The 55,960-nt window shown below is 62.8% G+C and carries 57 protein-coding genes (2 of these 57 only partly in view); 30 read left to right on the top strand and 27 right to left on the bottom strand.

Annotated elements, in window-relative coordinates:
* From KJP30_RS18580 to KJP30_RS25110, 11 genes are all read left to right on the top strand, one after another.
* Window positions 1-76, top strand: the final stretch of a protein-coding gene (locus KJP30_RS18580) for a DUF1737 domain-containing protein (protein WP_218450823.1). 128 nt of this gene lie to the left of the window's left edge; only the last 76 of its 204 coding nucleotides appear in the window; its start codon lies off the left edge, out of view; it ends in the stop codon at window positions 74-76.
* A 3-nt stretch (window positions 77-79) separates the two neighbouring features.
* Complete coding sequence (locus KJP30_RS18585; RefSeq protein ID WP_218450824.1) at window positions 80-1,108, top strand: MaoC family dehydratase; 1,029 nt, start codon at window positions 80-82, stop codon at window positions 1,106-1,108.
* A gap of 147 nt (window positions 1,109-1,255) precedes the next feature.
* Entirely contained in the window at window positions 1,256-1,459 is a 204-nt protein-coding gene (locus KJP30_RS18590; protein ID WP_218450825.1) for a hypothetical protein, read from the top strand.
* 53 nt (window positions 1,460-1,512) lie between these two features.
* On the top strand, window positions 1,513-2,184 hold the full coding sequence (locus KJP30_RS18595) for a DUF1194 domain-containing protein (protein WP_218450826.1): 672 nt from the start codon (window positions 1,513-1,515) through the stop codon (window positions 2,182-2,184).
* A 157-nt stretch (window positions 2,185-2,341) separates the two neighbouring features.
* Window positions 2,342-2,725 carry a succinate dehydrogenase, cytochrome b556 subunit gene (gene sdhC, locus KJP30_RS18600; RefSeq protein WP_218450827.1) on the top strand — a complete coding sequence of 128 codons (384 nt, stop codon included), beginning with the start codon at window positions 2,342-2,344 and terminating at the stop codon, window positions 2,723-2,725.
* An 11-nt stretch (window positions 2,726-2,736) separates the two neighbouring features.
* A complete protein-coding gene (gene sdhD, locus KJP30_RS18605; protein WP_218450828.1) occupies window positions 2,737-3,108 on the top strand; it encodes a succinate dehydrogenase, hydrophobic membrane anchor protein in 372 nt (123 codons plus the stop codon).
* A gap of 80 nt (window positions 3,109-3,188) precedes the next feature.
* Entirely contained in the window at window positions 3,189-4,991 is a 1,803-nt protein-coding gene (gene sdhA / locus KJP30_RS18610; RefSeq protein WP_218450829.1) for a succinate dehydrogenase flavoprotein subunit, read from the top strand.
* Window positions 4,991-5,296: a hypothetical protein gene (locus KJP30_RS18615; RefSeq protein WP_218450830.1), complete on the top strand. Its 306-nt coding sequence runs from the start codon at window positions 4,991-4,993 to the stop codon at window positions 5,294-5,296. The genes sdhA and KJP30_RS18615 overlap by 1 nt, the downstream gene beginning before the upstream one ends.
* Entirely contained in the window at window positions 5,284-5,613 is a 330-nt protein-coding gene (locus tag KJP30_RS18620; protein WP_224874644.1) for a hypothetical protein, read from the top strand. The genes KJP30_RS18615 and KJP30_RS18620 overlap by 13 nt, the downstream gene beginning before the upstream one ends.
* A gap of 10 nt (window positions 5,614-5,623) precedes the next feature.
* Complete coding sequence (locus tag KJP30_RS18625) at window positions 5,624-6,403, top strand: succinate dehydrogenase iron-sulfur subunit (protein WP_218450831.1); 780 nt, start codon at window positions 5,624-5,626, stop codon at window positions 6,401-6,403.
* Between the two features lie 189 nt (window positions 6,404-6,592).
* A complete protein-coding gene (locus tag KJP30_RS25110) occupies window positions 6,593-6,724 on the top strand; it encodes a hypothetical protein (RefSeq protein ID WP_281421430.1) in 132 nt (43 codons plus the stop codon).
* Between the two features lie 92 nt (window positions 6,725-6,816).
* On the opposite strand, the gene KJP30_RS18630 is transcribed toward KJP30_RS25110, so the two are convergent.
* Complete coding sequence (locus KJP30_RS18630; protein ID WP_218450832.1) at window positions 6,817-7,980, bottom strand: type III PLP-dependent enzyme; 1,164 nt, start codon at window positions 7,978-7,980, stop codon at window positions 6,817-6,819.
* A gap of 567 nt (window positions 7,981-8,547) precedes the next feature.
* On the opposite strand from KJP30_RS18630, the gene KJP30_RS18635 reads away from it, so the two are divergent.
* Window positions 8,548-9,396, top strand: coding sequence for an urea carboxylase-associated family protein (locus tag KJP30_RS18635; protein ID WP_218450833.1), 849 nt, complete (start codon window positions 8,548-8,550; stop codon window positions 9,394-9,396).
* An 83-nt stretch (window positions 9,397-9,479) separates the two neighbouring features.
* Here the strand turns inward: KJP30_RS18635 and deoD are convergent, their stop codons facing one another.
* The 3 genes from deoD to KJP30_RS18650 form a co-directional block, all read right to left on the bottom strand.
* Entirely contained in the window at window positions 9,480-10,190 is a 711-nt protein-coding gene (gene deoD, locus KJP30_RS18640) for a purine-nucleoside phosphorylase (protein ID WP_218450834.1), read from the bottom strand.
* 1 nt (window position 10,191) lies between these two features.
* Window positions 10,192-10,500 (bottom strand): H-NS histone family protein, encoded by a 309-nt coding sequence (locus tag KJP30_RS18645; protein WP_218450835.1) that lies wholly within the window; start codon window positions 10,498-10,500, stop codon window positions 10,192-10,194.
* A gap of 252 nt (window positions 10,501-10,752) precedes the next feature.
* Window positions 10,753-12,717 carry a protein meaA gene (locus tag KJP30_RS18650; protein ID WP_218450836.1) on the bottom strand — a complete coding sequence of 655 codons (1,965 nt, stop codon included), beginning with the start codon at window positions 12,715-12,717 and terminating at the stop codon, window positions 10,753-10,755.
* 273 nt (window positions 12,718-12,990) lie between these two features.
* Here KJP30_RS18650 and KJP30_RS18655 point away from each other — a divergent pair, with 273 nt between their 5' ends.
* The 5 genes from KJP30_RS18655 (at window position 12,991) to KJP30_RS18675 (ending at window position 19,419) form a co-directional block, all read left to right on the top strand.
* Window positions 12,991-14,334, top strand: coding sequence for a 1-acyl-sn-glycerol-3-phosphate acyltransferase (locus tag KJP30_RS18655; protein WP_218450837.1), 1,344 nt, complete (start codon window positions 12,991-12,993; stop codon window positions 14,332-14,334).
* A 243-nt stretch (window positions 14,335-14,577) separates the two neighbouring features.
* Entirely contained in the window at window positions 14,578-15,864 is a 1,287-nt protein-coding gene (gene ccrA, locus KJP30_RS18660) for a crotonyl-CoA carboxylase/reductase (RefSeq protein WP_218450838.1), read from the top strand.
* Between the two features lie 366 nt (window positions 15,865-16,230).
* Window positions 16,231-16,968 (top strand): helix-turn-helix transcriptional regulator, encoded by a 738-nt coding sequence (locus KJP30_RS18665; RefSeq protein WP_218450839.1) that lies wholly within the window; start codon window positions 16,231-16,233, stop codon window positions 16,966-16,968.
* 113 nt (window positions 16,969-17,081) lie between these two features.
* Window positions 17,082-17,720, top strand: a complete 639-nt coding sequence (locus tag KJP30_RS18670; protein ID WP_218450840.1) for an acyl-homoserine-lactone synthase — start codon at window positions 17,082-17,084, stop codon at window positions 17,718-17,720.
* A 157-nt stretch (window positions 17,721-17,877) separates the two neighbouring features.
* On the top strand, window positions 17,878-19,419 hold the full coding sequence (locus KJP30_RS18675) for an ATP-dependent DNA helicase (protein WP_218450841.1): 1,542 nt from the start codon (window positions 17,878-17,880) through the stop codon (window positions 19,417-19,419).
* Between the two features lie 20 nt (window positions 19,420-19,439).
* Here KJP30_RS18675 and KJP30_RS18680 read toward each other — a convergent pair whose 3' ends face one another.
* Window positions 19,440-20,462, bottom strand: coding sequence for an NADP-dependent oxidoreductase (locus tag KJP30_RS18680; RefSeq protein ID WP_218450842.1), 1,023 nt, complete (start codon window positions 20,460-20,462; stop codon window positions 19,440-19,442).
* A 98-nt stretch (window positions 20,463-20,560) separates the two neighbouring features.
* On the opposite strand from KJP30_RS18680, the gene KJP30_RS18685 reads away from it, so the two are divergent.
* From KJP30_RS18685 to KJP30_RS18705, 5 genes are all read left to right on the top strand, one after another.
* Window positions 20,561-22,195: a long-chain-fatty-acid--CoA ligase gene (locus tag KJP30_RS18685; protein WP_218450843.1), complete on the top strand. Its 1,635-nt coding sequence runs from the start codon at window positions 20,561-20,563 to the stop codon at window positions 22,193-22,195.
* On the top strand, window positions 22,185-22,628 hold the full coding sequence (locus tag KJP30_RS18690; RefSeq protein ID WP_218450844.1) for a MaoC family dehydratase: 444 nt from the start codon (window positions 22,185-22,187) through the stop codon (window positions 22,626-22,628). Before KJP30_RS18685 ends, KJP30_RS18690 begins: the two co-directional genes overlap by 11 nt.
* Before the next feature lie 93 nt (window positions 22,629-22,721).
* Complete coding sequence (locus KJP30_RS18695) at window positions 22,722-23,957, top strand: acyl-CoA dehydrogenase family protein (protein WP_218450845.1); 1,236 nt, start codon at window positions 22,722-22,724, stop codon at window positions 23,955-23,957.
* Between the two features lie 50 nt (window positions 23,958-24,007).
* A complete protein-coding gene (locus KJP30_RS18700) occupies window positions 24,008-25,030 on the top strand; it encodes a phosphotransferase family protein (protein ID WP_218450846.1) in 1,023 nt (340 codons plus the stop codon).
* Window positions 25,023-25,430, top strand: a complete 408-nt coding sequence (locus KJP30_RS18705; RefSeq protein ID WP_218450847.1) for a PaaI family thioesterase — start codon at window positions 25,023-25,025, stop codon at window positions 25,428-25,430. The genes KJP30_RS18700 and KJP30_RS18705 overlap by 8 nt, the downstream gene beginning before the upstream one ends.
* Here KJP30_RS18705 and gph read toward each other — a convergent pair.
* The 8 genes from gph to KJP30_RS18745 all read right to left on the bottom strand — a co-directional run bounded on the left by gph (window position 25,427) and on the right by KJP30_RS18745 (window position 33,510).
* Complete coding sequence (gene gph, locus KJP30_RS18710; protein ID WP_218450848.1) at window positions 25,427-26,071, bottom strand: phosphoglycolate phosphatase; 645 nt, start codon at window positions 26,069-26,071, stop codon at window positions 25,427-25,429. The genes KJP30_RS18705 and gph overlap by 4 nt on opposite strands.
* Complete coding sequence (rpe, locus tag KJP30_RS18715) at window positions 26,068-26,748, bottom strand: ribulose-phosphate 3-epimerase (protein WP_218450849.1); 681 nt, start codon at window positions 26,746-26,748, stop codon at window positions 26,068-26,070. The genes gph and rpe overlap by 4 nt, the downstream gene beginning before the upstream one ends.
* 75 nt (window positions 26,749-26,823) lie before the next feature.
* Window positions 26,824-27,756, bottom strand: coding sequence for a 2-hydroxyacid dehydrogenase (locus KJP30_RS18720; RefSeq protein ID WP_218450850.1), 933 nt, complete (start codon window positions 27,754-27,756; stop codon window positions 26,824-26,826).
* A gap of 85 nt (window positions 27,757-27,841) precedes the next feature.
* Entirely contained in the window at window positions 27,842-28,981 is a 1,140-nt protein-coding gene (gene rodA / locus KJP30_RS18725; protein WP_218450851.1) for a rod shape-determining protein RodA, read from the bottom strand.
* The gene (mrdA, locus tag KJP30_RS18730) at window positions 28,978-30,921 is read right to left on the bottom strand and encodes a penicillin-binding protein 2 (protein WP_218450852.1); all 1,944 of its coding nucleotides are present in this window, start codon (window positions 30,919-30,921) and stop codon (window positions 28,978-28,980) included. Before mrdA ends, rodA begins: the two co-directional genes overlap by 4 nt.
* On the bottom strand, window positions 30,918-31,457 hold the full coding sequence (locus KJP30_RS18735; protein ID WP_218450853.1) for a rod shape-determining protein MreD: 540 nt from the start codon (window positions 31,455-31,457) through the stop codon (window positions 30,918-30,920). The genes mrdA and KJP30_RS18735 overlap by 4 nt, the downstream gene beginning before the upstream one ends.
* Window positions 31,450-32,370, bottom strand: coding sequence for a rod shape-determining protein MreC (mreC, locus tag KJP30_RS18740; RefSeq protein WP_218450854.1), 921 nt, complete (start codon window positions 32,368-32,370; stop codon window positions 31,450-31,452). Before mreC ends, KJP30_RS18735 begins: the two co-directional genes overlap by 8 nt.
* Window positions 32,371-32,472: 102 nt before the next feature.
* The gene (locus tag KJP30_RS18745) at window positions 32,473-33,510 is read right to left on the bottom strand and encodes a rod shape-determining protein (protein ID WP_370631066.1); all 1,038 of its coding nucleotides are present in this window, start codon (window positions 33,508-33,510) and stop codon (window positions 32,473-32,475) included.
* A 301-nt stretch (window positions 33,511-33,811) separates the two neighbouring features.
* Here KJP30_RS18745 and KJP30_RS18750 point away from each other — a divergent pair, with 301 nt between their 5' ends.
* The 4 genes from KJP30_RS18750 (at window position 33,812) to KJP30_RS18765 (ending at window position 38,514) form a co-directional block, all read left to right on the top strand.
* Window positions 33,812-34,216: a hypothetical protein gene (locus KJP30_RS18750; protein WP_218450856.1), complete on the top strand. Its 405-nt coding sequence runs from the start codon at window positions 33,812-33,814 to the stop codon at window positions 34,214-34,216.
* 143 nt (window positions 34,217-34,359) lie between these two features.
* Window positions 34,360-35,160, top strand: coding sequence for a hypothetical protein (locus KJP30_RS18755; protein WP_218450857.1), 801 nt, complete (start codon window positions 34,360-34,362; stop codon window positions 35,158-35,160).
* A gap of 212 nt (window positions 35,161-35,372) precedes the next feature.
* Window positions 35,373-37,880 (top strand): GcvT family protein, encoded by a 2,508-nt coding sequence (locus KJP30_RS18760; RefSeq protein ID WP_218450858.1) that lies wholly within the window; start codon window positions 35,373-35,375, stop codon window positions 37,878-37,880.
* Window positions 37,881-38,064: 184 nt separating this feature from the next.
* Window positions 38,065-38,514: a YtoQ family protein gene (locus KJP30_RS18765; protein ID WP_218450859.1), complete on the top strand. Its 450-nt coding sequence runs from the start codon at window positions 38,065-38,067 to the stop codon at window positions 38,512-38,514.
* Window positions 38,515-38,556: 42 nt separating this feature from the next.
* Here the strand turns inward: KJP30_RS18765 and KJP30_RS18770 are convergent, their stop codons facing one another.
* A complete protein-coding gene (locus tag KJP30_RS18770) occupies window positions 38,557-39,258 on the bottom strand; it encodes a glutathione S-transferase family protein (RefSeq protein ID WP_218450860.1) in 702 nt (233 codons plus the stop codon).
* Between the two features lie 143 nt (window positions 39,259-39,401).
* On the opposite strand from KJP30_RS18770, the gene mscL reads away from it, so the two are divergent.
* Complete coding sequence (gene mscL / locus KJP30_RS18775) at window positions 39,402-39,836, top strand: large conductance mechanosensitive channel protein MscL (protein ID WP_218450861.1); 435 nt, start codon at window positions 39,402-39,404, stop codon at window positions 39,834-39,836.
* Between the two features lie 16 nt (window positions 39,837-39,852).
* Here mscL and KJP30_RS18780 read toward each other — a convergent pair whose 3' ends face one another.
* Both KJP30_RS18780 and ald read right to left on the bottom strand, forming a co-directional pair.
* On the bottom strand, window positions 39,853-42,162 hold the full coding sequence (locus KJP30_RS18780; RefSeq protein WP_218450862.1) for a DUF3141 domain-containing protein: 2,310 nt from the start codon (window positions 42,160-42,162) through the stop codon (window positions 39,853-39,855).
* A gap of 108 nt (window positions 42,163-42,270) precedes the next feature.
* Window positions 42,271-43,389, bottom strand: coding sequence for an alanine dehydrogenase (gene ald, locus KJP30_RS18785; protein ID WP_218450863.1), 1,119 nt, complete (start codon window positions 43,387-43,389; stop codon window positions 42,271-42,273).
* 136 nt (window positions 43,390-43,525) lie between these two features.
* Between ald and KJP30_RS18790 the strand changes: the two genes are divergently transcribed.
* The gene (locus KJP30_RS18790; protein ID WP_218450983.1) at window positions 43,526-43,984 is read left to right on the top strand and encodes an Lrp/AsnC family transcriptional regulator; all 459 of its coding nucleotides are present in this window, start codon (window positions 43,526-43,528) and stop codon (window positions 43,982-43,984) included.
* Window positions 43,985-44,032: 48 nt separating this feature from the next.
* Here KJP30_RS18790 and ccoS read toward each other — a convergent pair whose 3' ends face one another.
* The 5 genes from ccoS to KJP30_RS18815 form a co-directional block, all read right to left on the bottom strand.
* A complete protein-coding gene (ccoS, locus tag KJP30_RS18795; RefSeq protein WP_218450864.1) occupies window positions 44,033-44,194 on the bottom strand; it encodes a cbb3-type cytochrome oxidase assembly protein CcoS in 162 nt (53 codons plus the stop codon).
* Window positions 44,195-44,204: 10 nt separating this feature from the next.
* On the bottom strand, window positions 44,205-46,391 hold the full coding sequence (locus KJP30_RS18800; RefSeq protein ID WP_218450865.1) for a heavy metal translocating P-type ATPase: 2,187 nt from the start codon (window positions 46,389-46,391) through the stop codon (window positions 44,205-44,207).
* Between the two features lies 1 nt (window position 46,392).
* Entirely contained in the window at window positions 46,393-46,857 is a 465-nt protein-coding gene (locus tag KJP30_RS18805; RefSeq protein ID WP_218450866.1) for a FixH family protein, read from the bottom strand.
* Complete coding sequence (gene ccoG / locus KJP30_RS18810; RefSeq protein ID WP_218450984.1) at window positions 46,857-48,290, bottom strand: cytochrome c oxidase accessory protein CcoG; 1,434 nt, start codon at window positions 48,288-48,290, stop codon at window positions 46,857-46,859. The genes KJP30_RS18805 and ccoG overlap by 1 nt, the downstream gene beginning before the upstream one ends.
* A 94-nt stretch (window positions 48,291-48,384) precedes the next feature.
* Window positions 48,385-49,260, bottom strand: a complete 876-nt coding sequence (locus KJP30_RS18815) for a LysR family transcriptional regulator (RefSeq protein ID WP_218450867.1) — start codon at window positions 49,258-49,260, stop codon at window positions 48,385-48,387.
* Window positions 49,261-49,359: 99 nt separating this feature from the next.
* Here KJP30_RS18815 and KJP30_RS18820 point away from each other — a divergent pair, with 99 nt between their 5' ends.
* Window positions 49,360-49,515: a hypothetical protein gene (locus tag KJP30_RS18820; protein WP_218450868.1), complete on the top strand. Its 156-nt coding sequence runs from the start codon at window positions 49,360-49,362 to the stop codon at window positions 49,513-49,515.
* A 281-nt stretch (window positions 49,516-49,796) separates the two neighbouring features.
* Here KJP30_RS18820 and KJP30_RS18825 read toward each other — a convergent pair whose 3' ends face one another.
* The 5 genes from KJP30_RS18825 to ccoN all read right to left on the bottom strand — a co-directional run bounded on the left by KJP30_RS18825 (window position 49,797) and on the right by ccoN (window position 54,815).
* Window positions 49,797-51,215: a GGDEF domain-containing protein gene (locus tag KJP30_RS18825; RefSeq protein WP_218450869.1), complete on the bottom strand. Its 1,419-nt coding sequence runs from the start codon at window positions 51,213-51,215 to the stop codon at window positions 49,797-49,799.
* 134 nt (window positions 51,216-51,349) lie between these two features.
* Window positions 51,350-52,240, bottom strand: coding sequence for a cytochrome-c oxidase, cbb3-type subunit III (ccoP, locus tag KJP30_RS18830; RefSeq protein WP_218450870.1), 891 nt, complete (start codon window positions 52,238-52,240; stop codon window positions 51,350-51,352).
* 13 nt (window positions 52,241-52,253) lie between these two features.
* Window positions 52,254-52,451: a cbb3-type cytochrome c oxidase subunit 3 gene (locus KJP30_RS18835; protein ID WP_218450871.1), complete on the bottom strand. Its 198-nt coding sequence runs from the start codon at window positions 52,449-52,451 to the stop codon at window positions 52,254-52,256.
* A 12-nt stretch (window positions 52,452-52,463) separates the two neighbouring features.
* Entirely contained in the window at window positions 52,464-53,192 is a 729-nt protein-coding gene (gene ccoO / locus KJP30_RS18840) for a cytochrome-c oxidase, cbb3-type subunit II (RefSeq protein WP_218450872.1), read from the bottom strand.
* Between the two features lie 12 nt (window positions 53,193-53,204).
* Window positions 53,205-54,815 (bottom strand): cytochrome-c oxidase, cbb3-type subunit I, encoded by a 1,611-nt coding sequence (gene ccoN, locus KJP30_RS18845; RefSeq protein ID WP_218450873.1) that lies wholly within the window; start codon window positions 54,813-54,815, stop codon window positions 53,205-53,207.
* A 192-nt stretch (window positions 54,816-55,007) separates the two neighbouring features.
* Here ccoN and KJP30_RS18850 point away from each other — a divergent pair, with 192 nt between their 5' ends.
* Window positions 55,008-55,847, top strand: a complete 840-nt coding sequence (locus tag KJP30_RS18850; protein WP_218450874.1) for a universal stress protein — start codon at window positions 55,008-55,010, stop codon at window positions 55,845-55,847.
* 9 nt (window positions 55,848-55,856) lie between these two features.
* On the opposite strand, the gene KJP30_RS18855 is transcribed toward KJP30_RS18850, so the two are convergent.
* A protein-coding gene (locus tag KJP30_RS18855) for a PhzF family phenazine biosynthesis protein (RefSeq protein WP_343222797.1) crosses the window boundary here: on the bottom strand, window positions 55,857-55,960 show its 3' portion. Its footprint extends 820 nt past the window's final position; the window shows 104 of its 924 coding nt (coding positions 821-924); its start codon lies beyond the right edge, outside the window; its stop codon occupies window positions 55,857-55,859.

Raw genomic sequence — 55,960 nt, forward strand, 5'->3', positions numbered from 1 at the left:
CATGCGCTGCGGTCAGGCGGTCGTGAAAGAGGTCGAAGGCACCTACACCCCCGACACCAAGCTGGGAGAGCATTAAGACATGGCCAAGACCAATCCGGGCCGCTTCTTCGAAGATTACACCGTGGGCGAGGTCATCGACCACGCCGTGCCGCGCACCGTCTCGGGCGGTGAGCGGGCGCTGTACCACGCGCTCTACCCGATGCGCCACGCGCTCTATTCGTCGGATGAATTCGCGCGCGGTTGCGGTTTGCCCGCCTCGCCGATCGACGATTTGGCGGCATTCCACATCGTGTTTGGCAAGACGGTTCCGGATGTTTCTCTGAACGCCGTTGCCAACCTTGGCTATGCCGAGGGGCGCTGGCTGAAACAGGTCTGGCCCGGCGATACCATCCGCTCGCAATCCGAAGTGATTGGCCTCAAGCAGAATTCCAACGGGCGAACCGGCGTGGTCTATGTCCGCTCGCGTGGGTTGAACCAGCGCGACGAGGTGGTGATGGAATACGCCCGCTGGGTCATGCTGCGCAAACGCGATGTTGAGGCGCCCGCTCCCGATGCGGTGATCCCCGAGTTGAAGACATCCTTGGCCGCCGAGGATCTGGTGATTCCCGAGGGGCTGGATTTCTCGAACTACGATTTCACGCTGGCCGGAGAAAAGCATCGCTTGTCCGACTACGAGATCGGCGAAACCATCGATCATGTCGACGGCGTGACCATCGAGGAAGCCGAACACATGATGGCCACGCGCCTGTGGCAGAACACATCCAAGGTACATTTCGACGTCACCGCACGCCCGGACCAGCGGTTGATCTATGGCGGTCACGTGATTTCCATGGCGCGGGCGCTGTCTTTCAACGGGCTGGCCAACGCGCAGATCATCGTGGGGCTAAACGGGGGTGCCCATGCCAACCCATGTCTGGCGGGCAACACGGTCAAGGCCTGGTCCGAGGTTCTGGACAAGGCCGAAACGTCGGCCCCCGGAGTGGGCGCAATCCGCCTGCGGTTGGTGGCGACCAAGGGAGGCGTGCCCTTCGAACTGAAGGGACCGGATGGCAAATACCTGCCGGATGTCTTGCTGGATCTGGACTATTGGGCGCTGATGCCTCTCTAGGCAAGTCGCTGAAAACGATATGCCAATCATATCATGCCGCATCCGCATGGCGGGTGCGGTCATTTTGCATTTGGGGAAGGGGTAACTGCTGCGTTACGTTCTTGCCGTCTGGCGGGGCGACTCACCCCGCAAGCCGGGGGATGGAACATGACCACACCAAAGCTGCCGCAGGCGTCTCAGGACATTCTGGGCATTCCCGAAGACAAGATGCCGGGCGTCCTGTTGCAACTGATAGACAACCGCGCGCTGACCGGTCTGGTGCAAGAAGTGCATCGGGAAATGGTTTCTCCCAACCCCGACTTGCGTAAGAAGGCCGCGCTTGCCCTGCGGCACATGGGGTTTGTCGACTAGGCGTCACTTTCACGTGACTTGCGTGCGAACCGGCGAAGGGGTCTGATCGCCCCATGCGGTTTGTCCTTTTGCTATGGTTCGGGTTCTGGCCTTTGCGGGTGCATGCCTGCGAGGTTGCCTTGGTTCTGGCCGTCGATGTGTCCGGGTCCGTGGACGCGCAGGAATACGACATCCAGATGCAGGGGCTGGCACATGCGCTCCGCGACAGCGCCGTATCCGAGGCGCTGGTGCGCGGCAAGGCGCGGCTGGCGCTTGTTCAGTGGACCGGCAGTTCGCGCCAGCAGGTCACGCTGGACTGGCAAGAGATCCGCAGTTTTGCCGACACCGATGCCTTTGCCGACCGCGTCGCGACCGCGCCGCGCGCATGGCGGCACTATTCCACCGCAATCGGCGAGGCGCTGAGAGCCTCGGCAGGACTTTTCGAAGGGGCGCAAGCCTGCCGCCGACGGGTGATCGACATCTCTGGCGACGGCACCTCGAACGAAGGTCCGGAACCCGCGATGCTCAAGCCGCAACTGGCCGCGCTGGGCATTACGGTCAACGCGCTGGTCATCGAGGGGGCCGAGGACAAGGACCTGACCGGCTACTTCTATGAGAATGTGATCACCGGACCCGGGGCCTTTGTCGCGACGGCCACCGGTTACGCCGACTATCCCGACCGAATCCGTCAAAAACTCTTGCGGGAATTGACGCGCCAGACCGCGACGCGGGAAAACGGGCGTTAGCGCCACATTCGTGATCACACACTCCAAATGTGTGATCACAAATGCAACAAATCCGACCGATTGCGCCAAAAAACCGCAGAATTGCCCGGAGCAACCCCGTGACACGCGCAACGAAAGCAGTAGAACAAGAGGCAACGGAACCGAAAGGACACCATCCATGGCCGACGTGAACCGGGGCAATCGCCCGCTCTCACCGCACCTGCAGGTCTACCGCCCACAGCTGACCTCGATCACTTCGATCCTTACCCGCATCACCGGCAACGCTTTGTTGCTTGGCGCTTTGCTTGTCGTTTGGTGGTTCCTCGCCGCCGCCACGTCCGAGGCCTATTTTGCCACCGCCAACGCGGTTCTGACCTCGTGGTTCGGCGATCTGGTCTTTCTGGGATCGACATGGGCAATCTGGTATCACCTTCTGGCCGGTGTCCGTCACATGATCTGGGACGAGGCCAAGATGATGCAGATGGAGCAGGCGGAAATGCTTGGCTGGGCCTGCATCATCGGTTCGGTCGTCATGACCCTTTTCACCATCATCGTCGTCTGAGGAGACCCGAAATGGCATTTCTGACCGACCGCAAGCGGGCCGTGGGCTGGGGCGCCGCCAAGACCGGGACCGAACATCACTGGGCGATGAAAAAAAGCTCGGTGGCGTTGCTGATCCTCGTGCCGCTGTTCATCTTTACGTTCGGCGGTGCGCTGGGCGGAACCTACGAAGAGGTCGTCGCCTATTACGGCCGACCTTTCCCGGCGATCATCGCCGCACTGACCATCGCCGTGGGTTTTCACCATTTCAATCTGGGTGTGCAGGTCCTGATCGAGGACTATGTTCATGGCCCGATGGAAAAGGTGCTGATCCTGCTGATGACTTGCCTCAGCTATGGCGCCGCGGCCGTGGGCATTTTTGCCATCGCCCGGCTGGCACTCTGACGCCCGTCGCCGACACAATCGCCAGCGACGGCCCGATGTAAAAGGGCCGTCCCCCGCACAAGATCGATAGGTAAACACCAATGGCAGCATACGAATACGAGACGCATGACTATGACGTCGTGGTCGTCGGGGCTGGCGGCGCGGGCCTGCGCGCGACCCTCGGCATGGCCGAGCAGGGGCTTCGCACCGCCTGCGTGACCAAGGTCTTCCCGACCCGGTCGCATACCGTCGCGGCGCAGGGGGGCATTGCGGCCTCGCTGTCCAACATGGGTCCCGACAACTGGCAGTGGCACATGTATGACACCGTCAAGGGGTCGGACTGGCTGGGTGACACCGATGCCATGGAGTACCTCGCCCGCGAGGCGCCCAAGGCGGTCTATGAACTGGAACATTACGGTGTGCCCTTCAGCCGCACCGAAGAAGGCAAGATCTACCAGCGTCCCTTTGGCGGCCACACCACCGAATTTGGCGAAGGCCCGCCGGTGCAGCGCACCTGCGCCGCCGCCGACCGCACCGGCCACGCCATCCTGCACACGTTGTATGGCCAGTCGCTGAAGAACAACGCCGAATTCTACATCGAATATTTCGCCATCGACCTGCTGATGGAAAATGGCGAGTGCAAGGGCGTCCTTTGCTGGAAGCTCGACGACGGCACCTTCCACGTCTTCAACGCCAAGATGGTCGTGCTGGCGACTGGCGGTTACGGCCGGGCCTATTTCAGCGCCACTTCCGCCCACACCTGCACCGGTGACGGTGGCGGCATGGTGGCCCGCGCGGGCCTGCCGCTTCAGGATATGGAATTCGTGCAGTTCCACCCCACCGGCATCTACGGCTCCGGCTGCCTCATCACCGAAGGCGCGCGGGGCGAAGGCGGCTACCTCACCAACTCCGAAGGTGAGCGTTTCATGGAACGCTACGCGCCGACCTATAAGGACCTCGCACCGCGCGATTACGTCAGCCGCTCCATGACCATGGAGATCCGCGAAGGCCGTGGCGTGGGTGCCGAGGGTGACCACATTCACCTGAATCTCAGCCACCTGCCGGCAGAGGCGCTGGCCGAACGCCTGCCGGGCATCTCGGAAAGCGCCAAGATCTTTGCCGGTGTTGACGTGACCAAGGAACCGATCCCGGTTCTGCCCACCGTTCACTACAACATGGGCGGCATTCCGACGAACTACTGGGGTGAGGTGCTGAACCCCACCGCAGAGGATCCGACCGCCGTCGTTCCCGGCCTGATGGCCGTGGGTGAGGCGGGCTGTGCCTCGGTTCACGGTGCCAACCGCCTTGGCTCCAACTCGTTGATCGACCTCGTGGTCTTTGGCCGTGCCGCCGCGATCCGCGCAGGCAAGGTCGTGAACCCGGAAAGCGCCGTTCCCTCTGCGCCGGTCTCGGAAATCGACAAAGCCTTCGATCGGTTCGACGGTATCCGCAACGCCTCGGGCAATATCGCCACCGCCGAACTGCGGCTGGAGATGCAGAAGACGATGCAGCGCGACGCCGCCGTCTTCCGTACCGCCAAGACGATGGCCGAAGGTGTCGAGGCGATGACCGCCATCGCCGCCAAGATGGACGACCTCAAGGTCACCGACCGCAGCCTCGTCTGGAACTCGGACCTGATGGAAAGCCTTGAACTGACCAACCTGATGCCCAACGCGCTGGCGACCATCGTCGGGGCCGAGGCGCGCAAGGAATCCCGCGGCGCCCATGCGCATGAGGATTTTACCTCGCGGGACGACGAAAACTGGCGCGTCCACAGCGTTGCGCGGGTCGATGGCAACAAGGTCGACCTCAGCTATCGTCCGGTCATCACCGATCCGCTGACCACCGAGGACGAAGGCGGCATCAGCCTCAAGAAGATCGCCCCCAAGGCGCGGACTTTCTGATGCGGCGCGCGCTGCCAGCTTTCGCCCTTTTTGCCACGGGTCTCGTGGGGTCGGTCGCTATGGCCAACCAGAGCGAGGCGTGGCAGGTCTGCCAGCCCCAGGCGGAACGATATGCCGCCACGGGCGGGAAATACGGCTATGCGGTGCGCTATGATCAGGCGCTGGATGCCTGCATGACGCGCTATCGCCCCGCTCGGCACGCGGCCCGATTGCCGGGTATAGGCACGTTGGAACCGGTCCCGGCCGTTGGCTGTTACGCCGGCGCGCCGACCATGTATCGGGGCACGCTCTATTGCGTGGACTGAGCGCGCATATCGCCATCATTGGGTCTTTGGCGGGGGCGCTGGCCGCCTGTTCGCCGGAGGCGCAGGATGACATCGCCCGCAACGCGGCGCGTTCGGCTCTGGCTCCGGTGGTCTCTGACCGTTTTCCCGGTGTGCCGCTTCAGCCCGCGCTGGATTGCCTGATCGACAACGCCAATGCGCAGCAGATCCGCGCGCTGGCTGCGGACGCGGTGCTCGGCCCGACCGAGAATACCGTCCAGATTGCCAAGGACATCGCGTCCAAACCCGAAACCCTCCGCTGCCTGGCCGCCAATGGCCTGCCAGCCCTGCTTCGCTAAGGAGAGAGAGATGGTCCAATTCACGCTCCCCAAGAACTCGCAGATCAAGACCGGCAAGACGTGGCCCAAGCCCGAGGGCGCCAAGAATGTCCGCAAGTTCCAGATTTACCGCTGGAACCCGGATGACGGGAAGAACCCGCAGGTCGATACCTATTTCCTCGACATGGATGCCTGCGGCCCGATGGTTCTGGACGCGCTGATCAAGATCAAAAACGAGATCGACCCAACGCTGACCTTCCGCCGGTCCTGCCGCGAAGGGATCTGCGGCTCCTGCGCGATGAACATCGACGGGATCAATACGCTGGCCTGCATCTATGGGCTGGACGAAATCGACGGCGACGTGAAAATCTATCCGCTGCCGCACATGCCGGTGGTCAAGGACCTGATCCCGGACCTGACGCATTTCTATGCCCAGCACGCCTCGATCATGCCGTGGCTGGAAACCAAGACCAATCGCCCGGCCAAAGAGTGGAAGCAGTCCATCGAAGACCGCAAGAAGCTTGACGGCCTGTATGAATGCGTCATGTGCGCCTCCTGCTCGACCTCTTGCCCGTCCTACTGGTGGAACGGAGATCGTTACCTTGGACCGGCAGCACTTTTGCACGCCTATCGCTGGATCATCGACAGCCGTGATGAAGCAACCGGCGAACGGCTGGACCAGCTTGAAGATCCGTTCAAGCTGTATCGCTGCCACACCATCATGAACTGCGCCAAGACCTGCCCCAAGGGCCTGAACCCGGCGCTGGCCATTGCCGAGATCAAAAAGATGATGGTCGAGCGCACGGTCTGAAGCGCCACCCATATCTGAAATGGAAACCCCGGCAATCTGTGGATCGCCGGGGTTTTCGCTTGATGCTGACGCGGGGTCCGTTGCGCCTCATGCAAGGCGCCTTTGCGCCATTGTCGGATGCCGTGGTGAGCCCACGGAACTATGTACCGATGCAGGGAGGGGATTTGTCGCAATCGAAAGGCAACCCCGATGCAAGAGCAGTCGAAAACCAAAGCCCAGGAAGCCCTCGAAGCACTGGACCAGGCATGGGCCTACTTCACCCCCGAAAAGCGGATTGAAAGCCAAGCGCCGGTCTACGAAGAGCTGCCGCTGGCAGCTTGATCCTGCCATTTGCCGGATGCACAAACGCCCGACCATCAGGCCGGGCGTTTCGCGTTTTGGCGTAGGGCGGGGTCGTTCCGGCCGCCCTGATCTCAGATCACCACCACGTCCAGCGGCGGGAAGCCGTTAAAGCCGACCGATGCATAGGTCGAGGTATATGCACCGCAGTTGCGGATCACGATACGATCACCGGCGGCCAAGCCGACGGGCAATTGCACCGGCTGCTTTTCGTACAGAACGTCCGCGCTGTCACAGCTGGGGCCGGCAAGGATGCACGGGCCGGTCGGCTCGAAATCCTTCTCGGTGATGAACTGGTAACGGATCGCCTCGTCCATGGTTTCCGCAAGGCCCGAGAACTTGCCGATGTCCAGATAGACCCAGCGGTGCAGGTCCGCGTCAGATTTGCGCGACACCAGCAGAACTTCGGCACCGATGGCTCCTGCCGAGGCCACCATGCCACGGCCCGGCTCTGCCATGATGCGCTCGACGTCACCGAAACGCTCCCGCACCAGCCCCATGACTTCGGCGGCATAGGCCGACGGAGCCTGAACCGACTGACCGTAGTAAGCGGGGAAACCACCGCCGATATTCAGCAGGTTCAGCGCGAAACCGGCCTCTTGTGCGGCGTTCCAAACCTCTGCCACGGTGTCCAGTACCGGCGCCCACATCGCGGCGCGGCGGGTCTGAGACCCCACGTGGAAGGACACGCCGACCGGGGTCAGGCCCAGCATCCGCGCGCGGCCCATCAGGGTCAGGGCCATGTCCGGCGCACAGCCGAACTTGCGCGACAGCGGCCAGTCGGCTTCGGTCGACAGGACGAGCAGGCGGGTATAAACCTCGGCGCCGGGGGCGTGGCGGGCGATTTTGACCAGCTCTTCCTCGGCATCTGCGGCGAAAAGGGTGATACCGTTCTCATGCGCCCAGACGATGTCGGACACTTTCTTGACGGTGTTGCCAAAGCTGATGTCTTCCGGCTGCGCGCCAGCGGCCAGACACATTTCGATTTCGGCGCGGCTGGCGGCATCGAAACGCGAACCTGCGTCGACAAGGGTCGACAGGATTTCCGGTGCCGGGTTGGCTTTTACGGCATAGTGAATGCGGGCGCGACCCAGACCCTGAGCAAGCGCGGCATAGTTACGTGCAACGACCTCGGTATCCAGAACCAGCGTCGGACGATCAAAATTGTGTGCAAGGACAAAGCGCTCGGCACGGGACAGGGTTTCGCGGGCAGCAAGCCCGGCGGCAAAAGCGTTCATGGTCATCTCCAATCAGACCCGGCCATTCCGGTTTCCCGGCGCAGACCGCTCAGTTCCAAGGGAGACGTTACCGTCGCTACTTAACCGCGTGGGTGCTTTTGCCCACCTCGCCAGAGGTGCGTGCGTTGGCGTCTATGAGCGCGCATATGGGGCAGAGCATCGAGTCGTGCAAGGAAAAATTTGGGCCGCCGCAAAAATTTTTGAAGCATCGGATCTGATTGCAAAATTGCCCGCAAATCGTGACCGGCGCAAAGCTGCGGCGGGGGCTTTCGCATGGGTCCCCGCGGCGCTAAACCCGGCCCATGCTTATCGTCGTCGGGCTTGTCATCGCTTTCATTCTGGTGGCCGTATTCTCCAACCGATCCACGCGCTTTTGCCGCTGGCGAGAGAGGCGCGGGCCGGAAAACAGCACTTGGACCTGCATCCACTGCGGTGCACAAACGACAGGTGTTCAGGGTCAGGCCCCGTCCGCATGTCTTCGCACCGACGCGCGATGAACGGGCTGCGCGCGGGACTTGTCAATTGTTCGGTGTCAGGCTTCACTCCGCCAAGAACAGGAGCCGCGCCATGACAAATGCCCCCGCAGACGCAGACGCCCGCCGCGCCATTGCCCCGGTGATCTGCTATCCGAACGAAACCCTGCCGCAGCCCGACCTGCCGCTGTACCGGGCGGCCCTCGAAACGGCCAAAGTCACGGATACGGTATTGGCGCCCCCGCGCGAGGCCTGTGCATTTTCCGTGCCGGCGGGGCATTTCTTCCGGATCACATCTGTCGAGGGGCCGCAGGTCGGTGACCTGAACCTGTGGAACGCCCACGACCTCACCGAACGTTTCTACTCAGGAAAGACGCGCGCACTGCATGGCACACATGTGACGACGGGCGAAAGACTGTGGTCCAGTTTCCCGGCCTTGCGGCCCATGGCAACCATTGTCGAGGACACGCTGGACTGGTACGGGATCGACGAATTTGGCGGTTCGGTGCACGATGTGATCGGCACGCGCTGTGATCCTTATAGCGGCAACCTTCTGTCGGGGTCGCATTACCACCATTGCTGCCATTCCAACCTGATCCGTGCCTTGGCCAAGGCGCGTAACCTGACTCCGCAAGAGGCCGAGAAACACGTGCATGACGTGCTGAATGTCTTCATGTGCACGGGGTTCACCCGCGACACCGGTCAGTACTTCATGAAGGCCAGTCCGGTCCGGCCCGGGGACCACCTGACGTTCTTCGCCGAAATCGACCTGCTGGGCGCGCTCAGCGCCTGTCCCGGCGGCGATTGCTCTTCCGAACACAGTTCGGACAGCGCCGCCTGCCACCCTCTCAAGGTCGATGTGCTGGTTCCGGCCAACGGCGCACTCGGCTCATGGCAAAGCCCGCCGCTCAACGGATATGACCGTACGCACGGCCTGGGTTAACACTGCGGCTTGTTTCTTCTGTCCGGAAATATCCCGGGGAGCGCGAGGGGCTGGCCCCTCGCTTCCGTGTGTGCAAACGTACCTCACGCCTCGGCGAAGGCGGCGTCCAGTGCGATTTCGACCATTTCGGCGAAAGAATTCTCCCGGTCTTCGGAAGAAAGGGCCGCTCCTGTCGGCAGGTGGTCCGATACGGTCAGCACAGCGAGGGCGCGTGCGTTGAACCGGGCGGCGACTGTATATAGCTCCGCCGCTTCCATTTCGACGGCCAATACGCCGTGCCGCACCATCTGGTCGTTCAGGTCGGGCCGTTCGTCGTAGAAGACATCCGAAGAATAGATGCCGCCGACATGGGTTCGCACGTTCCGCTTGCGAGATGCGGCCACCGCCGCCTCCAGCAATCCGTAATCCGCACAAGGCGCATAGTTCAATTCGCGAAAAAAGCCTTTCGACGGTGTCGCAAGCGTTGTCGATGTCATGGCAATGACGATATCGCGCAACCCTACGTGATCCTGCATTCCACCGCAGGAACCGATGCGGATCAAGGTTTTGGCCCCGTAATCCCGCAGCAGTTCATTCGCATAGATCGACAGGCTTGGCATTCCCATGCCCGACCCTTGAATCGTAACGCGATTGCCGCGCCAAGTGCCTGTAAAACCCAGCATTCCGCGGGTTTCATTGACACAGACGACATCATCAAGAAAACGTTCCGCCGCCCATTTCGCCCGTCGCGGATCGCCGGGCATCAGCACGGTTTCCGCTATTTCTCCGGGCGCTGCCCCAATATGAATCGTCATCTCAGATTGCGAGATCTTCAAGCGACTTGCCGTCTTCGAGCGCGGCGATCACCCAATTGGGTTTGCGCCCGCGACCTGTCCAGGTTTGCTCGGGGGCCGAAGGATTGGCGTATTTGGGCGTGCCTTTGCTGCCTTTCGGTCCGGCAGTGATCACCTCTTCGAGGGAGAAGCCGAATTCCTTTGCAGCTTTTTCAGCGGCGCGTTTCGCCTCGGCCCGGCGGCGGGCATCGACGGTTTTCAGTGCTTTCTGGGCATCGGAAATCAATTGCTGAAGCTCATCGCTCGAGAGCGTTTCCAGATCGATATCCATGTCTTATTCTCCGATTTTTTTGACGCAGGGTTTTTCGAAGTCTTTCATGCATGTTTCAACACTTATTTTGTGTCACATTGCCGGCAGTGGCGGGAATTTGCGCCCTTTCCCGCAGAATACTGCGGAGCGAAACTCTCTGATCGCTTTAGGTGATTAAATTTTAATCTGACGCTAATTGGCGGCAGGTATTAAAAAAGGGCCGTGCCTTTTCAGCACGGCCCTTTCTTTTTGGGAAACAAAAATTCCCCAGGGTTACTCTGCTGCCACCGATGCGGGATCTGCCAAGGTGACGATGTCGCGCATGATTGCGTTCAATTCAAAGTCCTTGGGGGTATAGACTTGGGCCACGCCCATGGCTTTCAACCGCCGCGCGTCTTCGTCAGGAATGATGCCGCCAACGATCACGGGAACATGGCCAAGGCCTTCGCTGCGCATACGGTTCATCAGATCCTCGACCAGCGGGATATGGCTGCCCGAAAGGATCGACAGACCGACAACATGAGCGCCATCGCGCGCGGCTTCGACGATCTGTTCCGGGGTCAGGCGGATGCCTTCATAGTCGATCTCCATCCCGCAATCGCGCGCGCGAAAGGCGATCTGCTCGGCTCCGTTGGAATGCCCGTCGAGACCGGGTTTGCCCACCAGAAAGCGCAGGCGTTTGCCCAGCTTGTCGCTGACCGCATCCACCGCTTCGCGCAGGTCGTCCAGTCCTTCGGTTTTGTTCGACACCGAACGCGATACCCCGGTCGGGCCGCGATATTCGCCAAAGACTGCACGCATCTGCGCCGCCCATTCGCCGGTTGTGACCCCGGCCTTGGCGCAGGCGATCGAGGCGGGCATGACGTTCTTGCCGTCCGCAGCCGCCGCCCGGAGGTCAGCCAATGCCGCGCGTACCTCTCCATCGTTGCGGTCATCCCGCCACGCGTTCAGCCGGTCGATCTGTTCCTGTTCCACTGCCGGGTCGACCGTCATGATGCCGCCATCTTCGGACATCAACGGGCTGGGTTCGCCATGAGTGAACTTGTTGACGCCAACCACGATGGTTTCACCGCGCTCGATACGGTTCAGGCGTTCCGCGTTGCTGTCGACAAGCCGGCCCTTCATGTATTCGATCGCCTCGACCGCGCCGCCCATGCTGTCGATATTTGCCAGTTCGTGCCGCGCGCCGTCTTTCAGTGCTTCGACCTTGGCGTCTACCGCCGGGTTGCCATCGAACAGGTCGTCGAATTCCAGAAGGTCTGTTTCATAGGCCATGATCTGCTGCATCCGCATCGACCATTGCTGATCCCACGGGCGGGGCAGGCCAAGCGCCTCGTTCCATGCGGGCAGCTGGACGGCACGGGCGCGGGCCTTTTTCGACAGGGTCACGGCCAGCATTTCGATCAGGATGCGGTAGACATTGTTTTCCGGTTGCTGTTCGGTCAGGCCAAGGCTGTTCACCTGCACGCCATAGCGGAAGCGCCGCGCCTTGGCGTCGGTCACACCATAACGCTCTTGCAGGATCTCATCCCAAAGATCGACGAAGGCGCGCATCTTGCACATCTCGGTCACGAACCGGATGCCCGCGTTCACGAAGAAGGAGATGCGCCCGCAGAGTGTCGGGAAATCCTCCGCCGGGACGCGGGTCTTGAGTTCGTCCAGTACGGCGATGGCCGTGGCCAGCGCAAAGGCCAGTTCCTGCTCTGGCGTCGCCCCCGCCTCTTGCAGGTGGTAGGAACAGACGTTCATCGGGTTCCACTTGGGCACATTGGTATAGCAATATTCGGCCACGTCACCGATTAGCTTGAGGCTGGGTTTCGGCGGGCAGATGTAGGTGCCGCGCGACAGGTATTCCTTGATGAGGTCGTTCTGCACGGTGCCTTGCAGCTTGGACACGTCGGCGCCCTGTTCCTCGGCCACCGCGATATACAGCGCCAGCAGCCAGGGGGCCGTGGCATTGATCGTCATCGAGGTGTTCATCTGTTCCAGAGGGATCTCGTCGAACAGGGTCCGCATGTCACCAAGATGGCAGACCGGCACACCGACCTTGCCCACTTCGCCGCGGGCCAGCACGTGATCGCTGTCATAGCCGGTTTGTGTCGGCAGGTCGAAAGCCACGGACAGGCCGGTTTGGCCCTTGGCGAGGTTCCCGCGGTACAAGGCATTCGACGCCTTGGCCGTGGAATGGCCTGCATATGTGCGGATAAGCCATGGGCGGTCACGGGTGGTTTCGGTCATCGGGGCCTCCGTCGGCATGAATCGGTCTGGGCAATCTTGTTGCGCTTTGGAAGGATTAAGCGAAAGATTATGTCGCTGTCAATTCGCCGCGTTGCAGCGCGTGCAGGTGCAGCATAGGCCGGCGCGTCCGCATGGTAAAAGCGTCACTGTGCCGGGGTGGCCTTTCCTGCGTCCGAATAGACTGTCCGGCCGACGGGGGAAGGGGCGTGTGGAACGTTGCGGAAAGGGGCGGCACCTCTTGCCGCCCGACACGGCCCCTGCAAAACTCGCGCGATGACTGCGCCCGTGACCCTGCCGTTTTGGCTGTTTGCCCTGATCCTAGCCTTCGCGGTGATCAGTTTCACGACGCATTTCCTGTTCCCCTCGGTGCGTTGGTTTCTGCGCCGACGGCTTGAAAAGGCGGTGGCCCGGCTGAACCAGCGCCTTGAGCGCCCGATCGAACCGTTCCGGTTGTTGCGCCGCTATGACCTGATCCAGCGGTTGTTGTATCATCCCGAAGTGACACAGGCGATCGTGGAACATGCCGAGGAAACCGGGGTCCGCGAAGACGTGGCCTTTCAACAAGCGCGCCGCTATGCCCGCGAAATTGTCCCTTCGTTTTCGGCATTTGCCTATTTCGGGCTTGGATTGCGCGGGGCACGTTGGCTGTCGAACACGCTGTACCGGGTGCGGCTGGGCCATCACGACGCCGACGCGTTGCGCGGCATCGACCACGAAGCCACAGTGGTTTTCGTCATGAACCACCGGTCGAACATGGATTACGTGCTGGTGACGCATCTTGCGGCCAACCGGTCGGCCTTGTCTTACGCGGTGGGCGAATGGGCGCAGGTCTGGCCCCTGTCACAGTTGATCAGGGCAATGGGGGCCTATTTCATCCGTCGCACCGCGCGCGACGGCCTCTATCGCAAGGTTTTGCGGCGCTATGTGCAGATGGCGACCCACGGGGGCGTCACGCAGGCGATCTTTCCCGAAGGCGGGCTTAGCCTTGATGGCGCTCTGGCGCAGCCAAAGCTGGGCCTATTGTCTTATATGCTGGATGATCTGGACCTGACGGGGCGGGATGTCGTCTTTGTACCGGTCGGGCTGAACTATGACCGCGTGCTGGAGGATAAGGTTCTGGTTGCTGCGGGTCACGCGGGCACACGGCGCTTCGACACTTCTGTGACGCGGGTCATTCGTTCGGTACTGCGGCAGGTCTGGCTGCGCCTCACAGGTCGGTTTCATAGGTTCGGCTATGCTGCGGTCAGTTTCGGCGCGCCACTGTCCTTGCGGGACAATCACGATCTGGCAACCGATCCCAAGCGGCTGGCACAGGAGTTGATGGACCGTATCGCCGGGATCATCCCGGTGTTGCCCGTGCCTTTGGTGGCGCATCTGTTGTTGCAGGGGCCAAAGGATCGGGCGGCGCTGGAGCGCGGGTTTTCCGCCTTGTTGGACAAGTTGCCAGAGGCGCATGTGCACCTGCCGCGCAACAATCGTGATTACGCGGTCGAAGTCGGTCTGCGCACGCTTGTCGAGCGTGACATCGCGCGCGAGGACGGCGGCGTGTTCAGTTTGAACCCAGAGGCCGCGTCTCTGGCGTCATATTACGCGCGCTCGATCTCTCATCTTCTTTGATCTCCTCCAAGCCGACGCTCCCGCGCCGTGCAGCCCAGTATTCCTGGGCTGTGCCGGGTGTTGCCAAACGCTTGTCATGCTGCAAGTGCAGAGGAAATGCTGCATCCGCTGGGTCATAAAATTACAAAATTGACGCAAATGATGTTGCAATGTTGCGTGATGCCGAATATTCCGGGTGTCAGCCCCGCGATTCTGCGCCGCAGAACCGGACCAATGACAACTCTGGCTCAACAGGAGGCCGCCATGGCTCTGGACACGCAAACAGGCATCGCCCAGTACGATGCACCGGAAAAAGACCTCTACGAAGTCGGCGAAATGCCCCCGATGGGTTATGTCCCGAAAAAGATGTACGCTTGGGCGATCCGCCGTGACCGTCACGGGGATCCCGAGCAGAGCTTTCAGCAGGAGGTCGTCGATGTCTGGGATATCGACAGCCACGAGGTGCTGGTTCTGGTGATGGCGGCGGGCGTCAACTACAACGGCGTCTGGGCCGGCAAGGGCGTTCCGATTTCGCCCTTCGACGTGCATGGTCAGGACTATCACATCGCCGGTTCCGATGCTTCGGGCATCGTCTGGAAAGTCGGTGACAAGGTGAAGAACTGGAAAGTCGGGGATGAAGTCGTCATCCACTGTAACCAGGACGATGGGGACGACGAAGAGTGCAATGGCGGCGACCCGATGTTCTCGCCCACCCAGCGGATCTGGGGGTACGAGACAGGCGACGGCTCTTTTGCCCAGTTCACCAAGGTGCAGGCCCAGCAGCTGATGCCGCGCCCCAAGCACCTGACCTGGGAAGAGTCGGCCTGCTATACGCTGACGCTGGCAACCGCTTACCGGATGCTTTTTGGCCACCATCCGCATGAACTGCGTCCGGGCCAGAACGTTCTGGTCTGGGGCGCGTCGGGTGGCCTTGGCTCCTACGCGATCCAGTTGGCCAACACTGCGGGCGCCAATGCGATCGGCGTCATCTCGGATGAAAGCAAGCGCCAGTTCGTCATGGATCAGGGCGCCAAGGGTGTCATCAACCGCAAGGACTTCAACTGCTGGGGTCAGCTGCCGACGGTCAATTCGCCCGAATATAATGCGTGGCTGAAAGAGGCCCGCAAGTTCGGCAAGGCGATCTGGGACATCACCGGCAAGGGTGTGAACGTCGACATGGTGTTCGAACACCCGGGTGAGGCCACCTTCCCGGTGTCCACGCTGGTGGTGAAAAAGGGCGGCATGGTCGTGATCTGCGCCGGCACCTCGGGTTTCAACACCACCTTCGACGTGCGTTACATGTGGATGCACCAGAAGCGCCTCCAAGGCTCGCACTTTGCGCATCTCAAGCAGGCCGCCGCGGCCAACCGCCTGATGTGCGAGCGTCGTCTTGATCCCTGCATGTCCGAGGTCTTCCCCTGGCAAGAGATCCCGGCCGCGCACACCAAGATGATGAACAACGAGCACAAGCCCGGCAACATGTCGGTGCTGGTTCAGGCGCCCAAGACCGGCCTGCGCACGCTTGAGGATTGCCTCGACGCCCGCAAGTAAACCTTTTGCCCAAAATGGGCCGGTTCAACCGGTCCACCAACGCCCGCGAATCGCCCCCCGGCATCGCGGGCGTTTTGCGTTGTGGGGGCGGTCTCAAGGGTTTCAGTCACTTGGCGTTTCGCCCCCTCGCTATTTTTGGGGAGTAAGATTCCGTGAATTTCGGGGCGAGTGGCCGCATGCTAAAGTTGCATTAATGAAGCGTTAACCATCTATGCACGAGGCTGACCATGGGACATGATTGGATTTTGGACGTACTCACTGACCTGAAGACATTCGCTCGGGCCAACGGCATGCCGTCTTTGGCTGCGCAGCTGGATGATGCCTCTTTCGTGGCTCAGGCAGAGATCGCGTCCCAGGCCGAGGGTAATGGCATTGGGCTTTTTGGCAGGCAGCGCGCCGCGTCTGGACGGGCTGATCGAACGGCTCGAGTCCGCTGAGGGACTCGACGATCTTCAGCATGAAATCGAGGCACTGAGAGATCGTTACGGCCTTGATCACCTTGTCTATCACTGGGTCAACAGCAATGGCGAACAATACGGATGCGGGACATATGACCTTGAGTGGGTCAATCGCTACGTCGCAAAGGGCTATCTGCGCATCGACCCGGTCATACAGGGCTGTTACCAGCGCTTTCACCCGGTCAACTGGAAGCGTCTGGACTGGTCCAGCAAATCGGCCCGCGCCTTCTATGATGACGCCATCAAACATGGCGTCGGCAACCAGGGCTATTCGATTCCGATCCGCGGACCGAACGGCCAGTTCGCCCATTTCACGCTGAATCACAGTTGTTCTGACGAAGAATGGGAGGATTTCACCACAACTCACCGACGTGATCTGATCCTGGTCGCGCATTACTTCAACTCTAAGGCGTTGGAGTTCGAGCCAGGTCGCACACCGGACCCCGCGCAACCCTTGTCCCCTCGGGAAATCGAGGCGCTGACGCTCCTGGCAGTTGGATACAACCGGGCGCAAGCCGCTGATACCCTTTCGATTTCCGAACATACGCTGCGGGTGTACGTCGAAAGTGCCCGACATAAATTGGGCGCCTTGAATACCACTCATGCAGTGGCGCGGGCGCTGAGTCGGGGTGTGATCGTGGTGTAAGGACGCGCTTGGGTAAAGCGCGCCTTGTGCCGGCGCGCGCTCAGGTTGAAATCCGTTAACATTGTCAGCGGCAATCTTTCCCCATCGAACATGCATTCCGAGGGGAAAACACAATGATCCGCTACGTTTACGGCACCGACCTGCACAAGTTTCCGAAGCTCTCGCGGACCATGTTCCGTGACCGTGCGGCACAGTTCAAGACACGTCACAACTGGGAAGTGACCGTTGATGAGGACGGTTATGAGCGCGATCAATACGACGCCCTTAACCCCCTGTACATCATTTGGGAAAACAGCGACGGCACTCATGGTGGGTCCCTGCGGTTGATGCCGACCCTGGGCCGTACCATGCTGAACGAACATTTCACCCATCTGACCGATGGCGTGACGATCCAGAGCCCTGTCATCTGGGAATGCACCCGCTTTTGCCTTGCGCCGGGCGCCAAGGCCGGTGTGGCTGCGGCTCTCATGCTGGCGGGCGGTGAGGTCATGCGTGAGTTCGGGGTGGAACATTTCGTCGGCGTGATCTTTGCCCATATGACGCGCGTCTTCCGCCGCATCGGGTCGGAGCCTGAAGTTCTGGGCACGCAGGGCGAAGGTCGCGATGCCATCAGCGTGGCGCTGTGGGAATCCACTCCGGCGACACAGGCCGCCGTTGCCAAAAGCGCCGGCGTGACGCAGGAAATGTCGCGCCGCTGGTTCGAGCTGTCCTTTGGCAACATCGTTGTCCCCAGCCAGTTGGAAGCGGCCTGACACAGGACAGGCTGCAACCGCCGACAGATTAAATGCGCGTGGGCCCGGCCCGCGCGCTTTTGCGTTTCGGGAATGGAAAGGGATTTCCCGGAATTGGATCGGCCAAAGCGTCAATGGGTTCTGGTGGCCCCCGTGTGCGCAGGATACTGTGCGGCGCATGACCGTTCCCGCGCTTGTTTTTTCCGACGACCAGGCCGCTGCCTTTGACAGCGTGACAGAGATGCTGCGCGATGCGGGCGTCGATCTGGATGAGGGCCTGTGCCTGCCCGCCAACGAAGGGCGTTCGCGCGTCATGGCCCTGATGGGAAAGGCGGGCAGCGGCAAGACCCTGCTTTTGTCCGAGCTGGTCAAAGCTCTGGAGGCGGTCGGCGTCGAAACCGTCTCGGGCGATTACGAAAGCCGCCGTTCGCGCGAAAAACGGACCCTCGCGGTCCTGGCCCCGACCAACAAGGCGGCAAGCGTTTTGCGGATGCGCGGCGTTCCGGCCACCACCATTCATCGCATCATTTATACCCCGGTTTATGACCCGGAGTACGAGAAGGTCGCAGAATGGCTGATGGGCAACGAGGACGAAGCGCCAGAGATCGAGGGCGTCACACAAGAGGCGCTGGCCCGCGCGCAGGCGACCTATGAACAGCACAAATCGATTCCCGCCGCACTTGCCGCGGCGGGCCTGCGCGGCAGTGATTTCATCACCGGGTGGAAACGACGCGAAGAGCCGTTGGACATCGGTTTTGTCGATGAATCCTCGATGCTGGACGAGCGGCAGTTCGAGGATCTGTGCGAGATCTTCCCCAATCTGGTTCTGTTTGGCGATCCGGCACAGCTGGCCCCGGTCAATCAATCGGGAAAGATGGTCTTTGACGGGCTGAAGGACAGCCAGAAACGGGAATTGCACCGCATTCACCGCCAGCAGGCGGATAACCCGATTCTCGATCTGGCCCATGCGCTGGCCGATCCGGCGCTGGGGTTCGAGGATTTCGAACGTCTGGTCGAAGAGGCGGCCCGCAAGGATGACCGTGTCGTCTATGGCCAAAGGGTCGAGGTCGACCTAATGGCCCGCTCGCCTGTGCTGGTCTGGCGAAATGCCACCCGGATCCGCCTGATCAACGCCTTTCGTCGGGTCCACGATGCCCCCGAGGACAGCCTTCTGCCCGGTGAACCGCTGGTCTGTGACGGCATCGAACTGCCGCTGAAGCACCGCAAGAAACGGTTGGATCTGGAGGCGCGCGGCCTGATCAAGGGCGCGCAGGTCATCTATCTGGGGCCGGGCAAAAAGCCGGGATTTTCGCGCCTCCACGTGGTGGGCGCGCCAGAACCGCAGGTCTCGGCCGCGTCGATCGTCAAGATCGAGAAGCCCGAGGAAGAAGAGCCTTTCATCCCCTATGCGGCCCGCATGGGGGCGACATTCCTGCACGGCGCGGCGGTGACGATCCACAAGGCGCAGGGGTCTCAATGGGATGCGGTTCAGGTCTTTGCCCCTGATCTGTATGCTGCGGCGCGCGCCGGACGGAACGAAGCAGGACAGCCCTTGTGGAAACGTCTCGCCTATGTGGCGATCACCCGCGCGCAGTCGCGCCTGCATTGGGTCGTGCGCAACCGTCTCGCCCGGCCTTCGGGGCCATTGCGGGTGGATGATCTGAGCGGCACGCCTGCGCCCCTTGCGCTGGAGACCGAGGTGGACGGGCCGGCAGCCTGACAAGGCGCCGGCCTCATCGTTCAATCGGCGAGTTTGACGATCTGCTTGCCGGTGTTTCCGCCTTGCAGCATCGAGATGAACGCCCCGGGTGCGTTTTCTAGCCCTTCGGCCACGTCTTCGAGAAAGGCAAAATCGCCTGCGGCGACCCGAGGTGTCATTTCGGCAAGGAACTCGGGGAAACGATCCCAGTGGTCGAAAATGATGAACCCGTTGACCGACAGGCGCTTTACAAGGATCGAACGCCAGACCAGCGGCAGGCGGTCCTCGGTCGCGTCGGCGCCGCCATACCAGGCAATCGTGCCGCACAGCGGCACCCGGCCATGGGTGTTCATCAGCGGCACCACCGCCTCCAGCACCTTGCCGCCGACATTTTCCCAGTAGATGTCGATCCCGTCGGGGGTCTCGGCGGCAATAGCCTCGCGCAGCGCCAGCGCACCGGCGAATGCGCGATGATCCACCGCGGCGTCAAAGCCGAAAGTCTCGACCGCAAGTTGACATTTCTCCGCGCCGCCGGCCACGGCCACCGTGCGCAATCCGGCTGCCTTTGCCAACTGCCCCACAAGCGAACCGACCGGCCCCGTCGCGGCCGCCACAACCAGCGTTTCACCCGCTTGGGGGCGGCCAAATTCGCGCAGTCCCGTCCATGCCGTAAAGCCGGGCATCCCCAGAACGCCAAGCGCCGTTGACGGAGGCAGGGTGTTGTCCAGCTTGCGCAGGTCCTGTGCAGGCAGCAGGGCGTGGCTGGCCCATCCGGTCATGCCGGTGACCAGATCACCCTCGGCAAAGCCGTCTGCCGCCGAGCGCAGCACCCGCCCGACGCCCTGCCCAACCATGGTGCCGCCCAGATCGACCGAGGCGGCATAGCCGCCGACCGCCTCCATCCGGCCCCGCATGTAGGGATCCAGCGACAGATGTGTGACTTCGACCAGCACGTTGCCCGGTGCCATTTCGGGCATCGGCGCGGTCTCAAGTGAAAAATCCTCGGGCACGGGCATCCCCTTGGGGCGGCGGGCGAGGGCGATGCGGCGCATCTGGTCGGTCATGGGAACTCCTTGCAGGATTCTGCGGGAAAATGGGTTGCACGCGGGTGTCTGTCGCGCGCAGTCTAGCGGCACGCAGGCAGACGGCAAGGGAGGGCCAGATGCAGGGCATGATGATGCATATGCCACTGAGGATCATCGAGATTCTCGACTACGCGGCGCAGGCGCACCCGGGAGGAGAGATCGTTTCCGTGCGCACCGAGGGCGATATTCACCGCGAAACCTATGCACAGGCCTATGCGCGCACAGCGCAACTGGCGCATGGGCTTGCGGCGCTTGGGGTGGGGCAGGGGGACAGGGTCGCGACCCTTGCCTGGAACGGCTATCGCCATTTTGAACTGTACTACGCGATCAGCGGAATGGGGGCGGTCTGTCACACGATCAACCCGCGGCTGTCTGCCGAACAGATGCTGTATATCATCGGCCATGCCGAGGACAGCGTGCTGTGCATTGACCTGACCTTTGTCCCGATCGTCGAGGCGCTGGCCGAACATCTGCCGGCGGGATTGAAGCTGGTGGTCCTGACCGATCGGGCGCATATGCCCGACAGCAAGCTGGACCTGCTGTGCTACGAAGAACTGCTGGATGGCCAGCCCGAGACCTATGATTGGCCGATCCTGCCCGAGGACAGCGCCGCCGGGCTGTGTTATACCTCTGGCACCACCGGCAATCCCAAGGGCGCGTTGTACAGCCATCGTTCAACCGTTCTGCACGCGCTGTATCTTGCGGTGACGGTGCCGCGATCCTTGCACGAAGGCGCGCGGATCCTGCCGGTTGTGCCGATGTTCCACGTCAATTCATGGGGGCTGCCCTATGCTGCGCCGCTGGTTGGTGCGTCACTGGTGATGCCGGGGGGCAAACTGGACGGGGCTTCTGTTTTTGACCTGATGGAAGCCGAGAGCGTCACTGCTTCGTGGGGCGTGCCAACAGTCTGGCTTGGCCTGCGGGCCGAGGTGGAACAGCGCGATGCGGTGCCCTCGGCGCTGGATCAGCTTGTGATCGGCGGGTCGGCTGCACCGCGCGCCATGATCGAGTTTTTCGAGAAACGCGGCGTCGATGTCTGCCACGCATGGGGGATGACAGAGATGAGCCCGGTGGGCACCACCGGCCAGTTGACTGGCGCGATGAAGGATCTGCCTTTCGAGGACCGTATGGCGCTGAAGGCGAAACAGGGGCGCAGGGTCTTTGGTGTCGAAATGCGCGTGGATGGCGAAGATGGTCGCCCGGTGCCCAATGACGGCCAGACCGCGGGCGAATTGCATGTGCGCGGCAACACCGTGATTGCGGGTTATTTCCGAAACGAAGAGGCCTCGGCCAATTCTTTTGACGCGGATGGCTGGTTCGGGACGGGCGATGTATCCGTGATCGACGAACACGGTTTCCTGACGATTCAGGACCGCAGCAAGGATTTGATCAAGTCGGGTGGCGAATGGATCAGTTCGCTTGACCTTGAAAACATCGCCATGGCGCACCCAAAGGTGGCCAATTGCGCGGTGATCGCGGTGCCCCATCCTAAATGGGAAGAACGGCCCCTGTTGGTGGTTGTGCCACGTGACGCCGGGGACCCGCCCCAGCTGGACGAAATCCATGCGATGATGTTGGACCATATCGCCAAGTGGCAGTTGCCCGATGCGATGGAATGTGTCGAGGACCTGCCACTGACAGCCACGGGGAAGGTGTCCAAGCTGACCCTGCGCAAGCGTTTTGGCGACTACGTGCTGCCCGATGCTGGCTGACGATCTGAGGGACATGGCGCCGCGCGCCACCGAGTGGATCGAGATGGACGCAGGGCGGGTGAGCGCCTTTGCCGATGCGACTGCGGATTGGCAGTTCATCCACCTCGACGAGGCGCGCGCCGCGGCGGAAACGCCTTTTGGTGGCTGCGTCGCGCATGGGTTCCTCACGCTGTCGATGCTTTCGGCCATGTCGAACGATGTGATGTCGGGACTGTCGGGCATCACCTCACGCGTGAATTATGGTTTTGACCGCATCCGCTTTATTTCGCCCGTTCGGGTGGGCAAGCGGATCCGTGGCCGCTTTACCGTGGCCAGCGTGGACGAGGGCGAAGGCTGGCTTGATGTCCACTGGGACGTGGAGGTCGAGATCGAGGGGGCGGAACGACCGGCCCTTGCGGCCAACTGGATCACGCGGTTGTATCTGCATCAATAGCACCGCCCGCGCCCGGACCGGCGCGGCGCCCACCCGCCCAACCCGCGCGCCGATCCGGGCGCGGGCGGCGCGGAACTGTCGAGAGGAGAGAGCATGGACCTGGGGATGACGGAGCGGGTGAAACCGCTGGTGGCGCAGGTGCGCCGGATGATCGAAGAAGAGATCGCGCCGCTGGACGCCGAGTTTCACGCACTGGTAGGGACGCATCCTACCGGGGACCGCTTCAAACATGTGCCGCGCCAGTTGGAGATCCTCGACGGGCTGAAGGACATGGCGAAGGCGCGCGGGCTGTGGAACTTCTGGCTGACGGATTCCGAACGCGGCTATGGCCTGACCACCGTGGAATACGCTTATCTGGCCGAGGAAATGGGCAAGGTCGGCATCGCCGCCGAGGTCTTCAATTGCAATGCGCCCGACACCGGCAACATGGAAGTGCTGGAACGTTACGGCGAGGACTGGATGAAGGAACGTTGGCTGGCCCCCTTGCTGGAGGGAGAGATCCGGTCGGCCTATGTCATGACCGAGCCGGGCGTGGCCTCCTCAGACGCGGCACAGTTGGCCTTTGAGGCGCGGCGGGACGGGGATGATTTTGTCCTGAACGGTGAAAAATGGTGGATCAGCGGGGCGGGGGATCCGCGCTGTGGCCTGTATATCCTGATGGCCTGCACCGCGCCGGATGCTCCCAAACATGAACGGCATACGATGTTCGTCATGGACCCGGACATGCCCGGCATCGAGATTCTCCGTCCGATGCAGGTCTTTGGGCAGGATGACGCGCCGCACGGGCATATGCATATCCGGTTCACCGATGTGCGCGTTCCGGCGCGCAACATCGTGCTGGGCGAAGGGCGCGGGTTCGAGGTGGCGCAGGGGCGGCTTGGTCCCGGCCGCATCCACCATTGCATGCGGGCAATCGGGCAGGCCGAGAAGGCGCTGGAGATGATGTGCAAGCGCGGCCTGTCGCGCGAGGCCTTTGGCAAGCGCATCGCCGATCTTGGCGCGAATTACGACATCATCGCCAACGCGCGGATGGAGATCGAAATGGCGCGTCTGCTGTGCCTCAAGGCGGCATGGATGATGGACACCGCCGGGGTCCGCGCGGCGCAGCCATGGATTTCCCAGATCAAGGTGGTCGCGCCGCTGATGGCGGGCAAGGTGGTGGACGAGGCAATGCAGATGCATGGCGCGGGCGGGATCAGCCAGGATCACGATCTTGCGTCGATGTGGACCCATATCCGCACGCTGCGTTTTGCCGATGGGCCAGACGCGGTGCACCGCCGGCAGGTGGCGCGGGCGGAACTGCGCAAATACGCCAACGAAAAGATCTGACGGCCACCGTTGGTGATGGATATTTTCAGACAGAAGAAGCAGGGGACGGCATGGAAGCGGATGACCTGACGCGCGTGGCGACCTGGATGGAGGCACATGTCGAGGGGTTCCAAGGACCTTTGCGGGCCGAAAAGTTCATGGTGGGTCAGTCCAATCCGACCTTCCGCCTTGAAAGCGCCTCGGGTGCCTACGTCCTGCGGCGCAAGCCGCCGGGCGTTCTGCTGAAGTCGGCCCATGCCGTCGACCGGGAATTCCGGGTTCAGCGCGCGTTGGCGGGGACCGCTGTGCCCGTGCCCCGCATGTATGCGTTCTGCGAGGACGAGGCCGTTCTGGGCTCGGTTTTTTATGTCATGGAGCATGTGGTCGGCCGCAACCTGATCGAGCCGACCCTGCCCGCCGAGACACCGGCGGGGCGTGCGGCCATCATGGACGAAATGAACCGCGTTCTGGCGGCGATCCATGACCTTGATCTTGCCGCTTGCGGGTTGGAGGATTACGGCGCGCCGGGCAATTACTATGAACGGCAACTGGGACGCTGGACAAAGCAATATCGCGCGTCCGAGACCGAGCCGCAGCCCGACATGGAGCGTCTGATGAACTGGCTGGAGGGCGCCTTGCCGCCTGACGACGGCCAGCGCACGCTGGTCCATGGAGATTACCGGATCGACAACCTGTTGTTTGCCCCCGAAGGGCCCGCCTGTCTTGCCGTGCTGGATTGGGAGCTGTCGACGCTGGGCCACCCCTATGCCGATCTTGCGGGGGTCTTGATGCAGTGGCAACTGCCGCCGGGCGTCGAGGGGCGCGGGCTGGCCGGGGTGGACCGGGGCAGTCTGGGTCTGCCGTCGGACGCGGACTTTGTCGCGGCATATTGCGCGCGGCGGGGCATCGACGGGATCGAGGGGCTGGGCTTTTACGTGGCTTTCGCCTTTTTCCGCATGGCCGCGATCCTTCAGGGTGTCAAGAAACGGGCGCTGGACGGCAATGCCGCGAACCCGGAAAAGGCATTGAAACTGGGCGCTTTTGTCCCGCAATTTGCGCATCTTGGGTTGGAGGCCCGGCAGACCTATGGATGAGGCCTTTCGCGAAGACCCCTATCCCTTTGCAACCCATATCGGCATGCGGATGCTGGATTGGCGCGAAGGCTATGCCGCTTTCGAAATCCCGCTGGAGATGTTCCTGATGAACCGGCACGGCAACCCGCATGGCGGGGTGCATGCCTCATTGCTGGATACGGTCATGGGGTATGCGGGCTGCTGGACCGGGGACCCGGATCGCCGCCAGATGTGTCTGACGCTGAACCTGAACGTTCAATACCTGTCGCGTCCGCGAGGGCAGGTTCTGAAGGGCGAAGGCTGGAAAACCGGCGGCGGGCGGTCGAGTTTCTTTGCCGAGGCGCAGATCGCCGATGAGACCGGTGAAATGATCGCCAAGGGGACAGGGGTGTTCAAATACCGGTCGTCGGGGCAGGCCTAGGGCAGCCCTGCGACCAGTTGCGGAAGACGGGAAAAATCCGAAAAGGCCGCGGTATGCGGCAAGTCGGCGACCGCGGTTTTGCGGTAGCCTTCGGTAAACAGCAGGAAGGGCACACGCGCATTCTGCGCCGTTTCCACGTCCGTTTCGCTGTCTCCCACGAAAAGCGGATGTTCTGCCCCGTCCAGCGCGGCCAGAAGCATGGCAGGATCGGGTTTGCGGGTGGGCAGGCTGTCTCCGCCGATGACATGGTCAAAGAACTCGGCCAGCCCGGTATCGCGCAGCGCGGCCTGCGTTGCCTCGAAAGGTTTGTTGGTGCAGAGCGTCAGGCGATGACCGGCCAACCGCAGCGCATCCAGCGCGTCGGCGGCCCCCGGATAGACCGAGGCCGGATCGCTGGGCGTGTTCACGTAGTGGAACATGGTGCGGGTCGAAAGATCGGCGTGGTGATCCTGTGACTGGCCGAGGTGATCCAACACACGTTGCAGCAGGATCGGCAGGCCGCGCCCGACAAAACCCTGCGTGTCGTCGCGGCTGATGCCCGGCAGGCCCATTTCGGCCAGCGCGCGGGACACCCCGTCATGGATGTGGCCCACGCTGTCGATCAGCGTGCCGTCAAGATCGAAGGCGATCGTGCGTGTCATCCGCCAAAAGAGGCACGGATGGCGCGCATGTTTTCGCCGTAGGGGGCCGGGTTCTGAACCGAGCCGCCCTTGAAGACCGCCGATCCGGCAACCAGAACATCGGCCCCGGCCTCGACCACCAGCGGGGCGGTCTCCGGCGTCACGCCGCCGTCAATTTCGATATGTACCGGGCGGTCGCCGATCATGGCGCGCAGGGAACGGACCTTGTCCGTCATGTCGATGAATTTCTGCCCGCCGAAACCGGGGTTCACCGTCATGACACAAACCAGGTCGGTCAGGTCCAACAGGTGTTCGACGGCCTGCGCCGGCGTGCCCGGGTTCAGCGCCACGCCCGCCTTCATCCCCGCGGCGCGGATCGCTTGCAAGGTGCGGTGGATGTGGGGACCGGCCTCGACATGGGCGGTCAGGATATCGGTGCCCGCATCGGCGAAAGCATCGATATACGGATCGACCGGGGCGATCATCAGGTGCACGTCCATCACGGTCTTGACGTGTTTGCGGAAGGCTTTGACAGCGGGCGGGCCAAAGGTGAGGTTCGGCACAAAGTGCCCGTCCATCACATCGACATGAATCCAGTCGGCGCCCTGCGCTTCGACGGCCTGGATCTCTTGTCCGAAGTTGGCAAAATCGGCGGAAAGGATCGACGGGGCGATCTTGACGGAACGGTCAAAGCTCATGAGCGGCATCCTCGGGCTGGCCTGCCCCGGACGGCGTGCGGGGCAGGAGGCTTGTGGCGGTTGACGGGGCCGGGGTCAATACCCGGCGCTGCGGTCGACCTGATGCAACAGCGGTTCGCCCGCCTCTGCCCGGCGGATATTGTCGGCGATGACCTGCGCGGCGGTATCCGGTCGGGTGGTCGAGGCGATATGCGGAGTGACCGTGACGCCCGGATGGCTCCAGAAAGGGTGGTCCTGCGGAAGCGGTTCGATGCGAAAGACATCCAGCGTGGCATGGGCGATCTGGCCGCTGTCCAGCGCGGCAATCAGCGCGTCATCGTCGATCAACGGTCCGCGGCCCGGGTTGATGAGGAACGCGCCGGGGGCGGTCATTGCCAGCGCCTCGGCGTCGATCAGGTTCTGCGTGGCAGGTGTGTCGGGCAGCAGCAGGATCACGATCTGCGCACCGTTCAGGGCCTCGCGCATTCCGTTTTCGCCGGACAGGCAGGTGACGCCGGGCAGGGACTTGGGTGACCGGCTCCACCCGGTTACGGGGAACCCCAGCGCGGTCAGTGCATTGGCACAGGCCTGACCCAATGCGCCCATGCCAAGGATCGTCACCGGACGGTCCGCAGACAGCGGCGGCGGGGTCGGATCCCATGTGCGGTTGGGGTTCACGATATGCTCGTCCATCCGCAGATGATGGCGCAGCGTGTGGCCCGTGACCCATTCCACCATGCCTTGGGTCAGGCCGGCTTCGTCCACCATGCGCGTCAGCGGCACGGTCAAGGTCTTGTTTCCGGTGATCCCCTCGACCCCGGCCCAGAGGTTCAGGACCGCCTTGAGCCGGGTGTAGGGGGCAAAGTCCTGCACCTCTGAATTGGGTGCATAGACCATGTAATCCACCTCTTCCGGCGGCAGTTCGGTGGCCAGAGTATAGCCCATCCCGGTCGCGTCCAGCGCGGTGCGCAACGGGGTTTCATATTCGTCCCAGCGTTCGGTGCGGGCGGCGAAAAGGATGTTGGGCATGGACGGGGCTCCGCTGTTGACTGCGGCCCCTTAGATCACGGCCAATAGCCAAGGGAAAGCCGACCACGCGGGGCGGCTTTGACCGTCATCTTGGCCGGTGGATATGCGCGCTTTGCACCAGTCCGAAGGCCAACAACAGCACCAGCATGGCCGAACCGCCATAGCTGACCATCGGCAGGGGCACGCCAACCACAGGTGCCAGCCCCATGACCATCGACATGTTCACGGCAAAGAACAGGAAAAAGGTCAGACCGATACCAAGGATCAGCAGAGACGAAAACCTGTCGCGGTTCTGGATCGCGGCGGCCACGCAGAACAGCAGGATCAGCACGTAGAGCGCCAGCAGCGAAACCCCGCCAATAAAGCCGAACTCTTCGGCCAATGTGTTGAAGATGAAGTCCGTATGCTTTTCCGGCAGAAAGTTCAGCCGCGATTGGGTGCCTTGCATAAAGCCCCGGCCCGTCCAGCCGCCCGAGCCCATGGCGATCTTGGCCTGAGTGATGTGATACCCCGCGCCCAGCGGATCGGACGAAGGGTCAAGGAAGGTGTCAATGCGGCGAAACTGGTAGTCCTGAAGCAATTGCCAGTCGGTGCCCCGGCTTTGGAAGACCGCCCAGATCGTTCCAACGCCCGCGCCGATGACAGTGGCGAAATACAGCCAGTGCACCCCTGCGAGGAACATCATCAACCCCCCAGCCGTCATCAGAAGGATGGCGGTGCCAAGGTCCGGCTGGGTCAACACCAACCCGGTGGGCAAGAGAATGATGATGATCGGCACCAGCACCCACAAGGGCCGCGATGTCCGGTTTAGCGGCAAGCGGTCGTAATAGGCCGCCAGCAGCATGACCATCGAGATCTTCATCAGTTCCGAGGGCTGCAACCGCATGAACCCCAGATCGATCCAGCGCTGGGCGCCCATGCCGACTGCGCCGAAGAATTCCACCATGACCAGCAGGCCCAGTGAGCCAAGGTAGGCGACCAGCGCCATGTTCCGCCAGATGTAGATGGGCACAAGCGCCACGGCGAACATCAGCGCTATGCCAAGGCCAAAGCGTTTCATCTGCGGTTCGGCCCATGGGCTGAAAGATCCACCCGCGACCGAATAGAGCATCAGGAAACCGATGCAGGCCACGGCTGTCAGCAACAGGACGAGCGGCCAGTTCAGGTACAGGATCTTGCGCCAGCCGGTCGGGACCGTTTTGACGTTGTACTCAAGATAGGTCACGCGCTGTCGCTCCCCGCAGCGCGGCGTTCGGCGCGTTCACGTGCCAGCCGTTCCTGTTGCGCCTTGATGCGCCGACGATCCGCCGAGGGATAGGCCTCGAGCGGGGGATCGCCCTTGTAGAGCGCCTGCAAGGTCACGTCTCGGGCGATCGGCGCCGCCGCGGTGCTGCCGCCGCCGCCGTGTTCGACCACGACCGACACCGCGATTTGCGGGGTCTCGGCAGGGGCAAAGTTCACGAATAGCGCGTGATCGCGCCGTTCCCACGGCAGGTCGTCGTTCGAGGTCACACCGCGCGCGCGTTCAGCGGCGGTGATGTTGCGCACCTGGCTGGTGCCGGTCTTGCTGGCCATGCGCATCTCGTCCGCGGCGATGCGCGACCGGTAGGCCGTGCCGTGCCGATGGTTCGACACTGCGAACATCGCCTTGCGCACCTGTCGCAGGTGATTGGGGTTGATGCCAAGGTCCGCGCCTTCCAGGTGGACCGTTTCGATCCCGTCGATGCTTTTGACCAGACGCGGCGTCACCGCCTTGCCGGTGGCGATCCGCGCGGTCATCACCGCCAGTTGCAGCGGCGAGGCCAGCACGAAACCCTGTCCGATCGAAGCGTTGACCGAATCCCCGATCACCCATTCCGCGCCGCGTTCGCGCAGCTTCCACGCCTTGTCCGGGATCAGGCCACTGGTGACGGCGGACATGGGAATGCCATGTGCCTCGCCCAACCCCAGTCGGCGGGCCATATCGGCAATCCGTTCGATGCCCACCTTCAGCGCAAGCTCGTAGTAATATACGTCACAGCTTTCGCGCAGGCTCTGTTCCAGATTCATGTGGCCATGGCCCACACGTTTCCAGCAGTGGAACTTGCGCCCGCCGACCTCAAGGTGGCCGGGGCACCAAACCGTGTCATCGGGCGTCATCAGCCCGGCGTCCATCGCCGCCAGTGCCGTCACCATCTTGAAGGTCGAGCCGGGTGGATAGGCATCCTGCACCGTCTTGGAGGCCAGCGGGCGGTGATCGTTTTCCCGCAACTCTCCATAGTCCTTGACGGAAATCCCGCGCACGAACTTGTTGGGATCGTAAGACGGCGCCGAAGCGATGGCCAGAAGGTCGCCCCGGTTCACATCCATCACGACGACAGAGGCACTTTCCGATCCCAGTCGCGCCTGCACGTATTCCTGCAAGGCCGTGTCCACGGTCAGTTGGAGATCGGCGCCGGCCTCACCTTCGCGACGGTCAAGTTCGCGCATGACACGACCGACGGCGTTGACCTCGACTCGCTTGGCCCCGGCGTTGCCGCGCAGCTTTTCCTCGTATTTCGACTCGACTCCGACCTTGCCGATCTGAAAGCGCGGGATGCGCAGAACCGGCGGCGGATCTTCATAGCGGCTGAGGTCGCGTTCGGAGACCGGGCCGACATAGCCCGCCACATGGGCATACAGCTCACGGTTGGGATAGGTGCGCGACAGGCCGACCTCGGGCGTGACGCCGGGCAGGGCCGGGGCGTTGACCGCCACGCGGCTGATGTCATCCCAAGTGACGCGGTCAGCGATGGTGACCGGAAAGAAGGGCGCCGTGCGCTCCATCTCGGCCAATGCGCGGTTCAGGTCATCCTCGTCCAGTTCCACCAGCTGGCCCAGACGGTGAATAACCTTGGTCACATCGCCCGCGTCTTCGCGCGTGAGGGTGATGCGGTAGGTCTGTTCGTTCTCTGCGATTACCCGGCCTTCGCGGTCGAAAATCCGGCCCCGCGCGGGGGGAATCAGGCGGATGTTGATGCGGTTTTCCTCGGCCAGCAGGCGGAATTCATCCGCCTGATCGACCTGCATGTGTCGCATCCGCAGGGCAAGTACGCTGGCAAATCCCAGTTGCAGACCACCCAGAATCAGGCCGCGTCGCGTGATGCGACGGGCGCTTTCGGTGGTTTCGCGTGGGCTTCGTCTCATAGTGGGCGTCCCGTGTGATCGTATTCACCGGGCGTGCTGCGGCGCACGCCAAGGGCAAGGTAGCTGATCGCGGCCACCAGCGGATAGGCCGCCACCGTCATACCATATTGCATCACCCATAAGGAAAGCATTCCCGGGGTCACGATCAAGAGAGCAAGCGCAACGCGGTAGATGACGGTGATGACCAACAGCGCCGAGGCGGCGGTCAGCCATTCAGCGGCAAAGGTGTTTTCGCGGACGTGCCGTCCGCGCAGTTTCAGCCATTCCGAGGCCAGCAGGACCAGCAAGGCCCAAAGACCCGGCGGACGCTGGAACAGGAAATCCGCCAACAGCATGACGATGGCAATCGACAGCATCGGCACGTAATCGGGGCGGCGCAAGGCCCAGGCAAAGGTCAGTGCCGTCAGCAGGTCAGGCCCGGCGATCCCCGGCGGCACGATCCTCATCGGCAGCAGGTGGACAAAGAAGATCGCCAGCGCCAGCCCGCCATAAGCCGCGCGCAGGGACCAAAGCCGCGCCGGGCTGTTCTCAGCCATCGCCGGGCGCTCCTGTCCCGCCGGGAACCGGGGGCGCACCGGCGTCGGGCAGCGCCTCGGGCAGGATCAGCGATGAGGGCGCATCGACCTTGCGCGCGCCGTGGTCACGCAGCACGCGCAGGAACTCCAGTTGCTCGTAATCGGCGGCCAGCCGGACCCGCAGCCGCCCGCCCGGATCCTGCGCCACTTGTCCGATCAAAAGACCCGGGGGGAAAACCTCGCCGTCGCCAGTTGTCACGATCCGGTCGCCGGGACGGACCAGATCGGGGTTCTCCAGAAAGTCGATGGGCGGGGCCGAGCTGTTGTCGCCAGCGATGATTGCCCGCTGACCCGAGGGCTGGATTTCGGCGGGGATGCGGCTGGTCGCGTCGGTCAACAGGATCACGCGGCTGGTGTTGGCGCCCACACCCGACACACGGCCGACAAGGCCGATACCGTCCATGGTGGCCCAGCCGTCGACGATGCCATCGCGCGAGCCCACGTTGATCAGCACCGACTGGCGAAAAGGCGACCCGGAATCCGCCAGTACAACGGCGGTGATATAGGTCAGACGCGGATCCAGCCGCACGTTGTTGAGATCCCGCAGACGCGCGTTTTCCTGTTCCAGTTGCAGGGCCGCCTCGCGCCAGGCTGTCATCTTGCGCAACTCGCGGCGCAATTCCTCGTTCTGTTCATATAGGCGCTGATAGCTCTGGAAATCGCGGATCAGGCGCACCGAGGCCGTGACCGGCGACATGGCCCAGTCCATGCGCGGCACCACCGCATCGACCACCTGCGCGCGGAACCGTTCCACGCGTGGGCTGTCGATGCGCCAGAGAAGGAAGATCCCGAACAGTACCAGCGCAAGGACGACCAAAAGCAGCCGCTTGAGCGGGCCGGTAAAATCGTCAGATGCATTGCGGTCGCTGGCCAATGATCCCTCACGTCGGGTTTGCCGGATAATACTGAAGGCCCCGGCTCAGGTACAGCGGGCGCTTGGCGGGGCGCGCAAAGCGCCACCTGCCGTTGCCGGGTCTCAGCTGTCGTAGTCGATGGCGTGACGCAGCTGTTTTTCGTATTCCAGTGCCTTGCCCGTGCCAAGGGCCACGCAATTCAGCGACTCGTCTGCGATCGAAACGGCCAGCCCGGTCTGTTCGCGCAGGGCAAGGTCCAGATCCCCCAGCAGCGCACCACCCCCGGTCAGCATCACGCCACGGTCGACGATGTCGGCGGCAAGATCCGGCGGCGTCGCTTCCAGCGCGGTCATCACCGCTTCGCAGATCGCCTGCACCGGCTCGCTCAGTGCCTCGGCCACCTGGGCCTGGCTGATCTCGGTTTCCTTGGGCACGCCGTTCAGCAGGTCGCGACCGCGAATCTGCATCGACGAGCCGCGTCCGTCGTCGGGCATCCGCGCCGTGCCGATGGATGTCTTGATGCGCTCGGCGGTGGATTCGCCCACCAGAAGGTTCTGTTGGCGGCGCAGGTAGTTGATGATGGCTTCGTCCATACGGTCGCCGCCCACGCGCACCGAACGCGCATAGACGATGTCGCCCAGCGACAGCACAGCCACCTCGGTTGTGCCGCCGCCGATGTCGACGACCATGTTGCCGGTCGGATCGGTGATCGGCATGCCCGCACCGATGGCCGCCGCGATGGGTTCCGCGATCAGTCCGGCCTTGCGCGCACCGGCGGACAGAACCGACTGGCGGATCGCGCGTTTTTCAACCGGCGTCGCGCCATGCGGGACGCAGACGATGATCTTGGGTTTCGAAAATGTCGACCGGCGGTGAACCTTGCGGATGAATTCCTTGATCATCGCCTCGGCGGTGTCGAAATCCGCGATCACGCCTTCGCGCATCGGGCGGATCGCCTCGATGCTGCCGGGGGTCCGCCCCAGCATCAGCTTGGCGTCCTCGCCCACGGCCAGAACCTTCTTCTGGCCGTCCTTGATGTGATAGGCGACCACCGACGGCTCAGAGAGAACAACACCCTTGCCTTTCACATAGACCAGCGTGTTTGCGGTCCCCAGGTCGATGGCCATGTCCGAAGAGAACAGGCCCAGGATGCCATCCATGCCAAACATATTGTTCTTGCCCCATTGCCTCAAAGGCCCGCGACTCTGACAGTGCGGGCCGCTGGTCTTATACGGCTGGGCCACTGGATGCGGAAGGGGGGCCGCAGGGCAAATCAGCAAGGAATTGCCGGATGCCGTCCCGGCAGGCAGGCAAAATCCCCCATGTCCGCGGTTTCGCCGGTTGCCTGTCGCCGCGCGGGCAGGGACTAGCGGCGGAAAGGACGGGGTCGAAAAGGTTTGACAGGATGGACAGCTGGCGCGGAAACTGACTTTAGGTCACGTCCAAGCGAAAGGCTTCCCGATGAAGCGACTTTTCACCACGATCCTTGCCTGCCTTGTGGCAAGCCAGGCCATCGCGGATTCCTGCTGGGATCACAACGGATCCGTCATGCGTCTGACGGCGCAGGGCAACAACCGCTGGTTCTGGTATGAAACCACGCCGCACAACTGGCAGTACCCGGCAGGTGTCACGCCCGGTACGCTGTTGTTCAACGGCGCAAAAAGCGGCGAATGGTACAGCGGCACAGCGCGGCGTTTCTCGCGGTCCTGCCCGGGCAGCCCGCTGGAATACTATGTCGAAGGACCGGTGTTGCAGAATCCGCTGCGCGTTCAGATCACCGGACAGTATCAGGTGCACAACAACTGTAATCCAACCGGCCAGTGGCGCACGGATACGCTTGTTTTCACCTACATGTACAATTGCTGACCCATAGTCGCCGCGGTCTCGGGGGATAGTCTCTGCCGGGGCCCGGTGGCCCGGGCAGGAACCCAGAACAGGCCGCGCAACAGTCAATCTTTCGCCGGATTTGCCCGCTAGCCCAAAGGGCGACGGACAGGCGGAGGCAGATGATGCAAAGCGATCAGGAGATCTTGCGACAATTGCGCCCGGCGCGACCGCCGCGCCGACGCAACGGGGCGATACGCCTTGGAGTCTACCTCTGCGCCGCTTTGGGCGTGGCGGGGCTTGGCCTTGCGGCGCTGGTGAGCCTCGCGCCATCGGAGCGCGGGCAGCCGTCTCAACCTCTGCAACTGACCGCGCCTGCCGAGGACACAAGGGCGCCGGGTCTGTTGGCGCAATTGGCAGCGGTGGCTGGCGACGCACGCATCCCGGAGCCCGCAGGATATACGCCCGTCAATGCGCCGAACGCCAAACCGGCCAGAGTTCAGGTGCAATCCCCGGCACCGTCCGTGCATGTGCCGCGCTTTTCGACGCAAGGGATGGACCGCGATGACAAGCTGACCCTCGCCATGCAGCTTTCTGCACGCGGGTTGACGCCGAAAATGATGAAGCTGCACCATGACGGACTGTCGCCCGGCGCGCGGGAGGAATGGATCGCGATGCGGGACGGCAAATTGCCCGCTGATCACCCGGCCTATGCGCTGCGCCAGCAAGAAATTGCGCGGGATCTGAACCCGGGCAGTTGCCTGCAACTGGCGTCGCGGGACATTTATTGCGGCGACACCGCGGATCGCATCCGGGTCGCGCTGGACCTGCGCCGACAGGTGGTTGCCGGGCCTTCCGTCGACGAGACCGAAAAATTGCGCGCCAGACCCGTGGTGAACCGCCCCGGAGAGCCCCCTCAGGCGCACCGCCGCCACGGTTCGGAAACCTGCGGCGGCGTTGAGTTCTGCCGCGTCGTCGCGGATTGACACCGCCCCGGGGCAAGCCCGGCAAACTCCGTGAAATCGCTGATCGCGGGTACTTTGACCGCATGGCGTCATGCCCGTTTGTGCGCCTGACTGGCACGACGACGGTTTTGGCAAGGTGCGGCGTCGTTTTCCCCACATGACCGGTCGGGCGCGCGCGGCGCAACCCCGCCCGGCGCGCTATGCAGTCAGGAAAGTTCACGGAGAGTCGCGTCATGAAAACCCATGTCAAAGCCCTGGTCGTCGGTGGTGGCGCCGTCGGCACCTCGATTGCCTATCACCTGGCCAAGGCGGGCTGGGACGATGTCATGCTGATCGAACGCGACCAGCTGACCGCCGGGTCCACCTGGCATGCGGCGGGCCTGCTGCCGCTGTTCAACATGTCCTACGCGACAACCCATATCCACAAGTACTCGGTCGATTTCTACAAGACGCTGGAAGAGGAAACCGGCCTGAACGCCGGCTTTGCCGTCGTCGGCAACCTGCGCATGGCACAGACGCAGGAACGCATGGACGAATACATGCTCTATGCCTCGACCGCCGAAACCTGCGACGTGAAATACGAATGGCTGACGCCGGACCAGATCAAGGAACGCTGGCCGCTGATCGAAACCTCGGACCTGAAAGGGGCGATCTATCACACCGAGGACGGCTATATTAACCCCGCCGACGTGACGCAGGCGATGGCCAAGGGCGCGCGCCAGCGCGGCGTGGACATCGTGCAAAAGCTTCAGGCCGATGCGTTCAACTGGACCGGCACCCATTGGGAAGTCACCTGCACCAAGATGGTCGAGAAGGGCGGCAACCTCGTCGAAAGCGACGAACAGGTCGTCATCACCGCAGAACATGTCGTGACCGCATCGGGCAACCATGCGCAGCGCACCGCAAAGCTCTTGGGTATCAAGATGCCCGCGATCCCGGTGGAACACACCTTCATCGTCATGGACAAGGACCCTGAGCTGGTCAAATGGCGCGAGGCAGGCAACCCCGAACACCCGGTCGTCCGCGACGCCGACAAGGAATCCTACGCGCGTGAGGAACGCGGCGGCTGGATCCTTGGCATCTACGAACACGGTGCGCCTGCGCGGTTCGAATACGGCGTGCCGGACAGCTTCCGCGCCGACCTCTTCCCGCTGGATCTGGATCGCATCGCCGAACAATACATGGCCATGACCGAACGCGTGCCCTCCTGTGCCGAAAGCGGCCTCAAGGACGATTTCAACGGTCCGATCTGCTACACGCCGGACGGCAACCCGCTGGTCGGCCCGGCGCCGGGCCTGCGCAACATGTGGCTGGCAGAGGGCTTTTCCTTTGGCATCACCGCCGCGGGCGGCACCGGCTATTACCTCGCCCAGATGATGGTGAATGGCGAGGCCGAGATCGACATGGCCTCGCTGGACCCGAAACGCTACTCGTCCAACTGGATGACGACCGAGTTCGCGGCCCGCAAGAACGAGGAATGCTACGAACACGTCTACATCCTGCACCACCCGGACGAAGAACGCGAAGCCTGCCGCCCGCTGCGCACCGCCCCGGCTTATGACCGGCAAAAGGCGCGGGGAGCGCAGTTCGGTTTCGTCAACGGCTGGGAACGGCCCAACTATTACGGCCCGCTGGATGCCCCCGCCAATTTCGACCACGACGCGCGCAGCTTCCGGCGCGGCGGCTGGTGGCAATATGCTGTGGACGAGGCCAGGGCGATCCGCCAAGGCGTGGGCCTGATCGACGCCTCGGCCTTTACCAAACACATCGTCGAAGGTCCGGGGGCGACACGGTTCCTCGACTGGTTCACCTGCAACAAGCTGCCTAAGGTCGGCCGCATCAACCTGACCTACGCGCTGACCGTCAACGGCACCACGCGGACCGAATACACCATCGTCCGCCTGGCCGAGGACAAGTACTACCTCGTCTCCGCCGGGGCCTGGACCGAATATGACAGCGACTTCCTGCGCAAGGCGATCGAGGACAAGATCCCCGAGTTCGGCTGGATCTCCTGCCACGATGTCACGACCCAATGGGGTGTCTTCGCCATCGCGGGGCCGAAATCCCGCGACGTGCTCAAGGAAATCGTCAAGGACGCCGACCCGGAAACCGTGCTGGGCAACAAGCGTTTCCCATGGCTGTCGATGCGCAACATCGAACTGGGCATGGTGCCCACCATGGCGATCCGTGTGGCCTACACCGGCGAGCTTGGCTGGGAACTGCACCACCCGATCGAGATGCAGAACAACCTCTGGGATCAGCTCATGGTCGCGGGCGAAAAACACGGTATGAAACTGGTCGGCGCCCGGGCGCAGAACTGGCTGCGTCAGGAAAAATCCTACCGTGCCTTTGGCAACGAACTGGGCCGCGACGCCACCCCGCTCGAGGCCGATCTGCCGCGCTTTGTCGACCTGTCCAAGGATTTCCACGGCAAGGCCAGACTGGAAGAAACCGGCGTGCGCTCCAAATGCGTGACCCTGCTGATCGACGGCCCGTCGGATGCCGATCCCTGGGGGCGCGAGGTGCTCTACACGCAGGACGGCACCCGCGTCGGTCGCCTGACCTCCGGCGGCTACTCGGTCCATTTCGGAAAGTCCATCGGCATGGGCTATGTCACCCCCGAACGGGCGGTCGAAGGCACGGTTCTCAAGGTCAAGATGCTCGACCAACTCTGGGACGCGACCGTCACCTGCGACAGCCCCTACGACCCAAGGAACGAGGTCATCCGCGTGGACGGCTGAACCTCGGTTCAGGCCATACGACAGCCCGACCTCAAAACCAGACGGGGCGCCCCGATACGGCGCCCCTTTCACATGAACGCCCCCTTCTTTCCCTGCCGCTCTCACCTTGCGCCGAACGTAGGGCCAATTATGTTGACCTGAAACAGGGCGCAAACCGCGCCCTTTTTGATGTGAAGGAGCGGACATGGGACTGAACGTCTATCTCTCGGGAGAGATCCACACCGACTGGCGCGAACAGATCATCGAAGGCGCGCAGGGGCTGGACATCACCTTCAATGCGCCGGTGACGGACCATGCGGCCAGCGATGACTGCGGCGTGGCAATCCTCGGTGAAGAACCCAACAAATACTGGCATGACCACAAGGGCGCGATGGTCAACGCCATCCGGACCCGCAAGGGGATTGCCGATGCCGATGTCGTGGTGGTCCGCTTTGGCGACAAGTACAAACAGTGGAACGCCGCCTTTGACGCGGGTTATGCCAGCGCGCTGGGCAAGTCGCTGATCGTCCTGCAACCGCCCGAACATGACCACGCCCTGAAAGAGGTGGATGCCGCCGCGCTGGCCGTGGCCCGCACCCCGCAAGAGGTGGTGCAGGTGCTGCGTTACGTGCTGACCGGCGCGCTGCCGTCCTGAGCCGGCGCGGGGCGGGGGATACCCCGCCCTACGGTCCGATCCTTATCCCTCGCGCGACGGGACGATCATGCCGCGTTTGACGGCGGGACGGTCAAGGAACCGCTCCAGATAGGCAATCGTGCGCGGGAAATCGGACCAGCCGATGGTGTCACGCACACCGTAATACTCGGTCGCGTTCAGCCATGGCGCGATGGCGATGTCGGCGATGGAATAGTCGCCCGCGATCCAGTCGCGCTCTGCCAGTTGTCCTTCGATCACGTTCAACAGGCGGCGCGCCTCGTTGATATAGCGCTGCTTCGGGCGCGGATCTTCGATCTCGGACCCGGCAAACTTGTGGAAATAGCCCAATTGGCCCAGCATCGGGCCAAGCCCGCCCATCTGGAACATCAGCCACTGGGTGATCTGGTGCTTGTCATGGGCCGAATTGCCCAGCAGCTTGCCGGTTTTTTCGCCCAGATACAGCAGGATCGCGCCGGATTCGAACAGGGTCAGCGGCCTGCCATCCGGCCCGTTCGGGTCGATAATGGCCGGGATCTTGTTGTTGGGGTTCAGGCTCAGGAACTCGGCGCTTTTGACATCGGCGTCGTTCAGCGTCACCCGGTGGACCTCGTAGGGCAGGCCCGTTTCTTCCAGCATGATCGACACCTTGACGCCGTTGGGCGTGGGGAAGGAATACAGTTGCAGGTGGTCGGGGTGCAGCGCCGGCCAGCGGGCCGAGATCGGATGTGCGGCGAGATCGAACATGAAGGAGCCTTTCTTGGGTTCCGGGGAAAGCTGGGCATGTTTTTCCCTGTTTATAAGGGTGGCGCCTGTGCAATTGCGCAGGGATCGTGTGGACAGGGGCGCAGACCATGCCGGTCGGCGTCATCACAGGGGAGACAAGGGACATGATTCAGGAATTCAGGGACTTTATCGCCAAGGGCAATGTCATGGACATGGCCGTGGGCATCATCGTCGGCGCGGCTTTTACCGCGATCGTCAGCTCGCTGGTGGGCGACATCATCAACCCGATCATCGCGCTGTTCACCGGCGGGATCGATTTCTCGGGCTGGTTCTACGCGCTGGACGGAAACGAATACGCCTCGCTCGAGGCCGCGACCGAGGCTGGCGCCCCGGTCTTTGCCATCGGCAAATTCGTCATGGCCGTGATCAATTTCCTGATCATCGCTTTTGTCGTCTTCATGTTGGTGAAGATGGTCAACCGCATCAAGGATGCGGCCGCCAAGAAGGAACAAGAGGCCCCCAAGGAAGAGGCCCCCAAGGGTCCGACCGAGCTGGACCTGCTGGTCGAAATCCGCGACGTGCTGAAGGCGCGGGGCTGAAAAGGGTGCGCGCCGGTCAGACCTCCGGCGCGCGTTCGTTGGTCCAGCCCCGGGCGCGGATGCGCAGGGCGGCCTGGATCTGTTCGAACATGGCGATGGTCGGCGCATCCATTTCATTGCGCGGGCCCGCCACCTCGAAGACAAGGTTGACCGCGCGCAGCCGGTCGACGTCATCCTTCAGCAGCTTGGGCAGGGCGGCAACGGCCTCTTTGCCCGCCAGATCGACGATCATGGATTGTTCGTGGATCATGTGGTTGCGCATCTCTTCGGTCATCGACGAAAACGGTGCGCGCCCATGCAGCAGCGCGTTCGACCGTTCCAGCCTTTCGCGACGCACGCCGCCCCGGGCACGGGCCATCAACACCATCATGCGCACGATAGCCTCGGGATAGCCGCCGTCCTCGATGTGGCGCAGGACCTCGCGGACCTCCGGGAACCTGGTGATGTCGTGGCGCACCGGGTCGGATTTGCGCCGTGGGGCCAGTTGGCGCGCCCACGGGCTGGCGTATAGCGTGTGGAATGTCAGCTCCAGCATGGCGTCGCGGCTGTCGCGGTACAGGTCAAGGCTGCGTTCCATCGCATCGGCGGCGGCCATTTCCATAACCTTGAAAGGGTTGCCGCCGTCGACCGCGTGGCGCGTCTGGCGGACGGTTTGGGCATGATCCGACACCGCCGCCACCGCCGGGTTCTGCGAGGACCAACTGCGGGCCTGCAGCCGCATCGGGTGCATTTCGCGGGTGAGATGGCCTACCTGAGGCGGTAGCATTGCGCGGATCCATGGCCGCATGGCGATTTCGTAGCTTTTCACCGCCCAGTCCGACAACTCCGCCACGGCGGCGAATTCCTGTTCTACATCTTCGCCGTCCCCCATGGCGCGGATGTCGTCGATCTGGCGGCTGACAAGATCGATCTCGAACCCGTCCTCGTCTTTTTCGATCTTCATTTCATACAGGCCCGGGGCCAGCGCCTCGATCGTCTTGACGACCGAATTGATGTGGCGGTGCCGCGTGTTGGCAATCCGGGCCGAAACGAAGATGCCCAGATGCCCGACGCTGTCGTGCAGGGTGTAGACGATCACATGACCACGGGCGCGCAATTCTTCGGTGGTCTCGTAGAGATCCGCGATCCAGTGCAGCGCCTGCTGCGGCGGGGTGATATTGTCGCCATGGCTGGCAAAGACCACCACGGGCGCGGTGATCCGTGCCAGATCGACGGGCACGCCATTGTCCAGCACGGCCTGACCTGCGGTCAGCTTGTTGCCGATAAAGAGGTTTTCGACAATCCAACGGATCTCGGCCTCGGTCATGAAGTAGAAGCCGGTCCACCATTTTTCGAACTCAAGAAAGCGGTCGCCGCCGGTGTCCACATCGTTGAACAGGTCATAGTTCTTGCGGAACAGGTTGCGCCCGGGATTCAGCCCTTCGAAGTTCTGGACAAGGCTGGCACCGTCAAAGGTGCCGCCCCCAAGGTCCGAGGACAGCAGCGCCGGCACCGCGCCCCCGGCCAGCCCGCCGTAGTAGCGGAACGGGTTGTGGCCCACCTGACCCGCCCAATAGCTGAGCGGCGCGCCTGCGATCACCACCGGGCCGGTCAGATCCGTATGCGTGGCGGCAAGGATCATCGCGGCCCAACCGCCCTGACAATTGCCTGTGACCAGCGGCTTGGGGCTGCCGGGGTGGCGACGCATGACCTCGCGCAGGAACTCGGCCTCGGCCTCGCAGACATCGGCAAGGGTCTGGCCCGGTTCGGGGCGGGGGTAGAAGATGACGAAATAGACAGGATGACCGTCGGCCAGCGCCACGCCCACCTCGGATTCCGCCTTGAAGCCGCCAATCCCGGATCCATGGCCCGCGCGCGGGTCGATGATAACCCAGGGACGGCCATCCTCACGGGTGGCGGGAGAGCCTTGGGGCGGGGTGATCCGCACCAGCGCATAGTTGCAGGGGCGGGGCAACTGGCGACCGTCAAGAATGGTTTCATAGTCGAAGGCCAGCACGGGTTTCAGGCCTTCGGCTTCGCGCCGGGCCGAGGCATCGCCGCGTTCCCGCAGAATGTCGGTGAACAGCACGGCACGTTCCTGCATGTCTTTCAGGTAATCCGCCAGGTCGCGTCCCATGGTCAGCGGATCGACCTGCGCCAGCGCCGCCTGGGCCGCCGCCGCCGTGGCGGTCATGTGGTCGATGGTGCTGTTGACGATGGCCGAGCCATGGGACCGCGCCAGACCGGTCAGAAGGTCAGCCTGACCGCGAGCCTGATCCCAGGCGGCGCGGGTCTGTTCCAGTTGCGTGTCGGCGGGGGGCGTGGCGTTTTCTGCGGGGGCGGGCATTGGGCTGTCTCCGGTGGAGGTTCATCCCTTGCGCTACGCTCCCGACATGACAGGAGATTGACAGTTTGCCCCGGCAAGAACGGTTCCGCCGGGGCAGGCTGTCGCAGGTCAGCCCTTGATGACCAATTGCGGAGAGGTCACGTCGATCCCCTGCGCCTCGCCGACGGCGTAATAGGTCAGCTTGCCGGCATGGACGTTGAGACCGTTCATCAAGTGCGGATCGTCAGCGCAGGCTTGTTTCCAACCCTTGTCGGCCAGCGCCAGCATGTAGGGCATGGTGGCGTTGCCCAACGCGATGGTCGATGTCCGCGCCACGGCTCCGGGCATGTTGGCCACGCAGTAATGCATGATGCCGTCGACGTCATAGATCGGGTCCGCGTGGGTCGTCGGCTTGGAGGTCTCGAAACAGCCGCCCTGGTCGATGGCCACGTCCACCAGCGCCGCGCCGGGTTTCATCGTGGCGAAGTCGGCGCGTTTGACCAGCTTGGGTGCCTCGGCACCGGGGATCAGAACGGCCCCGATCACCATGTCGGCCAGTTCCAGGTGCTCGGCCAGAAGGCCCGCGCTGGAATAGCCGGTGCGGAAGGTGCCGCCAAACACATCGTCAAGGTAGCGCAGGCGCGGCAGGGAACGGTCCAGCACGGTCACATCCGCGCCCATGCCTGCCGCGATCCGTGCCGCATGGGTGCCGACGACGCCGCCGCCGATGACCAGCACGCGTGCCGGACCGACGCCGGGCACGCCGCCCATCAGCACGCCGCGCCCGCCATTGGCCTTTTGCAAAGTCCAGGCACCGACCTGTGGTGCCAGACGGCCCGCGACCTCGGACATCGGCGCCAGCAGCGGCAGGCCGCCGCGGTCGTCGGTGACGGTTTCATAGGCGATAGCGGTACAGCCAGAGGCCAGCAGATCCCTCGTCTGGTCCGGATCGGGGGCAAGGTGCAGATAGGTGTACAGCAACTGGCCTTCGCGCAGCATGGCGCGCTCTGCGGCCTGCGGCTCTTTCACCTTCACGATCATCTCGGCCTCGGAGAAGATCTCCTCGGCGGTATCCACCAGCCGCGCCCCTGCGGCGGTGTAGTCGGCGTCTGTGAAACCCGCGCCGGTTCCGGCGCCCGCCTGCACGATGACCTCATGACCGTGGGCCACGGCCTCGCGCGCGGCGTTGGGCGTCAGGCCGACGCGGAACTCTTGGGGTTTGATTTCTGTGGGGCAACCGATCTTCATGGCATCTCCTCCTGCCGTCATGTGCGACATTATGGCAGCGAAGCCTTGCAAAGCGCTCGCAAGCTTGCGCATTCTGCGTTACGGCCACGCACGATTATACGAAGAAACGGCACCAAAGGCGGAGGATCTTGCGCAAGTGAAGCTGGACGAGACGGACAGGCGCATTCTGAGGGTCCTGCAACGCAAGGGCCGCATTTCCAACGCCGACCTGTCCGAGGCGGTCCATCTGTCCCCATCAGCCTGTCATCGCCGGGTTCAACGGCTGGAGGCCGAGGGCTATGTGCGCGATTACGTGGCGCTTTTGGACGCGCGGCGCTTGGGGTTGCCGTCGACCGTATTTGTCGAGATTACCCTGACGGCGCAGGCGGATGAAGTGCTGGATGCCTTCGAAAAGGCAGTGGCGCGGGTGCCCGCCGTGCTGGAATGTCACCTTATGGCGGGAACGGCGGACTACATCCTGAAGGTCGTGGCCGAGGATACCGAGGATTTCGCCCGCATTCACCGGCAATACCTTAGCCGGCTGCCCGGAGTGGCACAGATGCAAAGCTCTTTTGCCTTGCGGACGGTGTTTCGGACCACCGCGCTGCCGGTCTGAGGCGGAAAGGGGCGTCAGGCCAGCGGCGCGCGCCCTCTTGGCCCCGTCTCAGTCCATCTTGGGGCGGTCGTCGTATTCGCCGGACAGGATTCGCTGAGCATCTCCTTCGGGGTCGTCATACTGGTTCGAACGCAGGGTAAAGACAAAAAACGCCAGACCTGCGCCGCCCAGCACCAGCGAAATCGGGATCAGGTAGGTCAGGACGTTCATCGGGGGCCTCTTATCGCAAGCGAAGCGCGTTCAGTGAAACGGTAATCGAACTGGTCGACATGGCCAATGCGGCAATCAGCGGCGAGCAGAGGCCCGCCACGGCCAGCGGTACGGCGATGATGTTGTACCACGTGGCAATGGAAAAGTTCTCGCGGATCCGCTTGGTCGCCTTTTGGGCGGTCCGGACCGCCTCGGGGATAGGGGCCAGCGAACCGCCCAGCAGCACGATGTCCGAGGCAACGCGCGCCGCGTCCAGCGCCGAGGCGGGCGAGATCGAAGCATGGGCCGCCGCCAATGCGGCTGTATCGTTCAAACCGTCACCGACCATGAGCACATGCGCGCCCTCGCGGCTAAGCATTTCGATCCGGGTGGATTTGTCCTGTGGCAGCGCCTCGGCCATCCAGTGCTGGATGCCCAGTCGGTTGGCAAGGGCCTCGACCGCCGGGGTCGTGTCGCCCGAAATCAGGATCACCTTCAACCCGGCGTCATGCAGGGCAGAGACGGCTTCTTGGGCACCGTCGCGCAGACGGTCGGTAAAAAGGAAGGCCTGCGCAGGCCCGTCGCCAACGCGCAGCCATGCGGCGGTCATTTCGGTCTGACTGCCGCCGACCCAGGTCGTGCGGCCCAGCCGGACCTCCTGGCCGCGCCATTGGCCGGTGGTGCCGTGGCCGGGGATCTCGGTGATGTTGGCAATCTCGGCGGGCTTGATGCCAGCTTCGCGCGCGGCGGCGGTGAGCGATTGCGACAGCGGATGGCTGGAGCCTTCTGCCAGGGCCAGAGCGATTTCAAGGTCGCGCCGGGTGAAATCTCCAAGGTTGGTCAGTTCCGGTGTGCCTGCCGTCAATGTGCCGGTCTTGTCAAAGACCACGGTATCCACCTGCGCCAGCCGCTCCAGCGCGGTGGCGTGTTTGATCAACAGGCCGCGTCGGAACAGCCGCCCCGAGGCGGCGGTCGTCACCGCGGGAACCGCAAGACCAAGCGCGCAGGGGCAGGTGATGATCAGCACGGCAGCGGCAATGTTCAACGCTACGCGCAGGTCGCCCGCGTAGGCAAGCCAGCCAAGAAAGGCGAGCGCCGAGAGAATATGCACGCCGGGCGCATAAAGTTTCGCAGCACGATCCGCCAGCGACGTATAGCGTGACCGGCCGGACTCGGCGATGGCAACCAGATCGGCCATGCGGTGCAGCGAGGTATCACGGCCCACGGCGCTGGCGCGGATCACCAGCGGGCCGGTCAGATTGACCTCACCGGCGCTGACGCTGCGGCCGGGTTCGGCAAAAACGGGCAGGGTTTCACCGGTCAGCAGCGAACGGTCCAGTTCGGATGTACCGGATATGATTTCGCCGTCGACAGGCATCCGGCCACCGGGGCGCACCCGAACCAGATCGCCCACGGCCAGATCGGCCACCGAAACCTGCGTTTCGCCCTCATCCGTGACTCGCCATGCGCGCGGCACCTCCAGCGCGGCCAGTTCCTCTGCCGCGGAGCGCGCGACGGAACGGGTGCGGTGATCAAGGTAGCGGCCCGTCAAAAGAAAGAAGGTCAGCGCAATGGCGGCGTCAAAATAGGCATGTTCGCCGGACAGCGAGGTTTCCCACAAGGAGGTGCCCACTGCCAGAAGGATCGCGAGCGAGATCGGCACGTCCATGTTCAGGCTGCGCGCAGAGAGCGCCATCCAGGCGTTGCGGAAGAAAGGCATGCCCGAAAAGGCCACGGCAGGCAGTACGATCGCGGCGGAGATCCAGTGAAACAGGTCGCGTGTCGGACCTTCGGCCCCGGACCAGACCGCGATGGACAGCAACATGACGTTCATGGCCGCAAAGCCGGCCACCGCAAGGCGCATCAGCAACTCGCGCCCGGCCTTGTCCGTTGCGGTGGCAGAAATCGCCGTGCTGTCCAACTCATGCGCTTCGTATCCGGCACCTTCGACCACCGGGATCACGTCGGCGGCGGTCAGGTCGGGATCGGCCTCGATGCTGACCCGTTTCAGGGTCAGGTTGACCCGCGCCGAACGGACCGCCGGCACGGCCCCAAGGGCCCGTTCGACCGAAGCCATGCAGGCGGCGCAATGGATCGTCGGCAGCGACAGGACGATATGCGCCTCTTTCACGGGGTCCTGTTCGGCAAGGGCCTGCGCGGCGGGGGCCGCGACACAGGCCGGACAGGCAGAGGGCGAAGGGCGCAGCGTCGCGGTCATCTCAGTTCGCCACCGTCATTTGCAGGCGTTGTTCGAACAGCGTGCCGTCAAGGGCGGTCGCCTTCAGCCAGACGTCCCAGTTGCCGGGCCGCAGTGTTTCATGCGCCACGTAGGCGCGGCCATTGAAGGCAAACTCGGGCGTCCGGTCTTCGCTGACATTGGTCGGACGACCGACCGTGGCCGTCAGGTCACGGGTGTGGATCGGACGCCCTTCGTCGTCGGTGATCGACAGGACCAGCATGTCCTGCTCGATCCGCGCCTCGACGTTCCAGCCAAGCGCCTCTTGCGCGGCGCGGCGTTTGTCGAAAGTCTGGCTGGCCACATAGCTGTTGGCCACTTCGAGGCCGGGGAAGGTGCTGACGGCATTGACCGCAAGCGCCACGTTGACCCCGATGATGACGCTGAAGGCACCGCCGAAAATGCCCAGAACGTGCCAGCCGGTCAGCTTGAACTCTTTCTTTGTCATCAGTTCGCCGCTCCATTGAAGATCGTGTCGTTATAGGCCCGGTCTCCGTTGGTCAGATCCTCGACCCAGAACCGGAATTCCGTCCGTTCCGCCATTGCAGGACCCGACGAGGGCGGCGCAATAACATAGACCTTTTGCAGGTAGGTTTCATTGGCGGGCACGTCCACGGTTTCATAGGGCGTGCCTTCCAACTGGATCCGTAGGGTCGGATCGCCGTGCACGGTCAGCCGGAACGGGCGGTCCTCGCCATGTTTGTTCAGCAGGCGGACATCATAGGTATTGCGGATCGACCCATCGGAGAGCGTGACAAAGGTGGGGTTGCGGACCGGGGCAACCGTCATCTCGATTTCCGGGCGGATGAACAGCGCAAAGACCAATCCGATACCCACAAGCGACCAAAGCGCCGTGTACATGATCGTGCGCACACGGAACACGTGGTGCCAGATCGGGCGGGGTGTGTTGCCTTCGCGTTCCCGCGGTTCATCGGACAGCGCGAGATAGTCGATCAACCCGCGCGGTTTGCCGATCTTTGCCATGACGTCGTCGCAGGCGTCGATGCACAGCGCGCAGGTGATGCATTCCAGTTGCTGGCCGTCGCGGATGTCGATGCCCATTGGGCAGACGTTGACGCAGGCCATGCAATCGATGCAATCGCCCAGTTGCTCGGCCCCTTCGGACTTGCGGTGCTTGCCGCGCGGTTCGCCGCGCCATTCGCGATAACCGACAGTCAGCGTGTCCTCGTCCATCATGGCAGCCTGAATGCGGGGCCAAGGGCAGGCGTAGATGCAGATCTGTTCGCGCGCAAAGCCGCCAAAGAAAAAGGTCGTCGCGGTCAGGATCAGCATGGTCGTATAGGCGACGGGATGCGCCTGCCCGGTGACAAGATCGACCAGCAGGGTCGGCGCATCGGCAAAATAGAAAACCCATGCGCCGCCGGTGGCCAGACCGATCAGGAACCAAGCGACCCATTTTGTGACGCGCAGCCGGGCCTTGCGGAAATCCAGCTTTTTCTGGCGGTGCAGGCGGAGGCGGGCGTTGCGGTCGCCCTCGATCCAGCGTTCGACAAGGATGTAGAGATCCGTCCAGACGGTCTGGGGGCAGGCATAGCCGCACCAGACGCGCCCCAGCGCCGAGGTGAACAGGAACAATCCAAGCCCGGCCATGATCAACAGGCCCGCGACAAAATAGAACTCATGCGGCCAGATCTCGATCCAGAAGAAAAAGAACCGGCGGTTGGCAAGGTCGATCAGCACGGCCTGATCGGGCAGTTGCGGCCCGCGATCCCAGCGCAGCCAAGGCGTAATATAGTAGATCCCCAAGGTGACGATCATGATCACCCACTTGAGATTGCGGAATTTTCCGCTGACCCGACGTGGAAAGATCGGTTCGCGTGCTGCGTATAGGGAAGGGGCCGGTGAATTGCTGTCGGACACGGGGAATCGCTCCGTTGGGATCTGGATTTGGGGCCGGTTTTCCCAGAGCGCGGCTGCCGGAGCTTTGACCTGCATCAATTTTTGAATTTGTGACTCAGGTTTTCGCTGCTTCGCGGCGGAGCCAGGTCAGGAAGGCCTTGAGCGGCGGGCGCGGCACTCCGGGGCGCGTAACGATATGATACCCCTTTTCCAGCTTGTCCTCGAACAGTTTGCGCAGCCGTCCGGCCTGAATATCGGGTTCGACGAACACACCTGCGACAATGGCAACCCCCTGACCGGCGCGGGCCGCTTCCAGCATGTGGTTGCCGGGCAGGGCGGTATAGCCGCGCCCCGCGTCACGGTCGACGCCATGCTGGGCAAACCATTCGGTCGCTTCGTTGGTGCCAAGCTCTTGCAGCCAATGATAGTCGCGCAGGTCAGCGGGAGAGGTCACGGGCCTGTCCCCCACCAGATCCGGGGCGGCAACCACCACGATGGGAGAGCGGATCAGTAATTCCGAGTCCAGCCCGGGCCATTGTCCATCGCCATATCGCAGCGCCATGTCAAACCCGCCGGGTTCCATCGGTTGCACCCGTGCCGAGGGGTCGATCATCAGGTTGATGTCTGGGTGTATCTCACGAAAGCCGGGCAGGCGGGGCATAAGCCATGCGGCGGCAAAGGTGGGCGTGACCGAGATCTGCAACGGGCGCGAGGCATCCGCGCCGGTCAGCGCCTCCACGGTCAGGGCGATGGTGCCGAAACCCTCGATCAGGCAGCGGGCCAGGGTCTCTCCCTCGGCGGTCAGTTCCAGCTTGCGCCCGCGACGATCCAGCAGCGCAACGCCCATGTGGGCCTCCAGCGCGCGCATCTGTTGGCTGATGGCAGCATGGCTAACATTCAGCGCCGCACCGGCAGCGTTGACGGATCTCGTTTCGGCATATGCACAAAAGGCGCGCAAGGCGGACAGCGGTGGCAGGTTCGACCAGTTCATGTGTAAGCGTGAGTTACATGTTTGATTTATTCCTGAGTCGCATGGCAGGCCCCGAACCGTCAAGGTTGGGCATGACCTGAACATGCAAAGGAGGCCAGGATGTTCGGAATTCTTGCAAAGAGCTTTCTCACCGCCACGCGGAACATTTCGGGCGCACAGCGCCCGACGGCAGAGGATTTGCCAAAACTGGGCTGGCTGGATGAGGTCCTGCCGTTTCGCCACCACGCCGGCCACAGGAGCGGGCGCGATGATTGATCCTGTCGTCTACCGGCCCGATCTTTGGCGGGCGGCCCCGGGCCCCGGGCAAACGACCGGGCAAGCATCGGGGCAAACGCGCAAAGCGTACCGTTCCCCGGTGAAAGTGCAAATGCGGTAAGGGATGCAAAAGGGCGCTGGTGTCCCAGGAAACGCGCGAACAGGACAGGACACCAGCGCCATACCCAACCCCTTGAGGCCGGGAAAAGTGCGTCGGGATCTTGATCCCGACGACCTTGAGCAGAGAATAGCAGGACGGCCCGGCACGGCCTTGACCTGAGTCAAGTCGCCGGGCTGCGATGCCGGATTTTTTGACCTGCCGAGGTCAGTGCGCTGGTTTTCTGCATCGGTGTCGGCAGACCGGCGATCTTGCGGTTGCTGACCACGCGATTGCGACCGCCGTTCTTGGCGGAATAAAGCGCGATGTCCGCGCATTTCAGCCAATGGTCCTCACCATCCAGATCAGGGTCCAGCTCGGCCACGCCGAAACTCGCCGTCATCGGAGGCACTTCCGACGTGGGGGGCGGAGCGGCGGCGATGCGCATGCGCAGAGACTCGGCCAGAATTGCGGCGCTGTCGGCGCAGGTGCCGGGCAGGATCAGGCCGAACTCCTCGCCGCCGACACGGTAGAGCCGCACCTTATCCTGAAGGTTTTTGCGCACGCGCTGTACGATTTCGATCAGGGCGCGGTCGCCCATGTCATGCCCATAGCCGTCATTGATCGACTTGAAATGGTCGATGTCGAACAGGATCAGGCTGGCCGTGGCATCGTTGCGGCGCACGGTGCGGAACACCTCGGCCAGATCGTTTCGGAACTGGCGGGCACTGTTCGCTCCGGTCAGCCAATCTCGTTTGGCGGCGGTTTCCAGAGCTTGCATCGTAGCCGCGCTGGCCATTTGCTGCCCAAGCGCCGCGCTCAGCAGGCTGACCATCTCACGTTCCACGGGGGTGAAACCGGGGCGTTCGTCCGGCCCCTGAAAGCAAAGCGTGCCGATCCGTTCGCCGCCGACGGTAAGGGGCGTGCTGATGTGAGTCATCATCCGGTGCGGCCCCAAGGCAAAGCCCTGACCCGAAGGGCAAAGATGCAGGGCGACGGGGGTGCCGGCACAAAGGGTTTCGCCACAATCCTGCGCGGCGCGGCACAGGCGCAAACCGGGCGTGATGCCGGGGATCAGGGAACGGGCATGGCTAACGGTCAGGCCGCCGTTTTCAAGCCGCGTGGCCATGGCGACAGGCATGCGCAGATAGTCGCGCCCAAGCGCAAGGATCGCGTCGATCTTTTGCGCCGGGCATGTTGACTGGTCGGATAGGAGCGCCAACAAGTCGCCGCGCGCCATGGCGCCCCGATGGTCCTGTGTGACGTCGCGCAGCCTGACCACCCAGCACGATGGACCGTCGTTCGGTAGGCTGATCGACCATCGGGTGACCTGTGCGCGGATGCGGGTGCCGTCCATGTGGCGATAAAATTCGGTATCGCCCGAACCCGGCAGGTCCGATTCAGCGCGAAGATCGGCTTCGCTGCGGCCAAGCAGATTGGACGCGTCGACCCCGATCAACGCCGCGAAGGCGGACGACACCCAAAGGATGCGGTGCGATGAATCCGTGACCAGCACGGGATCCGGGCAGGCCGCGAAAAGCGGTTCGATCCATCCTGTGATGTCATCGGCTGCCATGGGCAAGCCGTGGGTCGATCCGGTCATGCGCGTATCCATACTTGGAGGTGCGCTCGGTGATCGGTGAATTTGTTTTAGATTGTGTGAACTTTTTGTGTCGAAAGCAAAGAAAAGCCCCCCGCGCCATGGCGCGAGGGGCGATCTCATGGTCCGTGCAGGGATCAGTCTTCGGAGGCTTCGCCGCCGCCCAGACCGTGGACATAGACCGCAACAGCGCGGATCTCTGCCTCGGTCAGGTCGGCACCGCCCATTGGGGGCATCATGCCGTAGCGCGAGTTCCAGACCGTTTCCTTGATGGTGTCGAAGTCACCACCGTAAAGCCAGATCGCATCGCTGAGGTTGGGCGCCCCCAGGGTGCGGTCGCCTTTTGCGTCATCGGCGTGACAGGAGGCGCAGTTGTCGAGGTAGACAGTCTCACCTTCGGCCACCAGCGAAGCGTCCTTTGGCTCGCCGGACAGGGACATCACGTAGTTGACTACCTGATCGATCTGTTCCGGCGGCAACAGTTCATCCCGCCCAAAGGCCGGCATTTCCGACTGACGCAGCCAATCGCCATCGGCGTCGGCCTGATCGCGGATGCCAACCGACACCGTGGTGTGAATCGCCTCGATCGAACCGCCCCAAAGCCAGTCGTCGTCCAGAAGGTTGGGATAGCCCTTTGCACCTGCGGCACCGGACCCGTGGCACTGGGCGCACCATGTCAAAAAGACCGCCGCGCCCGCGTTATTGGCATATTGCAGCAGTTCCGGGTCATCGGCGATGGCCGTAAGCTCTGCTGCCGCCAGCTTTGCGTTGATCGGCCCCAGCTCCGCCTCGTGGTCGGAGATGGCCTTTTCAACGTTTCCGCGGGTCGAATAGCCCAAAAGCCCGGGAGTTGCCCCCGAAATGCCCGGCCATGCGGGATAGGCGATGGTATAGCCGATCCCCCAGACGATGCAGGCGTAGAAGGTCCAGAGCCACCACTTGGGCAGCGGCTTGTTGTACTCTTCAATACCGTCCCACGAATGGCCTGTCGTCTCGTAGTCGAGATCGTCTTTTTTCTTGTCACTCATTGTCCCGGCCTCCTCAGTTTGCGGCGGGTGTGTCTGCGCCGTGGTCGGGCGCGGGTCGGTCATCGTGGCGGAACGGGATGTTGGCCGTATCCTCGTGGATCTTTCCCGATCCGGGCCGGAAGGCCCAGATCACGATCCCCACGAAGAAGCCGAACATCGCCAGCAGCCCCCAGCTGTCAGCCAGTTCACGAAGGAAGGAATAGGTTTCCATAGTGTCCTCCGCTTACCGGCTGGCGTCGGGCGTGAAGGTCGAGAAATCGACCAGCGTGCCCAGCATCTGGAGGTAGGCGATCAGCGCGTCCGCTTCGGAAATGCCGGGGGCACCGTCAAAGTTGCGGACGTTTACGCTTTCGCCGTAGCGCTCCAGCAGACCGTCGAAATCGCTGTCGGGATCGGCCTGAGCCTTGAAGTCCGCCTGCGCCGCTTCGATCATCTCGTCCGTGTAGGGAACGCCGACGATGCGGTTGGTCTTCATTAGGTCGGCGATGTAGGTGCCTTCGATCAGCTTGGCTTCGAGGAAACCGTATTTGGGCATGACCGATTCCGGCACAACTGACTGCGGGTCGCGCAGGTGGTCGACGTGCCATTCATCCGAATAGCGGCCACCGACACGGGCCAGATCGGGGCCGGTGCGCTTGGACCCCCACTGGAACGGGTGGTCGTATTTCGATTCCACCGCCAGCGAATAGTGACCGTAGCGTTCTACCTCGTCCCGCATGGGGCGGATCATCTGGCTGTGGCAGACGTAGCAACCCTCGCGCAGGTAGACCTCGCGCCCCGCCAGTTCCAGCGGCGTATAGGGGCGCATGCCTTCAACGTCCTCGATGGTGTTTTCGAGGTAGAACAGCGGCACGATCTGCACCAGCCCCCCGATGGTCACCACGAGAAAGGCAAAGATGGCCAACAGCGTGACGTTCTTTTCAAGGATGGCGTGTTTGTTGAGAATGCTCATGTCCGGTCCTCCTTATTCGGCCGGAGTGGCATGGGCCGTGGCGACATTGGCCTCGACGGCCGGTGCCCGCTTAACGGTCATCCACAGGTTGTAGCACATGATCACGCCACCCACGACGTAGAGCACACCGCCAAGGGCACGCACGACGTACATCGGGAACTTGGCGCCCACGGTGTCGGCGAAAGAGTTGACGAGGAAGCCGTTGGCATCCACTTCGCGCCACATCAGGCCTTCCATGATGCCTGTCACCCACATGGATGCCGCGTAGAGAACGATGCCGATCGTGGCGAGCCAGAAGTGCCAGGACACCATCGAAAGCGAATACAGACGCTCGCGGTTCCACAGTTTCGGCACAAGGTAGTAGAGCGCGCCAAAGGTGATCATGCCGTTCCAGCCAAGCGCGCCAGAATGCACGTGGCCAATCGTCCAGTCGGTATAGTGCGAAAGCGAGTTCACCGCACGGATCGACATCATCGGGCCTTCGAAGGTGGACATGCCGTAGAAGCCGACAGAGATCACCATCATGCGGATAACCGGGTCGGTGCGCAGCTTGTCCCACGCGCCCGAAAGCGTCATCAGGCCGTTGATCATGCCGCCCCAGCTGGGCATCCACAGCACGACCGAGAACACCATGCCAAGGGTCGAGGCCCAGTCAGGCAGGGCCGTATAGTGCAGGTGGTGCGGACCGGCCCAGATGTAGATGAAGATCAGCGCCCAGAAGTGGATGATCGACAGTTTGTACGAAAAGACGGGACGTTCGGCCTGTTTCGGGATGAAGTAATACATCATGCCCAGGAAACCCGCGGTCAGGAAAAAGCCCACGGCGTTGTGGCCGTACCACCACTGGGTCATCGCATCCTGCACACCCGAGAAGACCTGAACCGATTTGGATCCCCAGATCGACACCGGGATCGCCAGGTTGTTGAAAACGTGCAGCATGGCAACGGTCAGGATGAAAGACAGGTAGAACCAGTTCGCCACGTAGATGTGGGGCTCTTTGCGCTTGACCAGCGTGCCCACAAAAACGGCCAGATAGGCGACCCAGACGATCGTCAGCCACCAGTCGACATACCATTCCGGTTCGGCATATTCCTTGGCGTGGGTCGACCCCAGCACATAGCCGGTCGCCGCCAGCACGATGAACAGGTTGTAGCCCCAGAACACGAACCACGCGAGGTTGCCGCCCCACAGACGCGCCGCCGAGGTGCGCTGCACCACGTAAAAAGAGGTCGCGATCAGGGCGTTGCCACCAAAGGCAAAGATCACGGCGCTGGTGTGCAGCGGGCGCAGGCGGCCAAAGTTCAGGTAACCCTGTGCCCAGTCGAAGTTGAGCACCGGAAAAGCCAGCTGGGCGGCGATGAACGTCCCGGCAAGGAAGCCGATGACCCCCCAGAATGCGGTTGCGGTTACGCCGGCGCGCACGACGCCGTCCATGTATTCGTTTTGCGGAGCCGGGGTGGCCGGTTCGTCAGTGTGGCGAAGGACCCACAGGAACAGTCCGGCAGAGACTGCCAGAACGATGATCGCATGGACCATGTAAGCCACATCGCGTGCATAGTTGATCGCAACCATCGAGAAGATGGCGATCAATCCCAGCACGATGAGCTTGAGATAATTCAACATTTTTCGTCCCTTCGTCTTACCTCCGCGATTCGTTGGTCGCAGGGGCGGTTTTAGACTGGGGTCGTCCTAACGATGTTGGGTCAAAGGCATCCTTGATCTGCATCAATGGAACGCAACGCGGACATTGACACCTGTCAAAGTGCGACGAAAGGCGCGGGGTTAGCTTGGCCACATGCAGCGACGGAGACGCAAATGTCCTTCAAGTCTATCTTAACGGTCGCAACTGACCATGATCTTCTGCCCTCGACACTGGCCCATGCCGCCAGCGTGGCCGAGGCCTATGATGCCCATCTTGGCGCGCTCTGCTTTGGCGTCGATCGTACGCAGACCGGCTATTACTACGCCGGGGCCAATGCGATGGTGCTTCAGGAAACGCTTCAGCGCGCCACGGCCGAGGCGGAGGCGCTGGCCGAAGCCGCGCGCGCTGCGCTGGACAAGACCAACGCCGTCTGGAGCGTCGATCACGGGGTGGCGCAGCTTGCTGACATCGGACGGCACGTGGCATCGCGTGCACGGTTCACCGATCTGGTGGTGCTGCCGCAGCCCTATGGCGATGGCAAGGGGGTCGAACTGGAACCGGTGCTGGAAGGCGCACTGTTCGAAGGGCAGGTGCCCGTGATGGTGGTGCCCGATACCGTCGAACCGGCCACCAGCCCAAAGCGTATCGTCGTCGGCTGGAACGAAAGTAACGAGGCGCTGCGCGCCCTGCGCAGCGCGATGCCGTTGTTGGTTGAGGCCGATACCGTCCACGTGGTGGTGATCGACCCGCCGAAACACGGGCCGAACCGGTCGGATCCCGGTGGCATGGTGTCCGAGTTCCTTGCCCGTCATGGCGTGAAAACCGAAATCGACGTGCTGGCCAAGACGCTGCCGCGCGTATCGGACGTGATGCTGCGCCACGTCTCGGACATCAATGCCGACATGGTGGTCATGGGCGCCTACGGTCATTCGCGGTTTCGCGAGGCAATCCTTGGCGGTGCCACCCGCAACATGCTGGAGCAGGCGGGCGTCACGGTTTTTATGGCGCATTGAGCGCGGGAATTACCCTTGCGGAGGGCGGATGCGCCCTTCGCTGACCTGGACCGCCGATCCGCTGACGTGAATCGCTGCAAGCGCGCCGCCCTGCACCTTGATGCGCAGGCCGA

Source organism: Antarctobacter sediminis (assembly GCF_019218285.1).
In the GTDB taxonomy this organism is placed as follows: Bacteria; Pseudomonadota; Alphaproteobacteria; order Rhodobacterales; family Rhodobacteraceae; genus Antarctobacter; species Antarctobacter sediminis.

Bases quoted from the DNA above. Each gene is read 5' to 3' on its own strand.
- KJP30_RS18585 (WP_218450824.1), top strand. From the start codon at position 80: ATGGCCAAGACCAATCCGGGCCGCTTCTTCGAAGATTACACCGTGGGC.
- KJP30_RS18590 (WP_218450825.1), top strand. From the start codon at position 1,256: ATGACCACACCAAAGCTGCCGCAGGCGTCTCAGGACATTCTGGGCATT.
- KJP30_RS18595 (WP_218450826.1), top strand. From the start codon at position 1,513: ATGCGGTTTGTCCTTTTGCTATGGTTCGGGTTCTGGCCTTTGCGGGTG.
- sdhC (WP_218450827.1), top strand. From the start codon at position 2,342: ATGGCCGACGTGAACCGGGGCAATCGCCCGCTCTCACCGCACCTGCAG.
- sdhD (WP_218450828.1), top strand. From the start codon at position 2,737: ATGGCATTTCTGACCGACCGCAAGCGGGCCGTGGGCTGGGGCGCCGCC.
- sdhA (WP_218450829.1), top strand. From the start codon at position 3,189: ATGGCAGCATACGAATACGAGACGCATGACTATGACGTCGTGGTCGTC.
- KJP30_RS18615 (WP_218450830.1), top strand. From the start codon at position 4,991: ATGCGGCGCGCGCTGCCAGCTTTCGCCCTTTTTGCCACGGGTCTCGTG.
- KJP30_RS18625 (WP_218450831.1), top strand. From the start codon at position 5,624: ATGGTCCAATTCACGCTCCCCAAGAACTCGCAGATCAAGACCGGCAAG.
- KJP30_RS25110 (WP_281421430.1), top strand. From the start codon at position 6,593: ATGCAAGAGCAGTCGAAAACCAAAGCCCAGGAAGCCCTCGAAGCACTG.
- KJP30_RS18630 (WP_218450832.1), bottom strand. From the start codon at position 7,980: ATGAACGCTTTTGCCGCCGGGCTTGCTGCCCGCGAAACCCTGTCCCGT.
- KJP30_RS18635 (WP_218450833.1), top strand. From the start codon at position 8,548: ATGACAAATGCCCCCGCAGACGCAGACGCCCGCCGCGCCATTGCCCCG.
- deoD (WP_218450834.1), bottom strand. From the start codon at position 10,190: ATGACGATTCATATTGGGGCAGCGCCCGGAGAAATAGCGGAAACCGTG.
- KJP30_RS18645 (WP_218450835.1), bottom strand. From the start codon at position 10,500: ATGGATATCGATCTGGAAACGCTCTCGAGCGATGAGCTTCAGCAATTG.
- KJP30_RS18650 (WP_218450836.1), bottom strand. From the start codon at position 12,717: ATGACCGAAACCACCCGTGACCGCCCATGGCTTATCCGCACATATGCA.
- KJP30_RS18655 (WP_218450837.1), top strand. From the start codon at position 12,991: ATGACTGCGCCCGTGACCCTGCCGTTTTGGCTGTTTGCCCTGATCCTA.
- ccrA (WP_218450838.1), top strand. From the start codon at position 14,578: ATGGCTCTGGACACGCAAACAGGCATCGCCCAGTACGATGCACCGGAA.
- KJP30_RS18665 (WP_218450839.1), top strand. From the start codon at position 16,231: ATGGCATTGGGCTTTTTGGCAGGCAGCGCGCCGCGTCTGGACGGGCTG.
- KJP30_RS18670 (WP_218450840.1), top strand. From the start codon at position 17,082: ATGATCCGCTACGTTTACGGCACCGACCTGCACAAGTTTCCGAAGCTC.
- KJP30_RS18675 (WP_218450841.1), top strand. From the start codon at position 17,878: ATGACCGTTCCCGCGCTTGTTTTTTCCGACGACCAGGCCGCTGCCTTT.
- KJP30_RS18680 (WP_218450842.1), bottom strand. From the start codon at position 20,462: ATGACCGACCAGATGCGCCGCATCGCCCTCGCCCGCCGCCCCAAGGGG.
- KJP30_RS18685 (WP_218450843.1), top strand. From the start codon at position 20,561: ATGCAGGGCATGATGATGCATATGCCACTGAGGATCATCGAGATTCTC.
- KJP30_RS18690 (WP_218450844.1), top strand. From the start codon at position 22,185: ATGCTGGCTGACGATCTGAGGGACATGGCGCCGCGCGCCACCGAGTGG.
- KJP30_RS18695 (WP_218450845.1), top strand. From the start codon at position 22,722: ATGGACCTGGGGATGACGGAGCGGGTGAAACCGCTGGTGGCGCAGGTG.
- KJP30_RS18700 (WP_218450846.1), top strand. From the start codon at position 24,008: ATGGAAGCGGATGACCTGACGCGCGTGGCGACCTGGATGGAGGCACAT.
- KJP30_RS18705 (WP_218450847.1), top strand. From the start codon at position 25,023: ATGGATGAGGCCTTTCGCGAAGACCCCTATCCCTTTGCAACCCATATC.
- gph (WP_218450848.1), bottom strand. From the start codon at position 26,071: ATGACACGCACGATCGCCTTCGATCTTGACGGCACGCTGATCGACAGC.
- rpe (WP_218450849.1), bottom strand. From the start codon at position 26,748: ATGAGCTTTGACCGTTCCGTCAAGATCGCCCCGTCGATCCTTTCCGCC.
- KJP30_RS18720 (WP_218450850.1), bottom strand. From the start codon at position 27,756: ATGCCCAACATCCTTTTCGCCGCCCGCACCGAACGCTGGGACGAATAT.
- mrdA (WP_218450852.1), bottom strand. From the start codon at position 30,921: ATGAGACGAAGCCCACGCGAAACCACCGAAAGCGCCCGTCGCATCACG.
- KJP30_RS18735 (WP_218450853.1), bottom strand. From the start codon at position 31,457: ATGGCTGAGAACAGCCCGGCGCGGCTTTGGTCCCTGCGCGCGGCTTAT.
- KJP30_RS18745 (WP_370631066.1), bottom strand. From the start codon at position 33,510: ATGGATGGCATCCTGGGCCTGTTCTCTTCGGACATGGCCATCGACCTG.
- KJP30_RS18750 (WP_218450856.1), top strand. From the start codon at position 33,812: ATGAAGCGACTTTTCACCACGATCCTTGCCTGCCTTGTGGCAAGCCAG.
- KJP30_RS18755 (WP_218450857.1), top strand. From the start codon at position 34,360: ATGCAAAGCGATCAGGAGATCTTGCGACAATTGCGCCCGGCGCGACCG.
- KJP30_RS18760 (WP_218450858.1), top strand. From the start codon at position 35,373: ATGAAAACCCATGTCAAAGCCCTGGTCGTCGGTGGTGGCGCCGTCGGC.
- KJP30_RS18765 (WP_218450859.1), top strand. From the start codon at position 38,065: ATGGGACTGAACGTCTATCTCTCGGGAGAGATCCACACCGACTGGCGC.
- KJP30_RS18770 (WP_218450860.1), bottom strand. From the start codon at position 39,258: ATGTTCGATCTCGCCGCACATCCGATCTCGGCCCGCTGGCCGGCGCTG.
- mscL (WP_218450861.1), top strand. From the start codon at position 39,402: ATGATTCAGGAATTCAGGGACTTTATCGCCAAGGGCAATGTCATGGAC.
- KJP30_RS18780 (WP_218450862.1), bottom strand. From the start codon at position 42,162: ATGCCCGCCCCCGCAGAAAACGCCACGCCCCCCGCCGACACGCAACTG.
- ald (WP_218450863.1), bottom strand. From the start codon at position 43,389: ATGAAGATCGGTTGCCCCACAGAAATCAAACCCCAAGAGTTCCGCGTC.
- ccoS (WP_218450864.1), bottom strand. From the start codon at position 44,194: ATGAACGTCCTGACCTACCTGATCCCGATTTCGCTGGTGCTGGGCGGC.
- KJP30_RS18800 (WP_218450865.1), bottom strand. From the start codon at position 46,391: ATGACCGCGACGCTGCGCCCTTCGCCCTCTGCCTGTCCGGCCTGTGTC.
- KJP30_RS18805 (WP_218450866.1), bottom strand. From the start codon at position 46,857: ATGACAAAGAAAGAGTTCAAGCTGACCGGCTGGCACGTTCTGGGCATT.
- KJP30_RS18815 (WP_218450867.1), bottom strand. From the start codon at position 49,260: ATGAACTGGTCGAACCTGCCACCGCTGTCCGCCTTGCGCGCCTTTTGT.
- KJP30_RS18820 (WP_218450868.1), top strand. From the start codon at position 49,360: ATGTTCGGAATTCTTGCAAAGAGCTTTCTCACCGCCACGCGGAACATT.
- KJP30_RS18825 (WP_218450869.1), bottom strand. From the start codon at position 51,215: ATGACCGGATCGACCCACGGCTTGCCCATGGCAGCCGATGACATCACA.
- ccoP (WP_218450870.1), bottom strand. From the start codon at position 52,240: ATGAGTGACAAGAAAAAAGACGATCTCGACTACGAGACGACAGGCCAT.
- KJP30_RS18835 (WP_218450871.1), bottom strand. From the start codon at position 52,451: ATGGAAACCTATTCCTTCCTTCGTGAACTGGCTGACAGCTGGGGGCTG.
- ccoO (WP_218450872.1), bottom strand. From the start codon at position 53,192: ATGAGCATTCTCAACAAACACGCCATCCTTGAAAAGAACGTCACGCTG.
- ccoN (WP_218450873.1), bottom strand. From the start codon at position 54,815: ATGTTGAATTATCTCAAGCTCATCGTGCTGGGATTGATCGCCATCTTC.
- KJP30_RS18850 (WP_218450874.1), top strand. From the start codon at position 55,008: ATGTCCTTCAAGTCTATCTTAACGGTCGCAACTGACCATGATCTTCTG.